Genomic DNA, 57,671 nt, shown 5'->3' on the forward strand with positions numbered 1-57,671 from the left:
CCTGCCAGCATATGCCAGCGGTGACGATAAATTAACGTCATCCAAGGCATACTGCCGTCATCACGACGTTGCGGCGACCAACCACTGTCCCGCCCCATCAGAATTGACATCACAGCACCACAATGGATAAACATCATGATAGGTGCAATCAGCGCTGAAAGTATGACCTCAAAGATTACACTAAATATCGCTTTAATTCGACCACCAACACTGCGAGCAAACTCACCGTCTTTAAGCAGCAACAAGACCCCAAATACTTTAGGGCCAAACAAAACCCCCATAGTAATGTAGAACAATCTTAATGCCCTATCCGAGTCCATGATGGGCCAAGTCGGGAACAGTGAAAATTGTTCGGTGAAATATTCAGGTCGAATAAAGTGTGCCTGCAAAGCCAACATCAAACCGGTCAAAATCAACATCAACCAGAAAGGAGATGACAAATAAGCCATGATACCCGTCAGTAAATGTAAACGGCTTACCCAGTGCAAACCTTTAGTCGGCAAAATACGCGAATGCTGCAAGTTACCTTGGCACCAGCGGCGATCACGCACGGCTAAGTCGATAATCGACGGTGGACATTCTTCGTATGAACCCGGTAAGTCATAGGCAATGACCACACTCCAGCCCGCACGGCGGATCAGCGCAGCTTCAACAAAGTCATGGCTCATGATATGACCACCAAAAGGTGGCTTACCCTTAAGGTTAGGTAATCCCGCCGCAGTCATAAAGGCTTCGGTGCGGATAATGGCGTTGTGGCCCCAGAAGTTACCTTCTTTTTGTACCCACCAGCCTAACCCGGTACCAATTACGGGACCATAAATACGCGCCGCAAATTGCTGTAAACGGGCCATTAAAGTGGTGCCATTGATCAACGACGGAATCGTTTGGATCAAACCCGCATCAGGATCGGCCTGCATGCGCTGAGCTAAGCCAGTGATGGTTGAAGACTCCATCAAACTGTCGGCATCAAGCACTAACAAGTGATCATAACGCGACCCCCAACGACGGCAAAAATCGGCTACGTTACCCGCTTTACGGGCGACATTTTTACGACGGCGACGGTAATACACCCGCGAATGCTTATGGGTTTCTTGACGCAACACCAGAAACGCCTGCTCTTCGAGTAAAGCAATATCGGGATCCGTAGTATCACTTAAGATAAACCAATCAAAAGCATGACCGTGACCCGTTTGCGACAAGGTTTCAGCCATCACTGAAACCGCCGAGAATACCCTATCAGGAGATTCGTTATAGGTCGGCATCAAAATCGCGGTTCGCGTATGCAGTTCAGTCACTTGCAAATCTTTTGCCCGCGGTTTTCGCAGTAAAATTAAAAAACCTGCAATACCGCTACAAAACGCCAAAGCAATCCAGCAGAAGTTAACCGCAAACAGCACTAGCACTAAATATTCCAGAGGAGTAATTCCGCCAATGCTAAATACCGCCCCCATTTCATAGATAGCAAACAAAGATAATAATAAAGCCCCACCCACCACAAACACACGACGGTAGGTACGCGAGCGTACCCCATCAGCCACAGTGCTACGGCGAGGGAATCCCTCTGGCATCTTACTTAAATTTTGGGGTTCCATAGCGCCAGGCCGTTCATTTGGCATAGCACTACCACCCACGAGGACTTCCGTCTCGAGTACCGAGTTATCGGATACAGTCATATCATGTTGCTCCGTCATGAACCTTACAGCGTCCAGCGATAGAGCCAGGTTTCAACCTGACGAGGAGTTGGGAACTTAAGTTCAGCGCGCAGTTCGATAAGATCTTTATCTTCTGGCTCTAATTCAAAAGCTAAGCGATAGCCATTTTTAGCGGCATTACGGGCAATCACCACATTCGTGACCACACCACCAGAAGCTTCAACTTTAGCGACTGGCATTTCATCTGTCATCGGACCTTCAACTTGATAGTCGACCACAAATAAACGTCTTGGAGTCGCCTTAGCAATATCGGCACGACCACTGGCAGAGCGAGAAATATGTACAGCACCGACTTTCGCAGCAGGTTCTTCACCCCAACTCATGCGATAGGCAAAATGAAATTCACCGCCAGCAGGAATAGGCTGACGTGGTTTCCAATAACTAACAATGTTGTCATGAATTTCAGACTCTGTCGGAATTTCAGTCAACACCACTGAACCTTGCCCCCAATTACCCACAGGCTCAATCCATAGGCTTGGGCGACGTTCGTAATGGGCTTCTAGATCTTGATATGACGCATAGTCACGCTCACGTTGGATCAGACCAAATCCCTGAGGCGAGTTGTCAGAAAACGCACTGACTTGTAACTGACGTGGATTAGCTAATGGGCGCCATAAATGCTCACCACGACCATTTAACATCAATAAACCATCAGAATCATGTACTTCAGGTCTAAAATCATCGGTGTCGTGACGACCATTGAGTGAATGTAAGAACATGCTAGTGCTTGGTGCTAAACCGACTTTGCTCAGCTCAACACGAGGAAACAGTGTCGCTTCTACATCAATCAAGGTGTTATCACCGGGACGGACAGAGAAAGTATAGGCACCTGCTACGCTTGGGCTATCTAGCAAGGCATGCACAACAATCAAGTTGCTGTCATTGTGTGGACGCTCAACCCAGAAGGCGCGAAATATCGGGAATTCTTCCCCTTCAGCGTCAGCCGTTTTTAACGCCAAACCACGGGAAGATAAGCCATAGGCGTTACCTTTACCTAAAGCGCGGAAATAACTCGCACCTTGGAATACCATAAGCTCGTCAAATACACCATTCGTATTCAATTGGTTATGAATACGAAATCCTGAGTAGCCAATGTCGTCATTCGGCAGCGCTTGAGTAATCACTTCACCCGCGGTGAAATATTTAGGCTCATAGGCTAAGTGCGTTGCATTCTGACCTTCTACAATCGCAATCTCGATCAGATCTTGAAAATAGAAACCACGGTGGAACATTTGCATTTGAAATGGCACGCCCTGATCACGCCAAATAGACGCAGTCGGGTTAAAACGAATATCTCTGTACTCATCGTATGACAGTTTAGCAAGGCCAGCTGGCAAAGGATCTTTGAGGGTCACATAAGGTTTCGCTGCCAAACGTTTTGCAATCTTCACGACAGTTTCGCTATCAAAAGCGCCTGTCTTAGTGAATCTGATTTGATTTTTTGTACTGGGCTGAGAAATCACTTTCGGTGGAGTAACCACAGGAACTGCCTCGGCGGGTTTTGTCTCTTCAGCGTACGCGACACCAGACAGGGCGACTACAGCGCCTAGCGTCAGTGAACATATGAGTGACGAATAAGGTTTGGACGATGGGCAACGCAACAAGCTAACCATAGATAGGTAACCTAAAAAATAAACTAAGAAATCAATGTTTTTTATGTATACAGTGAATTTTTTTCACTCTGATTTAGAGATGAAAAAAAACAGTTGCTTACATATCGCGAAAGATATCAGAAGGAGAAAAAAACTCATAAATAAAGATGCAGTTAACCCCTTCTACACAATACTATTTGAGAATAAGCTTATACCAAAAATGAATATTAAAATAACATTATCATGCTTATTTCTGTTTTCAAAGTTACAAAAACAAATTAAGTGATCCAAATGCTACATTATTGAAAGTAAAATGAGCCTTTTTACACCTCAACTAAGTGTTGATGATCATAGATGAAATATCACAATAAGCGAATCAATCTGTTGGTAAGCCTAAGGATTAACACTAAGACAGCAGGAAATTTCAAAATTTTACCCGCTTAAATGTATCAAAACAACTGAGCTGATGTCACTGAAACTGCGGATCTATTTTAACATTTCATTGCCTGAACTATTTTGGCAGAAAAAGTGTCACAGATAATCCGCCCTGCTCCCTAGGCGCAATCACTAAACGACCTTGGTGCAATTCTATGATGTGATAGCAGATAGACAAACCTAATCCCGCGCCTATGCCTTCATTTTCATTCACACGATAAAAACGTTCTGTCGCATTGGCAATCTGCGGCTCTGTCATGCCTTGGCCTCGATCCGCGACACAAATACAGATTTCATCATCCAAAGCATGGGCCGACACTGAAATCTCCGATTCCTGTGGACTGTATTTACAGGCATTTTCGATAATATTCTTCAGTACAAGTAGCAAATAAAAACGATCACAGGTCACCGTTAGATTGGATGCGATATCGATATTCCATTCATAATCTGTGATTTGTGGCATTAATTGATTAAGCGCATCTTCGACCATAGGCAAAATGGCGTGGGATGACACATTAAGCTCATTAATCGAGTCCACCCTTGCTAATACGAGTAATTGTTCAACGGTATGACTCATGTGCACGACGCCAGCATCGATCGCAGCTAAATGGAATTTCTGCTGCGGATCATCATCAATCAGACTCTCTAAGCCATGTTGATGTAATTTAATCACAGATAATGGCGTTTTAAGCTCATGGGCCGCATCGGCGCTAAAACGACGCTCACGGGCGATAAATCGCGCGATACTATTGATATATAAGTTCAATGCGCGCCGAACAGGGACTAATTCTTTAGGCAATGACATAGTCAACGGGGTCAAATCGTTGGGCGCACGTCCAATTAATTCTCTTTCAAAGGTTTTTAATGGCCGAAACAAGAGATAAAACAAGAAGCTAACAATAATTAATGTTAAAGGCACTACCATCAAGGGCACGATAACGGCATTATGCATGATTTGCGATACGAGCTCTTGGCGTACTTCATCCTGTTGAGCAGTGACAATCCAAACATGATTTTTAACCGAAAAAAAACTGAACACATGCCAGAGTTCTCCTTCGAACACTTTCTTATGATAACCCTGTACGAATCGACTGATAGGTTGATGACCAATATTATCCGATAAAACTAAGGCTTCACCCGCCTCACTCCAGATTTGAAACGCCAATTTATGCTCATAGGCCAGTTTCAGCGCATCGGCCTTTTCGGCAAAGGAACTGATCTGGCTATCGGGAACGTGGAGCACTTGGGGTATGACGAGATCCTGAGCTGTTGCATTGGGCTCAGTATGATAGAACAACTCCAACATTTTAGCGGTTTGGAGCATTTGCGCATCGAAGAGTTCTTCGATTTGATGCTTAGAATCCCGAGTACTTAACCAGCTAGATACAGCGACGGATACTGAAATACCTGACAAAATTAATAATGTCAGTACCAAACGCAGTGAATACACATCTAGCCCCTTTAATCGAATCACTTCTTTTTCCTAACGACTATGCTTCAAGTCATCACTGCGTTATCAGTACCCACAAACGTGGAGCTTGTTATTTAACTCTTCAAATTAATTTATTTCAATCAAGGTATAGCCTATTCCACGCACGGTTTTGATTAATTCATTGGCAAGTTTTTTGCGCAGATGGTGGATATGCACTTCTATTGAATTACTGCCGACTTCATCCCAGCCATAGGTTAACTGTTCTAACTGGCTGCGGGTCAATACACGCCCTGCCGACTGAGCGAGTTCGAGCAGTAATTGAAATTCACGCCGTGAAAGCAGCACATTTTGATCGCGAAAGGTCACTTCACGGGTATTTAAATCAATGCAAAGCGCACCAATAATCAAACTGTTGTGATCGAGCCCATACTGACGCCTGACGATGGCACGAATGCGCGCGGCTAGTTCACGCACATCAAAAGGTTTACCGAGATAATCATCGGCGCCCATGTCTAAACATTCGAGCTTAGTGTCAAAATCCGTATTAGCGGTCAGAACTATTGTGGGAATTGACACTCCCTGCTGGCGCCAAGCTTTAAGTAACTCTTTACCATTACCGTCAGGCAATCCCAGATCGAGCACTATGGCACTGAAGCTTTCATTTTTAACCCCCAGCAAGGCTTGCTGATAACTATTAAGGTGATCAACTTGCATGCCAAGCTTTGCCAAACTCAAGCAAATCCCTTGGGCTAATAACTCATTGTCTTCAACCAACATAATACGCATTCAATGTCCTTAACTGAGCCCTAACGGAAAATACTGAACTTAACATCTTGTTGCTGTAAAAAATCTTCCGCGTCTCGCCCCTGCAGCATAGCCATAGTGGCGAGCATACCTGCAGTCACGCAGTTTGGCCCTAACACAGTCACAGAGCGCGGCGCATGGATAACGGGATAGCCAGTGCGTGGGTCAACAATATGGCCGTAACGCTTTCCATCGACTTCAAAAAATCGCCGCGTATCGCCACTGGTCGCTAATGCACCCTGACTAATCGCTAGTACACTCGCAGCATGATCGAGGTGTCGTGGGTCTTCAATTCCCACTTGCCATGGCGTCACTTTGGACACAGGACAAGCGATATCACCGCCAAAATTCACTAACACTGGAATGTCTGGATAACATTCGGCTAACTCATAGGCGACTCTGTCGACCGCATATTCTTTTGCGATACCACCAAAATCCAATTTCATACCTGTTGGCATCTCAATATGGCGCGAATCAAACTCGATGTGCTCAAACCCCACTAAGGCTTTCGCGGCAAGTATGCGGCCATGTTCGGGTAATTGGGCTTTGGGATCAAAGCGCCACAGTTCCATTAACGGCCCAGCAGAAATATCAAAGAGTCCATCACTGAGCTGAAAACATTGTTTAGCAAAAGCCAATAACTGCCAGGTTTCTTCATCGATAAGCTGCTTATGACCATTGGCATGGTTTAATTGCCACAGACAATTCTGCGCGATAAAGCGACTGTACTTATGTTCGATACGCAGCGCCTCAGTGACAGCCATATCCAACATATCGTCAGCAATATCGAGTTGATCACATGCTATGAGTATTTCACAGGGACTCGCCATGGCCCTAAATTCGCCCACATAACCCCAATCACGGCGCTGCAACGAATAAGGTGCGGTCTTTAGCGACGATGTCGACATCATAAATCACCTCTTCACATGGCATCCCACTGGGATTGCGATTGAATAAGTTCAGGGGCAAATTGAGTATGGGTAGCTAAGCTACCCATACAGTTTAACGCCTTGCTATCTGAGCCAGTAGCATTATTTCGTATTAAAAAGAATAACTAAACTGTGCTGTAATTGCCTTCTGAGTCGGAAACAGATCGAAGTTTTGCAGCTCTCCAGGAATCGTAGCGCCGTTATTTTTCGGATCCTGTTGGTAATACTCTAAGCGATACGACATTTCATGACCGCCCGATAATCTATGGCCAAATTTAACCCCAATCGTATAAGCCGACATATCACCGATACGATAATCGGCACTGGCAAACTCAGGCAGTGGCGTATCCGCCATCAAGAAAGGTTGATAGAAGTTAGCCGCAGTTTGTTGGTAATAGCGCAGATGTAATTGACCATAGAAATTGCCGGTAAAGTAATACCGATAATGGGTTTCTAAGGTATGTGATGTGAGGTCCCAGTCATCGGTATTATAACGATAGGAAAAATCCACCACACCCGCATCTAATGCGCCTTTAGTCATCACGTAAAAACTGTGCTTCAAGCGCGAATCGGGGCGGCTCTCATACAATAAATCCTGAGTAATGCCGTTGTTATCCACCACACTGAGCACCTTGTAGGGATCCGTTAAATAGCCATTCACACTCGACAAGCCGTAATTGGCTTGCAACAACCAGCGCTGACTAAGCACTTGGGTGATACCTAACATCACATCCGCGGTCTGCTTATTATCACTGCCACCTTGACGAGTCGCATCGAATGCGCTGCGATAAGCTTCCTCACTGGTGAAGTTATCGCGAATGACCATCGAAGATAAATCCACCGGACGACCACCAACGGGGTCAACCACATCGAAACTATAAGCCGTACCTAAAAATAAAGTGGTGTTGTCTTTATTAAACCCTCGCTCAATTCCGGCATTGATGCCCATTGACATATAATCAAACTCTTTCGAGCCATATGCGCCAACATTGAGTTTCCAATCTGGTGTTAGCACTTCACTCCAACCGATATTAGCTTGTACGCGAGTATCGTGAAAGGTGTCATCTAACGGCGTTTCCCCTGCTGAAACATGATATTGACCATTACCAGATGGTCGAGTAAAAGTTTGGCTGGTACTTTGGGCCACAGCGCCCGATGCTGAAGGCCCCGTTAGACTGTCAACCACGAGTTTGAGATCCAGCACACTGTCATCGCCAAAGGCTTTTTGCGCTGTGCCTATAGCTTCGATGGCTTGTACTCTATCTTGCTCACCGTAATACATTAACGCAGCATCAATCTTCCAGTCGTCAGCTTTTTTAGATAATTCAGTCGCATGGCCACTTGTTGCAAACAGTCCACAACTGGCTAATGCGAGAGCACCCGCTATCTGCTTCGATTGTCTTGTATTTATTGGGTTCTTTTTTTGAGTCATAGCTGACAACACCTGTAGGTCACTTCCATCCATTCAATACCGCGGGATTTCGCCCCAGATTTTAGAACATCTGCTCGTCACATTTGTTTTAGTACGTCTGTTCATTACATCTGTGCGTTACATTTATTCGTAACATCTAAAGGCAAATAACACCAACGGAGAGTTTAGTTACAGCCACATCCGCCACCGGCAAATGCACGACCGCCGCTACTGCCTTCTTTACTAAAATAAATATGATCATCGAGTGCTAGATCGAGCTTTTCACTGTCGAGCGCCATATCGCTGCGGGCCAACTGGCCTTTCTCCCACGGCTGCACTCCTAAACTTGAACATCCACTCAAACCTATGATGAGCGTTACTGCGACTAATGCGGGTTTAAGCATAAATTACTCCTTCAGTAAATTGACGAGCTCTTGCTCGTATTCAGCGGTTTTATCGGCATAAAAGCCAACATGATGCTGTACTAACTGACCTTGACGATTGAACATAAAACTGCTCGGCATGCCCAGCAAATCGAAACTGCGAGCGACATCACCTTCGGGGTTAAAACGCACTGAAAAATTGGCAGGGACTTGTTTCAAGAATTCCTGGGCTAACTCGTTATCTGTATCTAGGTTGATTGCCACGACAGCTAATCCCTGATCTTGATACTTTTTTTGTATTTCATTCATCCAAGGAAACGATTTACGGCAAGGGCCACACCAGGATGCCCAAAAATCGACATAGACGACTTTGCCTTTAAACTCACTCAGGGAAACGGCTTGGTTTTGCGCGTTAAACACTTGATAGTCCAGCGATGGCGCGGCTTGTACGCCTGCGGCCAATAAACTGAGTAACAATAATATTTTCTTCATAGCATATTCCGCATTAACGATTACGTTCGAATCTATTAACTGAATCTTAAGGTTTTCTTAAACAAGCTTATATAAGTTTAATTAACCTACTCACCACGCGAATGAACCATAGTTATCAGCATCGCCTTAATCACATGAGTGCTGATTAAGTGACCGATTTCATCCAAAATGGCAAATGTGAGACATTTTGTCCCATTAGAAAAAGTGAAATTAGATCTGCGTCATGTTAATCAAATGTCAAAATCAGTTCGGTCGCATCTCTTAAAAATTCTTGATATACATCAATAATCTTTACACTCCAACGGCCTAAACTGACACTGTCAATTATGTAAACCCTTACCAATTTACATTTAAATAACAAAAAGGTTGACCCATGGACACACATGCAGCCCTATATGAACAGGGAAAGGCGCGCTTAGATGCGTTACGCCAATTCGCTCCCCGTCAACAACAATCGCTGATTGAGAAAATGCAACAGCACGGCATTAGTCGCCGTGATTTTATGAAGTGGAGTGCCATGGTGACGAGCATGCTCGCATTACCCCTCCCCTTTAGTAACTTAGTAGCCGAAGCTGCAGAATTAGCCGATCGTGTACCCTTAATCTGGTTACATATGGCCGAATGTACTGGCTGCTCCGAATCTTTAATTCGTACCGATACCCCCAATCTAGACTCACTGATTTTCGATCATATTTCCTTGGAATATCACGAAACCTTAATGGCTGCAGCGGGTTGGCAAGCCGAAGAAAACCTCGAACATGCACTCGAAACTTACAAGGGCCGCTATTTACTGGCCGTTGAAGGGGCGATTCCGACTGCAAATAACGGCAGTTTCTTAACTGTGGGTTGTAAAGGCCACACAGGGTTAGAAATCATCAAGCATGCTGCTGAAGGCGCCGCCGCGATTATCTCTGTCGGCACTTGTGCGGCGTTTGGTGGGGTGCAAGCCGCTTATCCAAACCCAACGGGGGCTAAAGGCGTGCATGAAGTGGTCAGTAAACCCGTGATTAACTTAGGCGGTTGCCCACCGAGTGAAAAGAACATAGTCGGCACTTTGATGTACTTCATCATGTTCGGAAAATTACCTGCGCTGGATATGTTTAATAGACCTAAATGGGCTTACGGCGCACGGGTACACGATAACTGTGAACGCCGCGGCCGCTTCGATGCTGGTGAATTCGTTGAAGAATTTGGCGATCACGGTGCGAAAGAAGGCTACTGCCTTTATAAAGTCGGTTGTAAAGGTCCTTACACCTACAACAACTGCCCAACCGAGCGCTTTAACCATCACACTAGCTGGCCAGTACTCGCTGGACACGGTTGTATGGGTTGCTCAGAACCTAACTTCTGGGACGATATGGCTGACTTTGAAAAACCCCTTGGCCGTCAACTCCTCCATGGATTGGATGCGACCGCAGATACTATTGGTGCGGTGATTTTAGGCGCGACTGTGGTGGGCATTGGAGCCCATGCCGTTGCCAGTATTTTTGCCAAACCGCTGGAGGAATAACCCATGAGCAAGCGCGTTGTTATCGACCCTATCACACGTATCGAGGGTCACTTACGTATCGAAGTCGAAGTTGATGAAAATAACGTCATCAACAAGGCTTGGTCATCCTCCACACTTTGGCGCGGTATTGAAGTCATTCTCAAAGGCCGCACGCCTATGGATGTTGGCCTTATTGTGCAACGTATCTGTGGCGTATGTACCTATTCCCACTACCGCTGCGGTACTGAAGCGGTTGAAAATGCGTTAGGAATTCAAATTCCATTGAACGCAAGATACTTACGTTCATTAATGCAAACCTCTTTATACATGCACGACCATATTGTCCATTTTTACCATCTACACGGCTTAGATTGGGTTGATGTGGTTTCTGCACTGAGCGCCGATCCTGCTAAAGCGGCACAAGTTGCCCTGAAATACACAGACCATCCCATAGCGGCGGGTGAAGGTGATTTAAAAGCGGTACAAGAAAGAGTTAAAGGCTTTGTCGAAACGGGAAAATTAGGTCCATTTGCCAACGCTTATTGGGGCAACGGCACCTATAAATTTACCCCAGAGCAAAACCTTATCGCGCTATCTCACTACCTTAAAGCGCTTGAAGTACAACGTGTTGCGGCAGAAATGCTAGCCATTTTTGGTGGCAAATCACCACATCCACAATCCGTTGTTGTCGGTGGTGTGACTTCGGTGCGCGACATGCTCAGCCCTGCTCGCCTACAGGAATGGAAGCAAAAACATGCGACAGTAACTGACTTTATTCTGCGTGCCTATCAAGCAGATATCGTGATGGCGGCCGAAGCCTTTGGTACTGAACCTAGCGTGTTGGGCGGCGTAAACGTGAAAAACTTCATGGCGACCGATGACTTTGTGTTAGCCAATGGCGAATACATGTTTAATCAAGGCGTGATCATGAATGGCGACCTTGCTGGCGTCAGTGATGTGAATCCAGATCTGATTGCCGAAGACGTCAGCCACGCTTGGTATAGCGCCGATGCACCGCAACATCCCTATGACGGTACAACGATTCCTAATTACACTGGTTTTGTTGAACGCGACACTGTCTACGGCAAATTGCCAACACTGGATGGTGATGGCAAATACTCATGGGTGAAATCTCCCCGTTATCAAGGTGAACCTGTCGAAGTGGGTCCACTCGCCTGCCTATTGGTGAGTTATGCCCGCGGTAACAAGGTGGTAGTGGATTCGGTTAATGCCCTGCTCGCTCGCACAGGTCTACCCGTAGCGGCTCTATTTACCACTTTAGGTCGCACTGCAGCCCGTATGCTGCAAACAGTCATCGTCGCCCAAGAAGGGTTAAAAACCTTTGATGCGCTGCTGACGAATATCCAGTCCGATGAATCTACCTATGTAAAACCCAATATTGATCCAAATAAAGAGTATGTAGGTCACGCCATGATCGAGGCGCCACGCGGCATGTTAAGCCACTGGATCCGCATTAAAAATGGAGTGATTGAGAACTATCAAGCCGTCGTACCAACTACCTGGAACGCAGGTCCAGTGGATGCCAACGGTAAAATGGGTCCCTATGAAGCCTCTTTAATTGGCTTGAAACTGGAAGATCCTACTAAGCCCCTTGAGGTGATACGTATTATTCACTCATTTGACCCTTGCATGGCGTGTTCTGTACACGTGATGGATTTCAAAGGCCAAGCATTGAGCGAGTTCCGTGTCAGTCCCAATGGTCAATAATCGAGGGAGGGAACGCAAAATGAACCATTCTGCAACCCGCATTCGGACACTGATTTTTAGTCCGGCAATACGGATTTTTCACTGGCTCAGGGCACTGTCAATTCTGGTGCTAGTGATCACCGGATTCTATATTGCTTGGCCGTTTCTTGTGGCGCCTGAAAGTACGGACGTACTCGTACAAGGCTGGATCCGCTTCGCTCATCTGATTTGCGGTTTTGTACTAACCGCAATCACTTTAGTGCGCTTCTACCTGTATTTTTTCAGCCGAAGCGACATTGAGCGGCGCTCATTTCGCGATGTCATGAGCGTAAAAAGCTGGATCACTCAACTGAAATCTTACTTATGGATGGGGCACTTACATAAAGCCGGTGTCTATGGACCGCTGCAATTTGTGACTTATGTAGCAATCTCACTGGTCGCTCTTGTGATATGTATAACGGGTCTGGTGTTGTACGCCAATGTGTATCACCAAGGTTTAGGTGGCATGCTTTGGGGCAGCGCCGCTTGGATCACAGCACAAATGGGTGGGCTCGCACAAGTTAGGATTTGGCATCACTACTTAACTTGGGCATTTGTTATCTTTGTGGTTATCCACGTCTATATGGCGGTTTGGTCAGGGATACGCTTCAAACATAACTCAGTTGACTCGATTGTCTCTGGCTATGACTACCCAAAGCCAGACTCACACCACTAGGAGTCCAATGAAGATATTGCTACTCGGTATTGGCAATGTCCTGTACGCCGATGAAGGCATCGGCGTACATTTTGTCAATTATATAGCTGATAATTATCAGTTTACCCATGAGTCCCATCAGCTAACGCTGCTCGACGGCGGCACCTTGGCTCAGGGACTTATCCCTATTATTTGCCAATACGATTATTTAATCGTGGTCGATACAGTTAATGCCAATGGCGTAGAAGCGGGCGAAGTCTATTTCTTCGATTTTGATAAAGCGCCGAAGGAAATAGACTGGCAAGGCAGCGCCCATGAAGTCGAAATGCTGCAAACCCTCAATATGATGGAAATGGTTGGCGACAGACCTAAGACCTTTGTGCTGGGAGTCACCCCAACAGTGCTCGAACCTATGGTGCTAGGCTTGACCCCTAAAGTCGCCGCCGCGGTACCTTTAATGGAATCAAGCTTGTTATCCCACTTAGCCTCCCTTGGGTTCACTGCGACGCGTGTTGCCGAGCATAGTATCGACTCGCTGATCCCTGACTCTTATAAACGTGGCGTTACTACTGGTGAAAGTATATAGAAGATGAAAAACATCAGATTTGATTTTACCTGCTCACGTCAGGTGCCTTTGTACGCGCATTTATGTAATCAATATCTAAATTATGATGAACTAAATATCAGCATAGGCTGTGATGGTCAACATAGCTCAGGTCAATATAGTGGCCAACATGACTTTGGCCCCCAAAGCTATTTTATTGAAGCTCAGGGCGAGCAAAACCAACTAGAACAATTGGCCGATGCCATTGCCGCGGATTTTTTGATTTCCGCTTGGTTGATTGACTCTAGTATTAAAGTCATCGACGAGCCCCAAGGCAGTAAAACCTTACTGCCCTTTCCACAGTCTGGATCAAGCCCTGCCATAGTGCCTTTTTGCCAGCATTGTTATCCGTTGATTGGCGATAATCAGTCGGCTAAGTTTGGCACACTCGATTTAATTTGCCCTTGCTGCAAGGGCGAAACACAATTAACGTCCGCACAAAAAGCGTTAACCTTGTCAGATATTAAAGCCATGGCACAGGGACTGCTGACACAAGGCCCACTGACATTAGCGGCCGCCGATAATCTGCAAATCAGCCTGACACCGTTTGAGCAGCCCTTAAGCGAGCGGCCACAACTGTTAATTTGTAATCCCAATACGCTGAACGCCCATTTTTGTCTGAACGATGTGCAGGTGCTCGCGCTTTCGAGTATTGAAAAGCCACTTATCTGCGCGAGACCCACGCAAGAACACGACAAACTCAGTGCGCCACTGTACGACATTTGCTTTGCCTACAGCCGAGTAATCTTAGTGCTCGGGGAAGTATTACGACAAAAAGGGGTCGATTGGGTTTACATTAAAGGGCCGCATAATAGGCCGAAGCTAGCGTGGGTCGATGGTGCTTGGGCACAAATCGCCAGTCACGATTTAAGCTCAACACAGGTTCAAACCAAGCACTTTATCGCTCCAGAACCCTTAAGGGAAAAAGTCAGTTTTCACGGCTATCAAGCCCAATGGCAAGCGGCGAAACGTTCACGATCGCACCAAGGCGAACTGAGTGTGGCAGTATTGACTCAAGTAGTGTCAAGTGAAGACAGTGATATTCATTGCACCAGTATGCTAAGCGATAATAATCAAAATACAGTCAACACAGAAAATCACACCCTTGCAGACGCAGCGCTATTCAGTGCGCTGCTCAACGGTAAGTTTACCAGTCATAAACAGGCAAAAAATGCTGCGGTCATTTACTTAAGCCATACCCACGCCAGTCAAATTGTCACCTGCGATAATAAGGGCGACACTGAACTTTTCTTCGCCCTGCCCGAGCTGCCCGATAACGGTTACGAAATCTTCCATCAACTGGACAGCAGTCCACAAAAAGCCGTAGCGCAAAAATTTAAGAGCCTGTTCCCCGAAGATTACCTAAAACTTTTAAGCCTAAAGCTTCACGGCAGACGGGACAACTTACAAAGCCTGTGGGCGATTGCTGCCATATTAATTGGCCTTAATACGCAAGAAGAGACTCAATGCCAAGCAAAGCTCAGCGATGCACTCATGGCCGCCGCCATGCGCTACCACGGTGCCAATGCACCGCGTATCGATTATCCGCTGACCAAAGGTGAAGCCCACCGCAGCCTAAATTGGTGTAAAACCTTAGGCACTGTCTTAAGTTTTCGTATTGCGGGTAATGACGATCCAAGTCAGCTCGCCTTTGCAATGCAAGACTCGCTGGCGGACTATTTATCTAACTGGATCGAACATATCGATTTAAATATCGGCGTGCACAATATAGCCTTAGCGGGTAATGAATTAATCAATGAAACCCTGTGCAAACGCATCAGCTTACGCTTAGGCAAAAACTTCCCCTTAGTGATCAATCGCAGCCTGGATTTAGACGGCGATAACTTAGCCGTTGGGGCACTTTACGTTAAGCAGCGCCAACTGAATGCCCATGATTAGGAGGCCAAAAGTTAAGTCACAACGTATGAAGCCACATAGGCATAATAGTCGCCACAAAAAGCACAGTGACCTGCAGATAAAACGAAGGCTCGCGTTGGAATACCTTGTCCACAAGGGAGCCACGTTAAAACGCTGTCAGTTGCACGTCACTGGCATAGTACAAGGGGTGGGATTTCGCCCCTTTGTCTATCGTTATGCCCTTGAGTTTCAACTGACGGGCACTGTGCTCAACAATGCCAAAGGCGTGACCATTGAGCTGCAAGGTAATGATGAAAACCTCACTCGCTTTATCACTGTACTCAATACCACTCCACCGCCACTCGCCCGTATCGACAATATCAGCCAAATACCACTGCCGATTTTATTAAGCGAAACCACGTTTGAGATCATAAAAAGCGACACGAATGACGCCGATAACTCAAGCCCACTAATGGGCGTGCAAGTCGCAGTATCGGCGGATAAAAGCACCTGCCAAGATTGCTTGAACGATATGCATAATCCTGATAACCGTCACTTTGGCTATGCCTTTACCAACTGCACTAACTGTGGCCCTCGATACACGATTATCAATGCTTTACCCTATGATAGACACAACACCGCCATGGCCGATTTTAACATGTGTCCCGAGTGCGCCAAAGAATATCAAAACCCGCTCGACCGCCGCTACCATGCCCAACCAGTGAGTTGCCCCGCCTGTGGCCCCAGACTCAGTTTAAAAACACCGCAAGGGGAATACATCCTTCCCAGTGCCTCAAATGTCAGCGCACCTGAATTGAGTACGGACCTTGCGGTACTGACAGCAGCGGCTGACAGATTACGCCAAGGGCAGATTCTGGCAATTAAAGGATTGGGTGGATTTCACTTAATCTGTGATGCCCGAAGTGACAATGCCGTCAACGCACTCCGACTGCGAAAACAGCGCCAAGCCAAGCCGCTAGCGGTGATGATGGCGGATATCACTATGGCGCAGCACTATGTTACAGGGACGAATGCCGAGTGGCGAGTATTGAGTTCGCAGGAAAGGCCCATAGTGCTGATGAGTAGCCGAAGCGATCATGACCTCAGCTTAGCTGTCGCCCCCAATCTGAATAAACTCGGGGTATTTTTACCCTACACACCGCTACATCATTTGCTATTATGTCTCTTCAAAGGGCCATTAGTTGCAACCAGCGCCAATGTTTCCGGTGAACCTATCATCACTGATTGTGATGAGCTTATTAGTCACTTAAGCCATGTGGTGGATGCGATAGTCGATCATAATCGGCCGATTATTAATGGCTGTGATGACAGTGTGGTGCAAGTGATCCAGCCGCAACTGGATTCCTCCGCAGAGGTGCAAGTATTGCGCCTCGCCCGCGGCTATGCACCGTTAAGTTTCCCCTTAGAGATACCGCTGACCCAATCGATTTTGGCCGTGGGCGCACAGCAAAAAAATGCCATCGCCTTAGGCTTTGGCAATAATGTGTTTTTAAGTCCCCATATTGGCGACCTGTTCAGTGTCAGCGCCGAGCAGTATTTTGAGCGCACCTTAGCCACTTTTGCTCGGTTGTATCACTTTACGCCAAATCTTATTATTCGCGATAAACACCCAGATTATGCCCCTTCACGCTGGGCTGAAATGCACTCAAACTCGAGTGTAAAACTCAGCGATACCCGTCAAAATCAATGTTTATCGGTGCAACACCACCATGCCCATGTGCTCAGCGTAATGGCAGTTAACCAATATCGAGAGCCCGTATTGGGCTTTAGTTTTGACGGTACTGGGCTTGGCGACGATGGCAGTTTATGGGGCGGTGAAGTGCTATTAACTACGCTCGATAAAGCGCAGCGACTGGCCCATTTTGAGCCCATAGCCCTGCTAGGTGGCGAGCAAGCCATTAAGCAACCCGTTAGGTTGTTACTGGCATTATTATTCGAGCAAATGAGCCTCGATGCTGTGCTCGCATTACAATTACCTATATTAAACAACATACGCCCAAACACTCTGGCTAACTTACATAAGATCTGGCAGAACGGCAGCGCGATAAAAACCTCCTCTGTCGGGCGACTGTTCGATGCCCTCGCCTGCGCCTTAGGTTTAATCGAAACCACACTGTTTGAAGGCCAAGCGGGCATGGCAATAGAAGCCGCGGCCAATCGCGCCGATGCATTAGCCCTTGAAGTCATTTCGCTTAACTTACCTCTTGACATCGACCAGTGGCGAAGCAGTGAGATGTTCAAGCAAGTTGTTGAATTGATTACAGCACAACCGCTAACAGACAATAGATGCTATGCCATCGCCCGCGCCTTTCTACACACATTAGGTGATGCTCTCTGTGATTATGCAGCCCAGTATCAACACCTCCCAACCGTGCTCTGCGGTGGCGTATTTCAAAATAAATATCTATTGGAATACTGCCTGAGCAAGCTCAGCGCCCAAGGAAATAAAGTGTTATCCAGTAAACAGATACCCATCAATGATGGCGGCATCGCCCTAGGCCAACTTTGGTATGGCATTCATCAGAGTCAATAACCTTACTTATTTGATAAGCCCTGATGTTCGCTCGCCATTTTTATCCCCATAAACCTGACGAACATCAAAGATCCGTAGCGCAATTTGTATCACACTCAACATTAGCGTAACCAAATTAACGATTCGTACATCAATCATTATTTGTCAGGCAAAGTCCTCGTACTCTGCCGATACAAGGAGAGGTAAAATGTGTAAAGACTGCGGCTGCTCCCTTACCCGCCACGACCATGATCATCTAGGCGCGCATGCCCATAGCCATGAGCATAATCATGACCATTCACATACTCATGAGCATAGCCATCAAGAGTTACACACAAATCCTCAGTTAAACGATAAAAAAACCTTGTCAGTCATCCACAAAATTTTAGATAAAAATGATGTCGAAGCTGGACATAACCGCGCCCACTTTGAGGCACATAACATCACGGCCTTCAACATCATGAGTAGCCCGGGCAGTGGCAAAACCACCCTATTAGAAAATCTCAAAGAATACACGCAGCTCAACTATGCGGTGATCGAGGGCGACTTAGAAACCTCCCGCGATGCTGACCGCCTCATCGCTAAAGGCATTAAGGCCTATCAAATTCAAACGGGCAGCGCCTGTCACCTCGACGCCTTTATGGTGCACGGTGCCCTACATCATCTGCCGCTTGAAGGACTCGATATTTGCTTTGTCGAAAACGTCGGTAATCTCGTCTGCCCAGCCAGTTATGATGTGGGCACTCACAAAAATATCGTGCTGCTATCAGTGCCAGAAGGCGATGATAAGATTGAAAAATATCCTGTGATGTTCCGCCGCGCCGATGTAGTTTTTATCACTAAGTGCGATCTACTGCCCTATTTTGATTTCAAGATGGACGAAGCCAGAGCGCAGCTTAAAAAACTCAATCCAGCAACTCAAATTATTGAAGTCTCAATTAAAGATGGCGACTCCATGCAGGCAGTAGCCGCTTGGCTTAAAGACAACATTCGAGGTGCACAATAATGTGCTTGTCCATACCTTCCCAAGTGGTGGCGGTCGATATTGAGCGCCAGAGCGTCACAGTCGACACCTTAGGCGTGCGCCGCGATGTCAGCAGTCATTTAATGAATGAGCCACTGGAAATTGGCGACTATGTACTTATCCATATTGGTTTTGTGATGAACAAAATTGATAAGGAAGATGCGCAGCAAAGCATTGATCTATATAAAGAAATCGTCACTAAGCTTGAAAATGAAGCCATACACTGACCATCAGCAGTGCAGGATTAAATCGCAAGGCGCACCCCTATCGAGTGCACCGAGGAAAAAGCATGCTTGAACTAAAACACCTCTATCAAGGCTTTCGCGATCCCCAAACGATTGCCAATTTAGCACGGGATATTCAGTTAACCGCTAAATTGGTTAAGCAACAAATCAATATCATGGAAGTCTGTGGTGGCCATACTCATACGATTATGAAATACGGCTTGCTAGATTTACTGCCGGATAATATTGAATTTATCCATGGTCCTGGCTGCCCAGTGTGCATTATGCCTAAAGAACGCATTGACCAAGCCGCGGCGCTTGCCTCCCAAGAAAATGTTATTCTTGTGACGCTGGGCGATATGATCCGCGTGCCTGGTTCTCAAGGCTCTTTAGCCAGTTTTAGGGCCAAGGGCTGCGATATTCGCCCAATTTACGATCCCTTAGATACGCTCAAAATTGCCCGCGATAATCCGGATAAAACCGTAGTGTTCTTCGCCATTGGCTTTGAAACGTCAACCCCAATGACAGCAATTTTGTTACAACTGGCCGAACAAGAAAAACTCGAAAATCTACTGTTTCATATCAATCATGTATTAGTGCCACCCGCAATTGATGCCGTAATGCACGACCCCAAAGCCAGAGTGAACGCCTTTATCGGCCCAGCCCATGTGAGCGTGATCAGCGGCGCAAAAATCTATCGCAGCACAGTCGAAAACTATGGCACACCCGTGGTTGTCGCAGGATTTGAGCCCGTCGATGTGATGGAGTCGATTTTACGGATTGTGCGCCAAAAAGCCGCGGGCAAAGCGGAGCTCGATATCCAATACAGCCGCGCTGTATCGGAGGACGGCAACCTCACGGCGCAGGCCAAAGTAAATCAATTCTTCAATGTCAGACCGCAATTTCGATGGCGTGGACTAGGCCCAATCCCCAATTCAGCGCTGCAGCTTAAACCCGAATATGCCCACAGAGACGCCGAACTGCGCTTTAAAGACCGCCTACCTGTGAAGGAAATTGACGATCATAAAGCCTGCCAGTGCGGCGATATACTTCGTGGGCTTGCTAAACCAAAGGACTGTAAAGTTTTTAGCCGCGGCTGCAATCCCGAAACGCCCTTAGGCAGCTGCATGGTCAGCTCCGAAGGTGCTTGCAATGCCTATTACCGCTATCAAGGTATCGATATCAAGGAACCACATCATGGCTGATACGCTTAAAGATAAATCCATTCAACTCAGCCACGGCGGTGGCGGTAAAGAAATGAATAAACTGATCCGTGATCTGTTTTTTGCTGAGTTTGATAATCCCATCCTTCGCAGCGAAGAAGACGCTGCCAAACTCGATTTGCACGGTGCCAACGCCTTTACCACAGACTCTTTCACCGTATCCCCTTTATTTTTTGCCGGTGGTGATATCGGCAAGCTTGCCATCGCAGGCACAGTCAACGATCTCGCTATGATGGGCGCAGAACCTCAGTATTTGAGTTGTAGTGTGATCATCGAAGAAGGCTTTTCTATCAAGGATTTAACGACGATTGTCCGCAGTATGGCGAAAGAATTAAAACACAGTGGTGCACGGATAGTCTGCGGCGACACTAAAGTCGTACCCAAGGGGTGCGCCGATGGTTTATTTATTAATACCTCAGGCATTGGTCGCATCTTGCGTCCCAATATTTCCGCGGCGAATGTCACCGTGGGCGATGCCATTATTGTCTCCCGTGATATTGGCTGCCACGGTGCAGCGATTTTAATGGCGCGTGAAGGACTCACGCTCGAATCGGCATTGCAAAGTGACTGCGCGACGCTCTGGCCCATAGTCGAGCAATTGATCGCCGCCAATATTCCCATTCATGCGATGCGCGATGCGACTCGCGGCGGCTTATCGGCGGTGCTGAACGAATGGGCTGTCGCCTCCAATGTTGGTATCACAGTGAATGAAGCCAGTATTCCCGTCAGCGATGAAGTCAAAGGTCTGTGCGAACTCTATGGTTTCGAAGCCATGGATCTTGCCAACGAAGGTACTTTCATCCTCGCCGTCCCCAACGACATCGCCTTAGGCGCGCTCGAGATCATGCAACGCTTTGGGCGCTGTGAGCATGCAGCGATAATCGGCACTGTGAGTGAGGATTTAGTGGGGAAAGTCGTACTAAGAACGCCTTGGAATACTAAGCGTTATCTCGATCTTCCCCAAGGTGAACTGCTGCCAAGGATTTGCTGATGCACGAATATTCGATTGTGAGTGCCCTGATTGAGCAATGCGAACAGCACGCGCAGGCCAATCATGCCGATAAAATCACCCGAGTGGATATCAAACTAGGAGTCATGAGCGGGGTTGAACCTAGCCTGCTACAAACAGCCTTCGATACGTTTAAGCTCGATGGGATTTGCAAAGAAGCCCTACTCAATATGCAAATTCAGCCGCTAGTGATACTTTGCCAAGACTGCAAGACTGAATCCGTACTGAGTGAGCGCACGGTCGTCTGCCCTGCATGTCAAAGCTTTCGTACTCGCGTACTCGATGGCGAAGATATGTTACTGATGCAACTTGAGATGGAACAGAACGAGGATTAATCATCCACGATACGCATTGTGAACGACAGCGCTATTGATAAAACGCTCTATAAATAAAGAATGCTATCAAAGAACGCTCTTCAACACAAAAATGGCTTCGAGCACACAGCGCTCAAAGCCATTTTAAACCACACTATTTCAGTCACGCTACATCAGCTGTAGATAGAAGCTTCACCCTCTGGGCGCGTCTTGAGCACCCGCAGGAACCACATATACTGCTCTGGATAAGCTAAGATAACTTGCTCGACCACTTTGTTCAGTGCCAACGCCTCATTTTCTTTGCCCACCATTTCTTCAGGCGCAACGGCCGCCATCACGGTGAGATCAAATTGGCGTGTCGCTTGGTTGTAGCCAATCTTTACTGGCAGCACTTGGGCATTACCCGCCTGCGCTAAACGCCCAACAACAGGTAGCGTTGCCTTCACTGTGCCTAAAAAAGGCGCAAACACGCTTTGTTCAGGACCTAAGTCTTCATCGGGAAGATAAAAGAAACTGTTACCGCGCTTAAGCTCAGCCAATAACGCCCGAATGCCCGCCTCGCGCATATACACATGGCCACCACAACTGCTGCGTACACGATTACTAAACCAATTGAATAACCCGTTTTTATGGGCTTTGGCCATAGTCACCATAGGCAACTCAAGGTTAAGGCGTAAACCAGCATAATCGATTGGCCACACATGGGGCATGATAAAAATGATCGGTTGCCCAGCAGCCTGCGCTTTAGTCACATGCTCAAAGCCGATTAAATTCACTCGACGACGCAAATGCGCTTTTGAGCGCACCAGCAATTCGCCCTGTGCTAACAACACCAAAACGAAGTTTTGCACGTTCTCACGGATTAACACTTCAATCTCGGCGGTGGATTGTTCTGGAAAGCACGCCCTTAAGTTGGCTCTGGCAACGCTAATGGGCTTTTTGGCAATTGGCATCACTATTTTTGCCAATAATCTTGCAATAGGATCACGCAGCCATGCGGGCATGAGTCCGAAAATCACTAATAGACCAATCACTAACCAAGTGGCCCAGTATCTAGGGTGTAATAAGGCGAGTTTAAAACGACGGTCAAAATGTTTGGGCTGTCTTGACAAAGAATTCACCTCAGACAGTGGATAAAAACAATGGAGATATTGCACGAAAAAATAAACAGGAAAGCCACTCTCTAAGGAGTGGCTTTCCCATCAAACAAACGAAATTACTTACCCGTGTTTGCTGCTTCTACACGAGTTTTCAGCTTTTGGCCGGGACGGAAAGTCACGACACGACGAGCAGAAATTGGGATATCTTCGCCTGTTTTTGGGTTCCTTCCCGGTCTTTGATTCTTGTCCCTAAGGTCAAAGTTGCCAAAGCCAGATAACTTGACCTGCTCACCACTTTCAAGTGCGCCCCGAATCTCTTCAAAGAACGACTCAACCATCTCTTTGGCGACACGTTTGTTCATTCCGAGTGTTTCAAAAAGATGTTCTGCCATTTCGGCTTTGGTAAGTGCCATACTTTAATCCCTCAACGATGCGTTGAACTCGGACTTAAGGGCAGAAACGACTGAACCAACGGTCTCAGCAATCTCTTTTTCCTCAAGCGTACGAGTAGTGTCTTGTAATGTAAGTGCTATCGCCAGGCTCTTCTTGCCAGGTTCAACACCTTTACCTAAGTATACATCGAACAAGTTTATGCCAACCAACTGATTTTCGCCAACTTTTCTTATCAATTTCATTACATCACCTGCAGATACACTCTCATCTACTACGACTGCGATGTCACGACGATTAGCTGGAAACTTAGATACAGCTTGGGCTAGCGGCAAACTGGTATGCAATAAAGCATCCAATTCCAACTCAAAAACGATGGTTTTACCATTGAGTCCAAAAGGCTTCTCCAAACTAGGATGGATTGCACCTATATGACCGATCACTCGATCATTTCTCAATATTTCAGCACATTGCCCCGGATGGAGAGCAGAATGCGTCGCTCCTCTAAAGCTAAATTCTGATGCGGAAACTGTCAAGCCGATAATTGCTTCTAAATCACCTTTAAGGTCGAAAAAATCAACAGTTTTCGATTCCATAGCCCAATGTTCATCATTTTGGAGCCCAGTAATGACACAAGCGAGCATTGCTTGCTGTCTTACACCGGATTCTGCATTGATATCAGGAACAAAGCGCAGGCCAGTTTCAAAAAGTCTCACGCGACTCTGTTGACGACTTTGGTTGTAGCCAACGGCGGCCAATAAACCAGTGAACATTGACAGGCGCATAGCCGACATTTCACTGGAAATTGGGTTTGGTAACACCATAGCGTCTAAACCAGGATGAACCAGATTTTGCAGTTTTGGATCGACAAAGCTGTAGGTTACCGCTTCTTGGAAACCACGAGCGACCAATAAGGCACGCACGCGTTTTAGGCTTAAGTCAGATTCTTTATGATCTGACATACGCAGCGCAGCAACAGGCGCCGTATTCGGGATATTGTTATAACCGTAAATACGGGCCACTTCTTCGATCAAATCTTCTTCAATCGCCATATCAAAACGATAAGTCGCGGTAGTGACCTGCCAACTATCTTGGCCAACAACGACGCTAAAACCTAAACGTTGTAGGATTTCAACGACATCGCTATCAGGTACATGGTGACCTAAAATTCGATCTAACTTGCTACGACGTAAAACGATTTGTGCAGGTTTGGGTAAATCAGCCTCTGATTTAGCCTCAACTACAGGGCCAGCTTCACCGCCACAGATATCCAGTACTAAACGCGTAGCACGGTCGATAACCTTGTGCTGCATCTCAGGGTCAACGCCACGCTCAAAGCGGTGTGATGAGTCTGTGTGCAAACCTAAACGACGTGACTTACCCATAATGGCAAGCGGCGCGAAGAACGCACATTCAAGCAGTATGTCTTGGGTCGTGTCGCTCACGCCTGAATATTCGCCGCCAAACACGCCTGCAAGGGCTAATGGACGCACATCATCGGCGATCACTAAGGTATCGCATGGAATTGTGACTTCGCTGCCATCAAGCAGAGTGATTTTCTCTTCGCCAGTGCCTAAACGCACTTGGATATCGCCCGTTAACTTGGCAAGATCGAAAGCGTGCATAGGTTGACCGAATTCAATCAACACAAAGTTAGTGATGTCTACGATGGGATCGATAGAGCGAATACCGCTACGGCGCAGTTTTTCCTGCATCCATAATGGCGTAGGCGCTTTCACATTAACGTTTTTAACCACACGGCCTAAGTAACGTGGACACGCTGCAGGCGCGTTAACGTTAATCGTGACCTGTGCATCTGTCGTTGGCGTGACGGCTTGCCACTGTGGCTCAACCACTGTTTGGCGGTTTAACACGCCCACTTCACGGGCAAGACCTGCCATACCTAAGCAATCGGCACGGTTAGCCGTTAAATCCACATCGATAACGGCATCATTAAGTTGCAGATAATCACGGATATCAGTGCCAAGCGGCGCGTCCAATGGCAATTCGATGATGCCATCACTTTCGACGTTGATGCCAAGCTCGCTGTATGAACACAACATACCTTCTGATGGCATGCCACGCAGCTTGGCTTTCTTGATTTTGAAATCGCCAGGTAATACGGCGCCAACCATAGCCACGGCCACTTTAAGACCCTGACGGCAGTTTGGTGCACCGCAGACGATATCGATAAGTTCGCTACCACCAACGTTGATTTTGGTCACGCGCAGTTTATCGGCATCGGGATGCTGACCACACTCAACCACTTCACCAATCACGACACCGCTAAAATCGGCAGCTACGGCTTCAACGTCATCGACTTCGAGACCGGCCATAGTGATCTGGTGGGATAATGCTTCACGGCTGACTGAAGGGTTTACCCATTCACGAAGCCAAGATTCGCTAAATTTCATGCTATTACAGCTCCGTTATTTAAATTGCTTCAGGAAACGTAGGTCGTTTTCAAAAAACGCACGTAAATCGTTTACGCCGTAACGCAACATAGTTAAGCGCTCGACACCCATACCAAAAGCAAAACCAGAGTATTTTTCTGGATCTATGCCAACGCTGCGCAGCACATTCGGATGTACCATACCGCAGCCAAGCACTTCTAGCCATTTACCATTTTTGCCCATCACGTCCACTTCCGCTGAAGGTTCAGTGAATGGGAAGTAAGATGGACGGAAACGCACTTGCAGATCTTCTTCGAAGAAATTACGCAGGAAGTCATGCAAAATGCCTTTCAATTCGGCAAAGTTCACATGCTCATCAACCAAAAGCCCTTCCACTTGGTGGAACATAGGCGTGTGAGTTTGGTCGTAATCGTTACGATAAACACGACCAGGAGAAATAATGCGTAATGGTGGTTTTTCAGTTTCCATAGTACGGATTTGCACGCCCGAAGTTTGGGTACGCAGCATCAGTTTAGGATTGAAATAAAAGGTATCATGATCAGCACGCGCTGGATGGTGCTCAGAGATATTCAGTGCGTCGAAATTGTGGAAATCATCTTCAATTTCAGGGCCCTGCTTTACCGAGAACCCTAATTCCCCGAAAAAGGTTTCGATGCGCTCAATGGTTCGAGTCACAGGATGTAAGCCACCGATCTCTTGGGTGCGGCCTGGCAAAGTCACATCAATCTTTTCGGCGATTAATTTGGCTTCCAATTCCGAACTCTTCAGACCATCGATGCGCTCAGTTAATTTTTGTTGAATCGCCTGTTTAGCATCATTGACCGCTTGGCCAAAGGCGGGCTTTTCTTCAGGGCTTAAGCTACCCATCATTTTCATCATGTCGGTGATCTTACCTTTCTTACCAAGGTAATCGACACGGATATCATCCAGTGCTTTTAGATCACTGGCCTGGTCAATAATGACTAAGGCTTGTTCTACGATCTCAGTTAACTGCTGCATTTTCTCTTCCACTGCATAGTCGCGCTTGATAAACAAGTGCTATGGGCGCCAAACTTTCAGGCTATTTGGGTGCTCAGGTTATCGGGCGTTAATGCCAGACGCTTTGCTAGCTATAACGAAATAAAAGGATAGAAATTTTACGCGAGCGAGCGGCATATTACTAGGGCTTATTGGGGGTTTTTATCATGCAAATTCATGTGTTACCCCAGTTTGGAGCCTGAGTTTTACTCAAGGGGAAACCCAAACCTCGATTCTGACGTAAACAACTTCCGCTTTCAGCCACTAGCAGCATTTGTAACTAAACTGTAAACTCACACCTGTACCTTGCCAAAATTGCAGCAAACAACACAATAATGACTGCAATTAGACTACATTAACCATATAAATCGTTACAAAACAGAAAACTATAAAGTCTATGGCAAACTGACCGATATAAATTCGGTTTATGGCCCATTTTATCGAGGCACTCATGAAAGAAGTAAAATTTCGCTGGATAGATCAATATCTTATCCATATGACCTTAAAAACTAAATTCGCTATTCTCTCTATCGTTCCTATGTTGATGATTGTTGGACTGGCGCTTTTCCTAGATAACCAATCCCAGCAAACCTTAATTCAAGGACAGCTCAACAGTCTGCAAAATGCTTCACAACAAATTAACCAAGTCACTGGCAGCTTATATAACAAACTACCAGAGCAAGAACGCCAAACTATCCTTAATCAACTTAGTCGCGAAATTGAAGGTAATGTCAGCATTGTTTCGGTAAATGAAGCCGATAGCAAAGCGCAATCCATCGCTCGCAGTGGCGGTGGTATCGATGACAGCGGTAAGCAACCTAGAGCTGTGAGTCGGGTTAACGATCAAAATCTGATCACGATTATTCCCCTAGACAGCAAAGAAATTGATGCCTTGCTCGCCAACGATAACCTGCTGGTTTATGGCCTAATGGCGGCACTCTTGTTTGTGCTATTTTTGTTCAGCTATTACATTTCAACCTTCGTAGGCGGCGCACTTTATACGACAGTGATGGCATTAAAACGGGCCGCATCGGGTGATTTAACGGGGCGGTTAAACTTCTTCGAAGTAAAAGACGAGTTCAGTATCTTAGCCATCAGCATAGATACCTTAGTAGAACGTCAACATACCTTAGTAAAGCAAATCGCAGAATCAACCGCTAAAATACGCGAAGTTGTATCATCGTTTCGTAGCACTGCGCAGCAAGGTCAATCCTTGGCGGTAAACCAGAGACAACATCTGGACTCCTTAGCGACGGCAATGGAAGAAATGACCGCCGCAGTGAAAGAAGTTGCCCGCAATGCCGAACAATCCTCAGCCGAAACCCAAGAAGCCAATCAACAGGTTAGCGCGGGCGGGAAAGATATTGAAACCACAGTCAAAGCTATTGACGTGTTATCGGATGAGATCTCCGCGGCCTCAAATGCGGTGGGTGTACTCAATGACAACGCCAGTAAAATTGATGAAGTGGTGTCAACCATTAATGCGATTTCCCAGCAAACCAACCTACTGGCCCTCAACGCGGCGATTGAAGCGGCGCGCGCCGGTGAACAAGGTCGTGGCTTTGCCGTGGTGGCAGATGAGGTACGTACTTTAGCGGGGAGAACTCAGGCCGCAACGGTTGAAATCAAAACCATGATCGAATCACTGCAATCAGGCACCCGTAACCTGACCCAAGTGATGTCGCGTACTGTGAGCCAAGCCAATGAGGGCAAACAACACGTACTGCAAACGGGCAAAGACTTAGAGTTTATCGCCCACCACAGCAACAAAGTGTTTGAAATGAGTGTGCTAATTGCGACCTCGGCCGAAGAGCAATCGGCAGTGGCCAATGAGATTGCGACTAACTTAATGGAAATTCGCAACCAATCACACGATGTGGAGCAATCGGCCAACCAGTCAGTTTCAGGTTGCGATGAGCTGCAAGCGACTGCGGGGCAACTGGATCAGTTGATGGTGGGATTAAAAATCTAGTTGCGCATTATTTGATGGAATTTAAATTCACTTAACACCCAAAATGCATAAGGGAGCGAATCGCTCCCTTGTTGTTTTCATTCTGACGGTCACGTTCCAATCAACAAGTGTCGTTTCAATTAATAAGTTAATTTTCAATCGATAACGCTACGGCAAAATGAATTCACGTCTGTTAATCCACGTCTTTAAGTGGCCATAGCACGATATGATCTTCAATATCCTTTACGCGTCTTTCATCCACCACCTTGCCTTGGATCGACATACCCGCTAAATGCATCGCTTCTTTGGAGCCTGTGAGCAGCGGGTTCCAGCTCGGTAGCTCACGCCCTGCCGCTAGGCGGCGATAGGCACAACTGTCGGGCAACCAAGTTAACTCATGGATATTATCAATCGTGATCACTGTACATTGGGGGACATGGGTGAAACGGTCACTGTAATGCTGACAGCCTGCCGTTTGATGATCGAGCAAAAGGCAAGCTGCATTGGTGTAATACAAGTCTTCGGTTTCATCATCTATCAACTTGTTTAAACAACATTTACCACAACCGTCACACAGGGATTCCCACTCGGTTGTGCTCATCTGCGCTAATGTTTTACTCTGCCAAAATGCCATGATTAACTGTATCTTCTTAATAAAAAACCCGCTCAATGCGGGCTATTTTACACTAATTTATCGTCAGATACGCAATGCCACTGAGATTAACGAGTGTGGTTTGACGCGCCTGAGCTCATTAGTAGCGTCTTGATGCTGCCAAGTTAATCTTTGATCCCAAGACTTAGCTTATGCTCAGCCAATAAATTCACCTGAGGTGGCGGAATTTGTAAATAAAAGCCATTTTCTGCCATGGCTGCTCTGACTTTATGTATATCTGCCATTCCTAACGCGTCGCGTTTAGCGATAGGAAACACCATCACCAACTTTGGCACGCCAAACATTTCCATCAAAGGCACTGGAACATCGTCAAAACAATCTCTTTTCTTCACAAATAAATAAGTATCAGCCTTTCGGCTACTTTTATAAACGGCACATAGCATAAGAATCAAATATCCAATAGTTCAAACTTGCCAGTCAATGGGGCACACTATAACATGGTCGCCTAGTAATTTAATTGTAAAATCAGCGAACCGACTGATGATTTCTGGAGAATAGTGCCGGGATGTCAAAACCTAGCTTAGAGTTAAAAGGCGCTTCTTTTACTCTTTCAGTGCTTCATATTAATAGCAGCGATTTACAAGCTGTCATGACTGAATTAGACCATAAATTGGCACAGGCTCCTCAGTTTTTTCTGGGTGCTCCTTTAGTCGTCAATCTGAGTGCCATTCAGCACGACAGCTTGAATTTAAGTGCGTTAAAGGATCTGCTGATCTCACGTCAATTAGTGATTGTTGGTATAACGGGCGCGACAACCGTACTCAGTAAACAGGCTAAAGACTTAGGCCTTGCCATAGTCAAAGCGGGAAAACAGAGCAGTACCCCGCCGCCGGCCCCGCGCCAAACTAAAATAGTGAAGCAAAATATTCGTTCAGGCCAACAAGTCTACGCAAAAAATGGTGATTTAATCATATTTGGTGCGGTAGGCAATGGCGCAGAAGTCATCGCAGATGGTAGCATTCATATCTATGGCGCATTACGAGGGAAAGCCATGGCAGGCGCCGCGGGCGATACCAGCGCCGTTATCATTGCCCACTCTCTGGAGGCCGAACTCGTTTCAATAGCAGGGCAATATTGGCTCGCTGAAAATCTACAACAACATAGCTCAGATAAAAGCGGCTGCATTCGCCTAAACGGTGAGTCGCTTATGGTTGAATCATTGCCCCTCTAAATGGCAGAACAAAGGATAGAGAGAAACATGGCACAAATTATTGTTGTCACTTCAGGTAAAGGCGGCGTAGGTAAAACCACATCGAGTGCTGCAATTGCGACCGGTCTTGCCATGCAAGGACACAAGACAGTCGTTATTGATTTCGATATAGGTTTACGAAACTTAGACTTGATCATGGGTTGCGAGCGTCGTGTTGTTTATGACTTCGTTAATGTGATCAATGGTGAAGCCAATTTAAATCAAGCGCTGATCAAAGATAAACGCTGCGATAAGTTATTCGTTTTACCCGCTTCACAGACCCGTGATAAAGATGCACTGACCAAAGAAGGCGTCGGCCGTGTTCTAGACGATTTGGCCAAAGACTTTGAGTTTATTCTGTGTGACTCTCCCGCTGGGATTGAGCAAGGCGCTATGATGGCATTGTATTTTGCCGATATCGCCATTGTGACCACTAACCCAGAAGTCAGTTCTGTGCGCGATTCAGACCGTATTTTAGGGATGCTGCAAAGCAAATCACGCCGCGCAGAACTGAATCTAGAGCCGATAAAAGAATATTTACTCTTGACTCGCTATTCACCGAGCCGTGTAAAATCGGGCGAAATGTTAAGTGTCGACGATGTTCAAGAAATTCTGGCCATTGAGTTACTCGGCGTTATTCCTGAGTCACAATCTGTACTGAAAGCCTCTAACTCAGGCGTACCTGTGATTATCGACCAAGAAAGTGATGCAGGTTTAGCCTACAGTGATACAGTCGCACGCTTACTGGGTGAAGATGTACCAGTACGCTTTATTACGGAAGAAAAGAAAGGTTTCTTACAACGGATATTTGGTAGCTAATTATGTCTTTACTCGACTATTTCAAAAGCAAGAAAAAGCCTAGCACTGCGGTAATGGCAAAAGAGCGCCTACAGATCATCGTGGCTCATCAACGTGGACAAAGGGACACTCCCGATTATTTCCCACAGATGAAACAAGAGATCATTGCCGTTATTCGCAAATATGTGCCGATTTCTGATGATCAAGTTTCTGTGCAGTTAGATCAAAACGACGCCAACCTGTCGGTACTCGAGCTTAACGTCACTTTGCCTGACAGATAAGTCGATGACACAAAAAATGTCATCTTCAATTGAAGATGACATTTTGATGTGGATGTTTTTCAGCGATAGCTTCAAGTACGAAATATTAAGCACTAGACCTCAAGCTTTGCTAAAGCCTCAGTTGCCAATTCCCCTCGCCAACCGCATAACACTGCCGGTAAATCCCCTTGTTGCTTATCCCAACGCCATTGCAAAAACTCATGGATATGACGTTTAGAACCGAGCATTTCCTGCGGCACATCATGCTTTTCGCATAATTCGACCAAACAGCTTTTAATCGCTTTAAAGGCCGATTTGTAGCCTGATTTTAACGCCAATACATCCACTAACTCGGGTAAATTAACCAAATCCGCAGTTTGTAGCACACGTAATAAATCTTTGCCGTGGATGCGTTTTTCCTGTTCGGTCAAGTCATTGAGCTTAAACAAGTCAGCCGAAGTTTTAGGTTGCTTCTTCGCTAATGCAATAAGACCATGATCTTTGATCACAAAACCTAAGGCTAAATCACGGACTAAGGCTTTTTCAAGGCGCCATTTGGCGAGCACTTTAAGGTAAGCCAATTGAATTTCAGTGAGTTGAAAAGCATTTTTCACTTTCAAATAAGCTGTATCAAGATCAGGATCGGCAAGCCTGCCCTGAGTCATCCTTTCCCCTTCCTCGTATAACCAAGCTAAACGCCCTTGGGCGCTGAGTTTCGCTTCCAGTTGAGGATAGAGCTGATACAAATACAGGACGTCATTGGCGGCGTAGCTTAACTGGGCTTCCGTTAAAGGACGACGGATCCAATCTGTACGCGACTCACCTTTATCGATCACTTCACCAAGGCAAGTTTCAACCAGCTTGGCATAACCTACACCATGGCCCATACCACACAAAGAGGCGGCAATTTGGCTATCAAACAAAGGCGTAGGCTGACATTTGCCATAGTGGGCAAAAACTTCTAAGTCTTCACTGCAGGAATGCACTAGCTTAACGATATTCGGGTCCGATAACAGCGCCCAAAATTGGGCTAAATCTGGTAAAGCCACCGGATCAATCAAAGCTAAGGTTTTACCATCATAGGCTTGGATCAAACCTAACTTGGCATAATAAGTACGAGTACGAACAAACTCGGTATCTAACACGAGTATCTTACTCTGTTTATATTGGGCAACGAGGGCATTAAGGCTTGCTTCATCACTCACATATTGAAACGCTGACAAATTCTTCTCCAGATCCTGTGGGTCAATCACAGTCCATAAAAACAAAAGCCGGCAAATGCCGGCTTCAATCTTACGCGCGCTTAGCTTCGTCTCTAAGCTCTCGTCGCAAGATTTTACCCACGTTGGTTTTAGGTAACTCGTCCCTAAATTCTACCAGCTTCGGCACTTTATATCCCGTTAAATGAATACGGCAGTGCTTAATGATGTCTTCAGCGGTTAAAGATTTATCTTTTGCCACCACAAATACCTTCACTAACTCACCACTGGCGTCGTTTGGCACACCAACGGCAGCCACTTCAATCACTTTTGGATGAAGTGCAACCACTTCTTCGACTTCGTTAGGGAATACGTTAAAGCCTGATACTAAGATCATGTCTTTCTTACGGTCGACAATATAGAAGAAACCTTTCTCATCCATGTAACCAATATCGCCCGTGGCTAACCAGCCGTCAGTGTCGATCACTTTGGCGGTTTCTTCAGGACGTTGCCAATAGCCTTTCATCACCTGAGGACCTTTACCAAAAAGCTCGCCGGTTTCGCCTTGGGCTAATACCTTGCCGTCATCATTACGGATTTGGATCAGTGTCGAAGGGGCAGGAAAACCAATTGAACCGTTATAACCGTCTAAGTTATATGGACAACAGGTTAATAAGGGTGAGGCTTCCGTCAGACCATAACCTTCAAGTAAACGGGTTTTAGTAATGGTTTGCCATTTATCCGCCACGGCTTTTTGTACCGCCATGCCGCCACCGATAGAGAGTTTTAAGCGTGAGAAATCCAACTGGGAAAAATCATCACTGTTCACTAAAGCGTTAAATAAGGTATTTACCCCAGTTAATGCGGTGAAAGGGTACTTTTTCAACTCAGCCACAAATCCTGGGATATCGCGAGGATTGGTGATGAGTAAATTCTGACTTCCTTTGTGCAAAAACAGCAGGCAATTCACGGTCAAGGCGAAGATGTGATACAGCGGCAAGGCCGTTACGACAAACTCACTGCCATCGTTTAAAGCGGGAGAATATGCACCATCGGCCTGCAATACGTTTGCGACAATATTGCCATGGGTCAACATAGCGCCTTTAGAGACCCCAGTGGTGCCTCCTGTGTATTGTAAAAACGCTAAATCATCGTTAGTGACTTCTGGTTTGATGTATTGCATGCGACGACCCGTTGATAAGGTATCGCGCATTGATAAGGCATGGGGTAAATTGTATTTTGGCACTAACTTCTTGATGTACTTCACCACAAAGTTCACTAAGGTACGTTTTGGTGCACTTAATTGATCACCTAAACTGGTGATAATCACGCTTTCAACAGGAGTTTGCTCGACCACTTCTTCTAAAGTGCGGGCGAAGTTTGACACCACCACAATGGCTTTGGCGCCAGAGTCAATCAACTGATGTTTAAGCTCGCGCGGTGTATAAAGTGGGTTAACGTTAACAACCACCATACCTGCACGCAAAACACCAAACAATGCAATGGGATACTGCAACAGGTTTGGCATCATCAAAGCGACACGGTCGCCCTTTTCAAGCTTTAATTCATTTTGTAAATACGCAGCGAATGCTCGGCTGCGTTCTTCCAATTTACGGTAGGTTAGCGTGGCACCCATGTTGATAAATGCAGGTTGATCTTCATACTTAGACACCGCTGTCTCGAACATGTCGACAAGCGATGAGTATTGTTCCACATTAATTTCAGCAGGCACATCTTCTGGCAAATGATTAATCCAAGGCTGATCCACTACTCTCTCCTAAATCCCCACAACTGCGGAAACAATATCCATACAAGCGTCAAGACTCGATAAATACCGAGTTAAAATACCGGCTTACATTTTATAGTTATTGATTTACTCGTCATAAATCATACGAGCGTTTTAATTTTGATCATCATCACATAAAAAAAACAAAAAACCTAGCGTCTTTTTTATACCCATATAAGCAACCTATTAAACGAATTTGCGGATCAAACGTGCAACGCCTTCGGCATTGTCCATATGCACATGATGATCGCCCTCAATTATGTGCTCAGACAAATGCTTGAACCACGTTCTGGCCTTAGGTATCGCGCTCTGCAACTGGCTAAATCCCTGTTTGCCACAAATTAATAAGGTTTCGACATTGATGTCCTGCATCAAGGCATCAACTTGGGCGAAGGTTAATCGTTGGGGTGAATCTAATCTTAATCGAGGATCACTACGCCAACCTATGCCATCACCTTCGGGCTGCATATTACGATCGAGCAACAAACGACACCAAGGTTCGGCAAGTCCTGTTAAATGTGCCCTCGCCCGCACCGCAGTATCTATACTGTCGTAAATCTTTGCCTGCCCATGCTTCTGAGTTAAATACTTCTCATGCTGATAGAAGCTTTTTTTCAATCGCGCCTTAGCTTGCGTTGGCAACTCAGACAAGGGGCTTAACGCTTCAATCAATACCAGCTTGTTAACCTTTTCGGGAAATGTCGCCGTGTAAGCTGAGGCGATTATACCGCCAAGCGAATGCCCAATCATTGCCGCTGGCTTTTGCGGTAATGCCGTTAACAACGCGTCTAAATCATACAAATAATCAATCCAATGCAGCGGATAGTGTCCCGGCCTATGTGCAGAAAAGCCGTGTCCTGGCCAATCAATGGCAAGCACTTGATAATCAAGTAAATGCGCTGCTAAGGGTTCAAAACTGTTGGCGTTATCTAACCAACCATGTAAGGCAAGTAATAAAGGTTTATCCTTCGCCCCCCATAATCGGCCCGCGACCTTAATATGAGGTAATACAAATTCGATTTGATTTTTGGGGGCGAAAGATTGCCACATAATGCCTCTGATGTCAGGTAATTAAGATGATTTTTTGACAAATTTAAGTGTCATACGGTCACTTTCACCGATCGCTTGGTATTTTTCTTTATCGGTATCACCCAAGGCAAAAGAGGGCGGTAGCGTCCAAACACCTTTGGCGTAATCTTTCGTATCTTTGGGGTTCGCATTGATTTCTGCACTTTCAACTAAGGTAAAACCGGCTTTTTTGGCTAAAGCAACCATAGCTGCTTGATCCATATAGCCAGTGCTGAAGTTCATTCCTTCGTTGGCTCTATGCTCTACCACGCCAAAGATACCGCCGTCCTTCAACACTTTAGAAGACGCGGCAAACACGTTTTCCAACTGTTCTGTCGATGCCCAGTTATGTAGATTTCGGAAGGTTAATACCAGATCAGCACTACCGTCAGCACCTAAATCCATCTTATGTGGAGGATCGAAGGTAACAATCTTAGCATTGCCCATGACGTCTTTATTGGCCGTCATCCACGCAGCATACTTAGTACCCGCGTTCGCGCGATAACGATTTCCGGGAGTATCTGTCGCAGGAGCCGTTTCGAAACTGGCTGCGATATATTGGCCCTCTTTAGCAAGATAAGGCCCTAATATTTCACTGTACCAGCCATTACCCGGCCAGAGTTCAATCACAGTCTGTTTTGGGGTAATGCCAAAAAAAGTTAAGGTTTCAGCGGGATGACGATAAACGTCACGGCTGGCATTTTTAGCCTGACGAAAATCGCTTTTTAAGACTTTATCTAAGCTTTCATCGGCATAGGTAACACTCGAACATAAACCAGCAAGCAGCAGACTGGCAACTAAGGTGACTTTTTTCATTGTAATTCTCCATGGATACCGAAGGCTTAACCTAGCAGCCAATGGCCAAAAATCCAAGGAATAGAAGTAGGAAAACTAAGCTTTAAGCGACATAAGTGTTTATAGCTCAAAGTGATGAGCAAAATCACCTTTACCTAAATCAACAAAGTTCAAAGCAGAAAAAAGATGAGTAAAACACTAGACGACTGAGGCATTAAACAAGCTTGAGAACTAACGACTTGCGGCATTATCTACGCGGCGCCACGCAAAATACAAAGCGCAGGCACTGGTTAATAACCATAATCCCACCCAAATCCACGCGGGGATCCAAGAACGCTCGGCCAACATCACTGCATCACCTTGACCATCAAGCCCGAGCAACACTGTCGGACTCGCAAGTGCATTAAGCATGATCATCAAGCCAATAATACGCAAAAACTGAGTCAACATTTTGTTTTGACTGAGTTTAAGCGGTAACAACAAAATAATAGTCAGCACAGCTAAAATCGCTAACGTGAGTATATCCCTGCCCCAAAGCAAGCCGCTTAGCACCACTAAAGCGCCCAGCAAGGCAAAGCTCACGCGGATCCCTTTTGGCCAAGTCGCGAGCAAGTAGATTAAATATCCCCAACAGGCCGCGCCAAAATACCCAGCAAAGCCAATCAACATCGGCGAACCACCTTGGCTAAAACAAAATCCTGCACCGTTTGGAAACAACTGAATATGGCTGACCACGCCCGAGCTTAAAATCGTTGCAATACCATGGGACAGTTCATGAAAATAGCTTTCAAGCCATTTAAACGGCACGCTCAAATAGGGAATTCGAGTTATCAATAAAGCTAAAACTAGCTCGATAATAAACAAACCACGGCTTGGCACACCACTTGTGGCTAAGCCTGTCAGTTTAGAAGAGGAAAATCGCGAGGTTGAACGAGAAGACGTTTTTTGATGCTCAAGCATACAAATCCACACCCACCATTTGCTGAATTTCATCGCGTTTGGCGGCATGTTGGGTTTGTAAATATTGAGCAATCGCTCCCTGATGACCGCGAGTATCTTGCTCATACTCGAGGTGCGCACCAAGCCTTGACTGTAAATTTCCCGCTGCGTTTTTACTTTTAGGCTGAGTTTCTAAACTAAGGGCTTCGACGGCATTTTGCTCAATCACTGGGCGTGACGATTCAGGCGCAGTCAGCCCCTGAGCGATAGCGGGTCTATTACTCGCTACAGCATTCGTCAAACTCATTTGATTCACATTAACTTGCATTAAGAAGCCTTAAGTTTGCACTATCCATCGTTAAGCCATTCATAGTTAAGAATGCTTAGCATCAATCGCCTGAGATTCTATCGCAGATACTCAGGCAAAGAACAGCTTATTCACGGCCGGGTAACTTTTTCCATGTGACTGTATCACGTAAGTACACAGGTTCAAGCTCATCGACCGAGGTTGTCAGTCCAGCTTTTATGCCTGCTTCAGCCAATATCAGCATAGCCTTTGCATCGGGATATTTCACGGCCTCGAGAGCTAAAATCCCCTTGCCGAGTGCCAGCAAATCGGGATAAGCATCAAAACCTGTGCCGCAGCCCACAATTGGCGCTTGAGTATCGAGCTGAAGTAGTACGTCCGCAGGCGCACTGACCACTTCTTTACCGACAAGCGTTGCAATACCATCAACGGCCACAAACTGGCCCCAATACACTTCGCCCATGCGCGCATCAATGGCGCACAAAACTTGCTCGGCTTGATGCTGGCTAATCGCCATTTGTGCCATTGCCGCTAAGGTTGAAATACCAATCACAGGCAAATCTAACCCCAGTGCCAGACCTTGCGTCATGCTAGTGCAGATACGGATCCCCGTAAAACTGCCAGGGCCTCGTCCGTAAGCAATCGCAGTCACTTTATCTAAGCGAATGCCTGCTTGCTTGAGCACTGAATCGACCATAGGCAGTAGACGTTGACTGTGTTCACGCGGCGCATCGGCAAGTTCAGCATAAATCTGACCTTGATATTGCAGCGCAGCTGAGCAGGATTCGGTACAAGTATCTAAGGCAAGAATACAAGCAGAGTGTTCATGTGTTATTGTCATTTCAAAACCGGATTAGCGGGCAAGATTTCGCATCAAATTTACATAATCTGTATTGCGCGAATATGCCATGAGAAAACTGGCGCAAATAATAACATCAAATGCCCGAAAACAAAGGACTAAGCAAGCAAGTCAGCTAAAATAGCGCTCGCATGATATTCAGTCGCAAATCTGGACGAGATGGATTTATGTGATCTAAGTCAATGATCAATAAACTCATTAATGAATATAGCTCGCTTGGGGAAACTTTTTCAACTTTGATTGTCAGAGCAGAAAAGTAAGGGGCGAATTTATCCCTTGCCTTTCCCTTAGTATTGTACGATTGCTTTAACCCGCTTTCGATAAGGACATTTCATGTTAAACACGCCTCCATTGCGTCGCTTAAGACGCTTACGTAATTCAGAAGCAATGCGCGATCTGCTGCGCGAAACCCATATTTCACTGAGCGATCTTATCCATCCCCTGTTCATTGAAGAGCACATCACCCATGCCGTGCCTATCTCCACGCTACCTGGCATCAGCCGTTTACCTGAGAGCGCACTGGCGGATGAGGTTCGCGAGCTTTACGCCCTAGGGATCCGCTATGTGATGCCCTTTGGGATTTCCCACACTAAAGATGATAAGGGCAGCGATACATGGGACGACAATGGTTTACTCGCCCGTATGGTGCGCACCATTAAAGCTACCGTGCCTGAGATGATGGTGATCCCCGACATTTGTTTTTGTGAATACACAGATCACGGCCATTGCGGCGTCGTACACAATAATGAAGTCTGCAACGACCTCACAGTCGAAAATTTAGTTAAGCAATCGATAACGGCCGCCAAAGCGGGCGCCGATATGTTAGCACCATCGGCCATGATGGACGGTCAAGTGAAAGCCATTCGCCAAGGGCTCGATGCCGCAGGTTTTGAGCATGTGGCGATTCTGGCCCACTCGGCAAAATTCGCCTCTTCCTTCTACGGTCCTTTTAGAGCCGCGGTCGATTGTGAACTCAGTGGAAATCGCAAGGGATATCAACTGGATTATGCTAATGGTCGTCAAGCCCTGTTAGAAGCCTCATTAGATGAAGCCGAAGGCGCCGATATCCTGATGGTTAAACCCGGCACCCCCTACTTAGATGTGCTCAGCCGTTTAAGACAAGAAACCCACTTGCCACTCGCCGCCTATCAAGTCGGCGGTGAATATGCGGGCATTAAATTTGCCGCCCTTGCGGGCGCGTTGGATGAGCGTGCTGTGGTGACTGAAACGTTTATCGGCTTAAAGCGGGCGGGTGCAGATTTGATTGTCAGCTATTACACCAAACAATACGCCCAATGGTTAACTGAAAGCCGATAGTTGCGTCGGTAGCTAATCAAAAGTTACGCTAATCGTTAAACCGATAGCTAAGCGGCTTGTTAAGAAAACAACTAGGTTTTGCATTTTAGAAACCCCATAAAAAACGCCACCTTTATTGGTGGCGTCTTTGTATTTAACACCCTGTGCTAAATCGCTTAAGCCTTCTGTAATCTTGCAAACAAGGCTTTTACTTTTTCCACTTTAGGACGCACGACCATCTGACAATAGGGCTGCTCACCGTGTAAAGCGAAGTAGTCGTTGTGATAATTTTCAGCGGGATAAAAAGTATCAAACGCTGAAACCTGGGTCACTATCGGCGCATCAAAAACCTTGGCTGCTGCTAACTGAGCAAGCATAGCGGTAGTTTGCTCTATCTGCTCAGCATTATGGGTAAACACCACGGAGCGATATTGTGGCCCCTTATCATTACCTTGGCGATTAAGCGTGGTCGGATCATGGCTCTCAAAAAAGACCTGTAATAGCGTCGTAAAATCAATTTCCTCTGGGTTGAACTCGATATGCACAACCTCTGCATGGCCGGTTTGGCCCGAGCAAACAGATTTATAATCGGCATCATGGGCTTCGCCGCCGACATAACCTGAAGTGACATTCACCACGCCCTTTAGGCTTTTAAAAATCGCTTCGACGCACCAAAAACACCCTGCACCAAAAGTCGCAAAGTGATTCGGTGCTGGTTCAACAGCATCATCCATCCCTTTGAAAACCATAGAAACTGAGTTAACACAGTGACGGATATTGTTAGGTGTTAACATTTCACCTTCAAAGACATGCCCCAAGTGACCGCCGCACTGGCTACAAACAATTTCAGTTCTGCGGCCGTCGGCGTCTATGTGGCGGGTTACAGCGCCGGCAATTTCATCATCGAAGGCTGGCCAGCCACAATGGGCATTAAATTTATGCTCAGAGCGATACAAGGGGGCATGGCATTTTTTGCATAAATACAAACCCTTAGCATCGTGCTCATAATACTCACCACTAAAGGGGCGTTCAGTGCCTTTCTCTTCGATAACATAGCGTTCAAAATCGGTCAGTTTATTCATATTAATGCCCTTTCGACTCACGTCGTTGTGTATTTCGATATTCTTTGATTAAGAAGCTGATTTATAAGGAAGCCAACATAAGACCCACTCCAAGCAAGATTTCTTGCACTCGGCTTCAAAATGCGGCTGACATCAATCCCATCACAACAAATCTAATGCCATACTAACGGATTTGATGACTAAAATCTTACCACTCAAGTAAGTACTAATATAAGTGCTCATATTAAGTACTCATATAAGCGACTGCATAAATGACGGAAAATACGGCAGTTGCTCCAGATCACAGTCGCTGAGTATTTGCACCCACATCAGCGCACGGCTACACTTGCAGCGGGTCAAATTACAACTAAATATAACAAGTAGAAACCAAAATGAAATTAGAAACCATTGATTACCGCGCTGAAAACAGTGCCCAGCAATTCGTTGAATCACTTCGGGAAACTGGCTTTGGTGTTTTATCTAATCATCCGATTGATAAGCGCTTAGTTGAAGACATCTACACCGAGTGGCAAGCCTTTTTTAACTCAGAAGCTAAAAACGATTATATGTTTAAAAAAGAAACCCACGACGGTTTCTTCCCTGCGTCGATTTCTGAAACTGCCAAAGGCAACACAGTCAAAGACATTAAAGAGTACTACCACGTCTACCCTTGGGGCCGTATCCCCGATTCACTACGTGCCAATATTCTCGCCTATTACGACAAAGCCAACGCGCTGGCCGCTGAGCTTTTAGAGTGGATTGAAACCTACTCACCAGAAGAAGTAAAAGCCAAGTTTTCGATGCCATTGCCAGAAATGATCGCCAACAGCCAAAAAACCTTGCTGCGCATTCTGCATTACCCGCCGATGACGGGCAGTGAAGAAATGGGCGCCATTCGCGCCGCAGCACATGAAGATATCAACCTTATCACAGTGTTACCTGCAGCCAATGAGCCTGGATTGCAAGTGAAAGCCAAAGATGGCACTTGGTTAGATGTTCCCAGCGATTTTGGCAACATTATTATCAATATCGGTGACATGTTACAGGAAGCCTCTGGCGGCTATTTCCCATCGACGTCACACCGCGTCATCAATCCTGAAGGTACGGATAAAACCAAGTCGCGGATCTCTTTGCCGTTATTTTTACATCCAAACCCTGCTGTAGTGCTATCGGATCGCTATACCGCTGACAGCTATCTGATGGAAAGATTGCGCGAACTCGGGGTGATCTAAGCCTTAATTCAGCCTATTAATCCAAGCAACAATCGCAAGAGACAGTCAAGGATTAAGCGATTAAAGCGCCTTAGGGCGCTTTTTTTATGACATTCGCCACCTTCAAGGTAGAATAGCCGTTCTTTAAGTTATTTAGGACAAGGCGTTATCATGGCAATTCAGTGGTATCCGGGGCATATGCACAAGGCACGCAAGGAGATTGAAGAGGCAATGCCTCAAGTCGATCTTGTTATCGAAGTGCTGGACGCGCGTATTCCCTACAGTAGCGAAAACCCCATGGTGGCTCAGCTTCGAGGCGACAAACCTTGTATCAAACTGCTCAATAAATCTGATCTGGCCGATCCAGAGATCACCGCACAATGGATTGAATACTTAGAGCGTGAGCAAGGCGTCAAAGCCACGGCGATCACAACGCTGCAAGCGGCAATGGTGAAAAAAATCCCTGATCTCTGCCGTAAGCTAGTGCCAAGTCGCGATAAAACCGAAAAAGACATTCGCACTATGATCATGGGGATACCCAATGTTGGGAAATCTACCATCATCAATACCTTAGCTGGCCGTGTTATCGCCAAAACTGGTAACGAACCTGCGGTAACCAAAACCCAGCAACGGATCAATTTACGTAACGGTATCGTGCTGTCGGATACCCCAGGTATTTTATGGCCCAAAGTGGATAACGAAGCGAGCAGCTATCGCCTTGCCGTCACTGGCGCCATTAAAGATACGGCGATGGAATATGAAGATGTGGCCCTGTTCGCCGCCAAGTATTTCTTAACCGCTTATCCAAAAGAGATTTGTGAGCGCTATAACTTAAGTGAATTACCCAAGGATGATGTTGCACTTCTCGAGGAAATCGGCCGCAAACGTGGTGCGCTGCGTCCCGGTGGTCGCATCGATATGCACAAGGCATCAGAGTTATTACTGCATGAATATCGCTCGGGGAAAATAGGCTTACTCTCGCTAGAAACGCCTGCGATGGCAGAGCTTGAAAAGATTGAAGTCGCCCGTATCATGGCCGAAAAAGAAGCCGAGAAAGAAGCCAAATTGGCAGCAGAGAGACTTAAACGTTCAGGCAAACGTCATAACGACTAGTCAGCCCGCCACTCTGTATTTCGAATATAAGGCGCAGAGTTTGTTAAAGACGTTAAAGACAAGACGCTGATGACTTTTATATTCCAGCTTATGGCGCTCATTTATCAAGTTTAAAGTTAAAGCCAGTATATTGAATATAGTGGCTTTTTTATTATCATAAACGGAAAGCTTGCGCTAAAAAACACTTTTACGCCAATGACTTCTGCGTGCCTGATATAAGCTCTCAATATCCGCCAGTCATCATCCTCTTGGCACAATACACCAAGGAGCCATCTTGGGTTTGACTGCACGGCAAAGGTGCTTTAGTCGCGCGATAGATCTACCACTTCTTTCAAGTTTTCTAATGGTACCCACCCTGATTCTTCACTGACAGCTTTTATACACCATACCCAGCCATTCAACATTCGTGTGCCAATGAGTTGTTCCCCTTCATGCACATTAAGTTCTCTTGCCGTATAGTCCTCAAGCGCCAGCCCGTTGGAATTTTTTAGGCGCTGAATCACTTGACCAGGAACCCAACCAGCATCTTGCCCTGGCGTAGTGCAAAGGAACCAGAGATCCCAGCCTTCAGGACCTGCATATTTGTCTCCAACGGTAAGAGGATCACCTTTTTTGAACGTAATGGGGTTAGGAAACTCACTTTCATGTGGATTGACAACGATATATTTCTTAGTAGTCATGTATTCAGCTAACCTTTTGATAAATATTCGTAAAAATTAACTTTGTTCGCTTATTAAAGCACGCCCAATTAACGCTCGGTTTGAGTGAAACTTATCAGTTTTCTATCAGACAACACACGCATGCACAGTTTTCAAACTAATTATCAGCATAAAAAACTGTAATATTTTGATTTTAAATACGATGACAATAAACTGCATTGTGAGTAGGAAAATGCCAGTTAGCGTAATATGAAGGTATATTCAGTTAGCCAAAAACCGCGCCAATTTGCACGCGGTTTTCAATGGAAATTAACAGCAAGCTAATGAATAATTACAACTTTTTTTAACTTATTTTAAGGTCTTCCAAAACATGATCTGCAGCCTGGAATGCCAACGCTGCCAAAGTGAGGGTTGGATTACCCGTTGCAACCGTTGGAAACACTCCGCTACCGACTAAAAACAGATTGCTATGGTCCCAAGATTGCTGACGAGGATTCACCACCGACGTATCTCTGCAGTCCCCCATTCGATACGTCCCCACAATGTGTCCAGCACCGTAAAACGTAAAATTATGGCCCTGATATTCAAAATTATTCGATGTTACTTGACTCTTATCACCATAAAATACCGGCGCAGGCGGAGCCTTGGTATATTCCCGCGCATCAAGGGCGTCAAAGAGTTTGGTCGAAATATCTTTAGCCGACACGAACGCATTGCGCACATAATCCTCCCGTACACGATAGGTTAATTTGGGGCGCGGCAAACCTAAGTTATCTTTCAGCGTCTCCGACAACTCGACACGGTTGTCCGGATCAGGTAATTGTTCAATTAAATAGCCCATACGAATTTGCCGTGTGTAAATACCATTCAAGGTATTCACCAGTGAGGCACCAAATAAGGCGCTATTCGCAGACATGGCGGGATCAAACCGTAATGGAATCCCCTGCTGATTGACAGAATCCCCATTTAATTGCGAATTATTTTGTCCAAATACAAAATCAGCTAAGGTCGTGAATGGATCATTTGCTGCCCACTGCCAACCTTCATTGCCGATTTCAATACGATAGGCGGCACGGTCTTTACGAAAGGCGCCATCGCGTAAACTTTCGATACCCGCAGTAGATAAAGGCCCCCGAAAACCATAGACAGGATCTTTCGCCAGACCCCAGGCCAAATACATAATGTGATCCATCAAATTACGCCCCACTTGATCGCTATGGTTGGCGACGCCGTTCGGACAGGCTTTATTACGTTTAGACATGAGCAATAATTTAGGCGTCTCAATCGCGTGAGCTGCAATCACATATTTTTTACCCGTAACGGTACCGCCGCCCGTCGCTATCCCCCCGTGAGTTTGATAGGTCACATAATCAATGCCAACAACATCCTTTGTATTTTCATCCACTTGAACATTTGTCGCAACGTGACGATAAAACACATCTACATTGCCGGTTTGCAATGCTCGCCCGAGCGTCACAGTGGCATCGTATTTGGCTTGGATAGGGCAAATAGGAATACAATTTGTATTCCCCGCACATTGACGGCGTTCACCCGGTAATGAATTGCGCCCCTGAGGGGTTGGCGTGACTGACAATTGAATATTGTCGTACACCATATCGCTCACAGCTTGTTCATATTGTTGATCAACTAAAGATGAAACAATGCCAGGCATTGGGTAATCGTAATTCGGCCCATAAACACCATCAGGTGAAACATTAAATCCGCGATAAAGCTGATCCATCGCCTCTTTGTCACCGGCGACGCCAATCTCATTGGTCGCCTGTTCATAATAAGGAACCAGCGCTTGGTAAAATTGTTTTCCACCGGGCCAATCCACGCCCTGCTTATACTGGGTTTGCAACTCAAAATCATTGGGCAATAAATGCAAACTGGTTCCTAGCCAATGCCAAGTTGTGCCGCCGCCAATACGCTCATAGGAACTCGCAAAAGCAAACTTTGCTTCAGGGCTGTCAGGTTTCAAATGCTCTGGTTGCGGCGTGTAATCGAAATAACATTGCTTTGGATTGCGCCATGCGCCAATTTGCAACACGGTATAACGCGGCACATTTTCCTTCGCAGGATCAGGCAGCCCGAGTGGATTATCCGCCGTCGATGCCGCTGGATTTTGCGTGGTTGGAGGATAAGGTGACTCTGGTGTTTTGGCATTGGCTTTAAAAAAGGTTTCCATGTAACCACTGCGGTCAACAGGCACTTCCTGCCCTGCTTCGAGGATTAATACTTTTTTCCCCGCCATCCCCAATTGATAAGCCATGATAGAGCCGGCAATACCTGATCCCACAATAATGACATCGTAATTGGTTTGAGTGCTCATACTGCACCTCCTTGATGACCCGTATATGCCGACAGTGCAGCGGGTGGTTTCGCCCAATAGCCATAGCGATAATTTGAATCCCCCATCGGATGAGCCTGCATAACTTGCCAGACTAAACCTGTGGTATAACTTTTAGCCGAAATCATATCGCTAACCGTGGTTTCCGGCTCTGTATCCGTCGCGGGAATAATGGTTGGCCATGCACCTGAGTACCACATAAAAATCAATTTACGACAGGCCAACACAAAATTAGCCCCGTTGTCTGGCACCAGCATTTGCGTGCCAATTTGTTGATCTGATAATTGCTGCGCTTTTAACTCCGCAAATTTTTGCAGAATAGTTGTAACTAAAGTTAGGTCCTTCGATTCTTCGGTTATTTTTTGCGTAAACACGGCTAAGTATTCGGATTTAATATCCACGGGATCCAATGTAGGGGCAATAATACTGGTAGCAAAGCCGGTTAATACCGCGCTCAAACCAATAAAATTATTCATAGTATCGGCAGTCGCGCCTGTAATATCAGTCATGATGAGTTCCTTTCGTAAATTATTGCGCGCGTTGCAGCAAGTAAGTGAAATCTGCAAAATTACCGTTAGTGGTTGCCGCATTATTGTGACAAGCCATACAGCTGCTTGATGTTTGCTTTACCGAACCTTGGATATAAGTTTCGAGCGTGGTGTTCGCTAAAAATGAGGGAGCAGGCACGCCCGTTGGATCGGTGGGATTTTTGGCATCGGTAGGCCATTGCGTGCTGATCAATTCGTAGTTCTTCCATACCGATCCCGGCACGACAGCGTCGAGTGCAGCGTGATAACTGGCATTTAAGGCTTTAGCATCGGCAGTGATAGGAATAACGCGTTCAACTTGAGTTGGTTTAGTGTGCGGGTTTGCCGGATCCCACGGGCGTACTGGGGGTTCATTCACTTTGCAGTCAGTACATTTAGCATCGTAAAAATTATATGCCGACAATGATGCTGACTCACCTTGGGTTGGCGCATTAGCAACATGCTCAAAGGTAGACCAAATCCATTGTGGTTCGTCTGCGGTTTTGTGGGCAATGTGAAATCCCACTAACCCGACTTGCTCAAGCACACACGCGGGCTTGACCCCGTGCTGCTCTTCGGGATTGTTATAAACTAGCGCGTAAGTTGTATAGTAATTCGTCGCATCAAACTTGCCGCCCATTTTTATCCATGAGGCCTTAAGCATGATAGAACCTACCTGCCCGGTTTTACTGTCGCTCGCGGTAAAGTCGACATCGGCATTAAACTGTTTCTGTCCTTTTTTGCTGTAAAGGTTATTGTCCAAAATAAAATTGAACATAGTTTCATTGGTTAATATTTCATAACGGGTATAAAGCCCGTTTTGGTCAATCAATGGACCCGTTGTAAAAGGCTCACCGCTTTCATCCAACACATTCGGGGTCTTCCCTACTTGCGTTAAATAAATAGTCCCTTCAGGAATGGACTTTGGATCAATACTTTTGCAAACATCCGGCACATTATTGGACTGATCCCACCCAGGTGGTTTTACGCCATCGGGTAAAAAAATCTCCCGGCTTTCCTTCCAATGCAGCCACACGACTGGCTGGTTAGTTTTTTGCCCAATGGTGGACATAGTATTGGGTGTGCCATCGGCATTTGCTGGCCAGTTAAGTGCAATAAACGATTGCCAAGAAAAATCATCAAAATCATGTTGCAGGCTTTCGAGTGAGAACGGGGGTTTTGCTGTGATTTCCAGCGGCATAACAGGGCTTAACGTGGGTAGCGTTATAGCTGCTTTTGTCTCTACTGGTGCTTCTGCATGTACAGCAGCACTCATACACAAAAAAAACGCACTATAGCGAAAAGATTTGATAGACATGAAATTAACTCTCCTTGTTATTGGGACTTATTCAATGCTTAAAACGTTACAACTCCACTTTCTTTAACGACTTAAAATCAGGGCTTTCACAACACCCGCCACTGCAGGCGTGATGGCACGATACAAATAGCGTACAAGACTTGACCTCAACCAAATCCAAATAAATGGGTTTCGATATTAAAATTGAAGTTTGCTGTTTTGATCGCAGTCTCTGGCTTACTGAGCCAGTCTGAACAGATTGATTGATACGGATAAATATTAACGTCTTTCATTGAAATTCCTTTTCATGATTGCGTTTTATCACGATACCTTGAGTCTAGATTATTCATTGATGATCACCTCAAATGAAACCTAGTTATCTCAGTGGAAGGGTTAAACACTCCTGTGTTCCCGTAGTGAAAATAATTCTATTCTGCAGAAAGAAAAGTAACCTTCTGAAAATATTCTATGTTAAAAGATTGTTTACGTTTCACTTATTGTCAAGCGTGAGGCAGGAGGTTTATTTTATTTGCAAAAAAGCTCGCCGCACGACACGACGATAACAGCGGTAAAAAGCATAATGTGATATCAAGAGTTCAACATTGATCTGAAGTCTGCGAGGACCAAGCGTGGACAGGAACTAACTAAGCGATCGTAAAATCGGTCGCAACTACGCGCGGCCTATTCTTATTTGGTAGCCATTGATTCAACAATAACTGTCAAAGTTTGGAAGATTTCGACTCATTTTCATCATTAGATTCTGTAAAGAGTCACTCAGCATCTGATTATATGGCCTTGCTAATGACTTTATAAACACTTTGACTGAAACAGAACACAACTTGTTCTTACTGTTGAAACAGGAAATCTATTTTCTTGTACTGACGAAAACTCTAAGATTAAAAATGATGCCATTTGGGGATGCTTTGACCTACTTAGGTAGCCCTGTGAAATATGATCATATCGTTCCACTTGCTTCCCACAATTGAGCCGCAGTGTACCTTCACAAACTTGTTATTCACCGATGTTTGTGCCCATAACCAATACATTTATACCTTTATAATTCACTTGTTCTATAGGCTTAAACCCATGATGTAAGTACAAACCTCCAGTTAAATCTTCTGTTTGAAGATATAATTTTTTCACACCTATTTTATGTGCTAGCGATATTATCTCTTTCACAAGTTTTGAGGCGACACCCTGTCCCCTAGCCTGCTGAGTGACGTAAACACCACCAAGCCAAAATTCAAATTCTGGGTATATGTCCATTTCTCGAATTTTTAGCTCTGCTGAACCAGCAAGAACACCATTTACTTTTCCAATGATCAGAATAGGCGCGGTATCTCGATTTATTGATGCAGAGACTTTTTCAACGACTTCCTCCTTGGTATAGCTACCATTGTCTTGGCACCATTCGTTGAAATACCAACTAGCTACCGTGTCTATCGCAGAGGGATTATCGGCAAGTAATGAAATTTCCATATATGTCCTTAGATGTACAACGATTTGATTTTCTTTATGAACAACATCTTACCAACTTAACCTTGTAAGGCAAGCAGCCCACAACCATTGATGTTTGTAGTCAAACTATACTGATATCTATTAATGACTTTATGATGATGTTTACTTTGCTGTGGCTTTATTGAAAGTTCGGACTGGCATGACTTCTAGGTTGAAAGTAACCTCATCACATTAGCTTTTTTATAGCCCACAACTTTATTCACCCTACTTGCATTTTAAACTTTGAAACAAGCTTTGGGGCATTTTAGAGTTAACCGATTTTAAGCACGCCACGCTTTAATCGCTTCTGTTGCTAAACCAGCTAGCTGTTTTGAAACTTCACGACCTTTGTAAATTGACGTTGTGTCTTTTGCGATTGGAACAGAATAATGAATATCGTGAGCAAGATTATTTAGATACTCGCGGCCACCACCGTCATAATTTTGCAGTTCCTGACCATTGAGCTGGATCATATAGCTATAGCCAAATGCACTCATGTTGCAATTTGCATTCAAGTACAAGCGACCTTCATGCTCCAAAAGGAACCATACTCGGTTTTCAGAATCCATTACTTTCATCGTCATCTCGCATAAGGGGATTTACCCGAACTTATCATAAAACCCAAACCGTAAATGGAAATACGCATCTCAACGGAACTTTTCGGTCAATTGATCTAATAAAGCTTCCATACTCTGCTCGAGGAGATCGAGCACTAGTTCAAAACCCTGTGCGCCGCCATAGTAAGGATCTGGTACTTCCGTGATTTGCGTATCAGCATAGGACAACATTAACTGTAACTTGTGTTGATACTCAACCGGACAACGGCTAAGCAGATCCGCCAAATTGGCATTATCCGCAGCTAGAATTAAATCAAAATGCTCAAAATCAGCATTCACCACCTGCCGCGCCCGCATGCCCTCGAAACTAAAACCCCGCTTTTTACCAGCCTCAATAGCGCGGCTATCGGGCTTATCCCCTTGGTGATAACCAATAGTACCCGCCGAATCCACCTCAATATTAAGCCTGCGCTCAGCAATCTTAAAACGACAAACCGCCTCTGCCGTCGGTGAGCGACAAATATTACCCATACAAACCATCAATATTCGCCGTACACTTTGATTTTTTAACATGAATACCTCATAGCTTAGTATTATCAATAATTTATCTAATGTGCTTAAACCTAGATGTAAACTTAATATGATAAGCAGCTTAATACATTAATTATTTACCTATAAATACAACATGTTAAACCTAGAAACACAAAATATTCTTACGCCAAACCATTATCAAAAATAAAATGCGCGCTACGATCCGAAAGTTAAGGGTGTCACCTCAGCTAAAATATTCCCCTTGAGCCATATACATACCAAGCACGCACAAAATTTAACTAACCCGTAAAATATACGATAAACAGCACAGAAACAAATTAGCCTCCTTGCTAAGGATTTTTATCGACTAGGTTTATATGTCAGAGTACGGTTTAAAATAAAACTGAATGTTCACCGCATACTTGCTCAAATAAAAAATACACCACAAAGTACAAGAAGAGGAAAAGTAAAATGGATTTTATTGAACGAATCGATGTTCTATCAAAACGCATCCCTCAAATTGCTAATAGCCTTCAAACTAAGAAAGCGACTAAGAATGCCTTAGTCATGCCATTTTTGCATACAGTTCTAGGATATGATGTTTTTAATCCTAGCGAAGTTGTCCCAGAATTTACGGCAGATACTATAGGTAAAAAAGGTGAGAAAGTTGACTACGCATTAATTAAGGAAGGTGAAGTACAAATCCTTATTGAATGCAAAAAGTACAATGAAAAGCTGTCCATAAAGCATGCGTCACAACTATTTCGTTATTTTTCTGTCACAAACGCACGCTTAGCTATTCTTACAAACGGTACTGAATATCAATTTTATACCGATCTTGATGCTCCTAACAAAATGGATGAAAAACCATTTCTGATCTTAGATCTTGAAAATATTGATGAACACTTAATTCCTGAAGTTAAAAAGCTGACTAAAAACTCGTTCGACGTTAACTCAATAGTCAGCGCGGCAGGAGAACTAAAATACTTGAGTCAGATAAAACGTATTATTAGTGAGCAATTTAAAGAACCTGAAGAAGAGTTTATTCGCTTTTTTGCCTCAAGGGCTTATGATGGGGTTCTTACACCTAAAGTAAAACATCAATTTGCTGAAATTACTCATAAAGCACTAAGACAATTTCTCAACGACAGCATTAATGAACGTTTAAAATCCGCTATTGGCAATGATAAACCAACTGATTAAAACAAAAATTTAATCGATACCCCAATCCCATCCAATGATGAAAAAATTAAAGTAGTTACTACTGAAGAAGAAATTGACGGTTTCAATGTGATAAAAGCTATATTGAGGCAAAAAATAGAAGTTAATCGAATCATCGCAAGGGATACCCAAAGTTACTTTGGCATACTATTGGATGATAATAACCGAAAAACCTTATGCCGCTTACACTTCAATGCTAAACAAAAGTATCTAGGATTAGTGGATGAAAATAAAAATGAAACTCGTCATCCTATTAACTCTGTAGATGATATTTTTAATTTCAGTGAACAACTATTATCGACAGTCGCCTATTACGAATAATACTATCAAAATATCAATTGCGCATTACTCAGCGTAAAGACTTATGCGCAATTTGATTTACTAGGAACGGCTACTCAGTTTCAACATCGGTTCTTACCCGTAAAAAACTGGCAAACCGCGGTAAACCGTTAACGGTAAGCCCAAGGTATTTATAGGTGATGATAGTGCCCACTGCGGGGGGATGTTGGCGCTCTGCGAGACTAAAACCTGTGCCAATACTAAAAATTCGGCCATCTGGCGTTTGCACTTTTAATGCGCCCATCTGCCCTGCAAATTGACCTTTACCAGGGATATAAGCGATAACAGTAGCTTCAGCATCATAATAAGGTTTTAACTTCATCAGATGAGGATTGCGGCCACTGATATAAGTCGCAGAACTGCGATGCAGCATCAAGCCTTCGGCGCCTTTTGCAACTAAGGCATCGAGTTTTTGATACAGGGCTTCAAGGCTTTCTACTTGGAACTGCACTATGACTTCAAGATAATTCGATTTGCCACTCAGTTCAGTCAGCGCAAATTGATAGCGATGCTGAAAGTCGCCACTCGCCTTGGGGACATCGAACACCATAAATCGCACTTTGCGCCAATCATCATCCTTAGCCGAAGTTTGTCGAACAAGGCTGGACATCGCTTCAAACTGACCTCGCCCAAGCCATAATTCACCATCGAGAGGATAATTCGGAAAATTCGCAGTAAACCAAATGGGTGTGGCGATGGCATTTCCCTGCCGAGTGAATAATTCCTTACCATTCCAGTAACCTCGAACCCCGTCGAGTTTCTCACTAATCAAAAAATTTTGAATATTAATATCTTGCGAATTTCGAGTCGCATCAAACTCGGTAGCAAGTTGTATGGCAGGTGGTGAGGTTTGTGCGTTAACCGAAAGAGTTAAACCGCAAAGTATGAGCAAGCTGAGCTTTAAAACACTAAAACGGATGAAATGATTAAATGTTAAATTTCGTAACGGGTTTGTATGAGTCATTCCCTTGCCCACGCTGCAATATATCCTTCATCAAGCTTAGGCCGCACGGCTAAAGTTGCACTAAAATAACCGCAAAATTCACTAACTCCCTAAGTTAACAACGAATGTTGATGATCAAATTTGCTCAGTTAATTGTTTATGCACTTTTCATCTCAGGCTATACTGCGGCCAAATTTATGACTCAGTCAAATGTTAACAAAGACAACAGTAGGGTTTATTCCCCCCTGTTTTGAATGAGCAGAACCTCAGCGCTTTGTCGCTAACGTCAATTGGAAACACTATGAAACCAGCCAATAATCACGGTATTAAGCGCATATTCAGAGCGACGGGATTTTCGATGAAGGGCCTAAAGGCCGCTTGGATCCACGAAGCCGCCTTCAGACAGGAATTAATCTTGACGATAGTCATGTTACCCGTAGCCTTATGGGTTGATATCAGCACTATTGAACGCCTTATGCTGATTTTCACGTTGTTTATCGTGTTGATTGTTGAGCTATTAAACTCGGCAATTGAAGCTGTGGTTGACCGTGTCGGCAGTGAAATACACCCGTTAAGTGGCCAAGCCAAGGACATTGCCTCGGCTGCCGTCTTTATGAGTCTTGCGCTTTGTGGATTAACTTGGCTGGTTGTATTAACGCCGCTAGTGCTTTAATTCTTAGTTTCTAAACTGTCGCATGAGCAATCATTGAGCCATCGTCCCTTAAAAAGTCAATGGCTTGTTTGATCTGGGCTAAGCGGTCATTCTCTGCCCAATACGCAAGATACACATTTCGTGAAATGGCATTCGCGCCGCTGACGAGATGCAATTCGCCGCCGCGCAATGCATGTTGCACTAGATGCTCAGGTAAAAATGCGCAGCCGCCATTATTCAAGATGAAATCTAACGCAATACGTGCTGAACTCGTGTGCAGCGTTGGCACTGGCAGCGAGGCATATTCCTGCGCGTGAACAATATTGAACGCGGTACCCCAATCGACTTTTACATATTGCCCCGGCACAACCGCTTTTACCGTTTGACCTTTTAAGCTCGACACCAATAACAAATTAATTTGCCCCAGTTGCACTATCTCAAATTGATCAAGCTTTGGCGGATCGAATGAAATCGCAATATCTAGGGTACGGTCCATTAGCTGACGCGTCATTGCATTCGCGGGTAGCACTTCGGTGCGCAACGCCACGCCAGGTAAACCGACATGCAGTCCCTGTAAATAACCTTGCAAGTAAGCGTCCCAAATATTCGGCCCTGCACCAATGGCAAGCTGCGTTGTCTGTAACTGGCTGAGGGAAACATCTTGCTTAGCCCGCTCCCATGCTGTTAACACCGCTTCGGCATGACCAAGCATACGTTCGCCTGCTGGCGTGGGCTGAATATTATTACGTTGCCGTTCAAATAAGGCGACACCCAAAATGCTCTCAAGCTGTTTCACCCTAAAGCTCACAGCGCTTCGGGTGAGATAAAGATTCTCAGCCGCTTTACCAAAATGGCGAGTACGGGAGACTTCGAGAAAGGTTTTTAGTAAATCGGTATCCATAAAAATTCTTGACCAACATAGGCAAATTTTTTTGATTTATAAATCAATAATACTAGCCAATACTCCAGTTGCAAATCTTTGTATATCAAAAACTAGAGGGTATCTGCCATGTCTGAACAGTCTTTTTTTAACGCTAACAAGGGTTCTGAGACGTTTAACGGCTCAGTTGCTGCCAGTTTTGTCTCTCAAAAACGTTTCTACGACGACGCTAATTTCCCCAAAGGCTTTAAACGAAGCGGCGATTTTACCAATAAAGAAGCTGAACTCCTTGAATTGCATGGTCATGCGATGAAGAATTTAGCGGAAGGGAAAACGCTGCCTTGCACCTCTGATGAAGCCCAATTTGTGGAAGTCGCCAAAGGAAATATCGCCCCCAGTAGCTTGTTAGAGCAGATCTGGGTAAAGTATCGCAGGCTCGCCATGGGGAAACCCTTTTATGCCGTGGTTGGTACAGTGCATTTGCCTGCAACCAAGCCCGAGATAGAAATAGAGGCTGAGGCTGTATTTGATATTGAAGATGATGTTCAGGATGAACCTGAACCCGAGGATAAAGAATGAAGATTAAGGTTTGCTACTAAATGCGTGGTTGGATTTTATATAAAGAAACCGCGACTCAGCTAAAACCTGAATGGTATGAAATTGAGCGTCTACTGGCGGCAGCAAAAGCCGATAACATAGAGTTGGAAGTTTACGCACCTGATGAATTTGATCTGACTGTCACCAGAGAAGATAACAAGAGTATTTTATTGAATGGGCAAGCCGTCGAGCTGCCCGATTTTATCATTCCACGAATGGGCTCAGGCACGACCTACTTTGCTTTAGCCATTATTCGTCACTTAGAAAGATTAGGGGTATATTGCCTCAATCCATCTAAAGCCATTGAAATCGTTAAAGACAAGTTATTCTCCCAACAATTGTTGGCCGAGAAAAATCTGCCTACGCCTAAAACCATGTTGGTTAAATTCCCCGTCGATATCGCCCTCGTAGAACGCCATCTCGGTTTTCCTGTGGTGATAAAAACACTTTCTGGCTCACAGGGCAGTGGTGTGTTTTTATCCCATAAGGCGCGTGAATTTGACGATTTAATGCAGTTGATTGAAGCGACCAATAAAAACGCTAACATCATTCTGCAAGAGTTTATCGCTAACAGTCATGGGCGCGATCTACGCGTATTCACTATTGGTGGTCGTGTGGCGGGTTGCTATGAAAGGCGTGGTCAAGAAGACAGCTTCAAAGCCAATGTCAGTGCCGGTGGTTCAGCGCGTCCATTTCAGATCACTCCTGAAATTGAATGGCTCGCCACCCAAACAGCCAATATTCTCGATCTTGATGTTGCAGGTATCGATTTATTGTTTGATAACGGCCATTACAAAATTTGTGAGGCTAACTCATCTCCAGGGTTTGAGGGCTTAGAGTCCTGTTTGAATGTGGATATTGCCGCGCAAATTTTGCATTTTATTCGCATCCGTTTAGGCATGTTTAATAAAGATGAACCAAGTAGCCCAAAAATCGTGGCTGATAGCGTAGAGGCTGAGACTTCTACCCCGTCACCTCTATCGTCCTCTATCGAGACGAAATAGAAGTACTAGGACATATCAATATCTAGCGGGATCGTACCGCTAGATATTCTCAATATCGATGATTCTCCACCATGTTTGTGTCTATATCCATTTGTATCTCGCCCCATCAACAACGCAACAATCCTAAAGCCGTTCAGGAAGGAAACACTTGCCCTTAGTCTTTCAATCCACAATTGATGTGATCGCTCACTCAAATTTCATTCAACCTCACGAGAACCAACCCTACTTTTGTTTTGAATCACAATTTTTTGCATTTTTTAAAACATTTTGTTCACATTGAAAAATTTGCTGTTAAACTCCAAATGTTGTTTTTTTATGGCACTAAATTCTGACCTTATCGCTAAACATAATAAGAATAATGCAGGAGTCACTCCTTAACATGTCGATACGCCTATTACCCCTAATCATAGCGTCACTGCTCAGCACTCAAGTGCAAGCCGATGATTTTACTATTCAGTTGGGCGGCTTTTATTCGCAATCAGACACCAATATGGAAGTCACTAACCCTATTTCGGGTAATAATTTCACTTTAGATTATGAGTCCGATCTACAACTTGCAGAAAACGAATTTTTACCCTTTATCGAGTTAAATTATCACTTTAACGAACGGCACAATATCTACCTAGACTGGAAACAGCTTCATCGTAACGCCGAAACCCAAGCCTTAACGAAACCCTTCCAGCTCGAGATTAACGACACCATTTACGATATCAAAGCAGGCGGTAATCTAAATTCAACCTTAAACATTGATGTACTGCGCTTCGGCTATGGCTATGATGTATTTCAAGGCAGTAACTATGATGTCGGTCTATCACTTGGTTTACATACTATGTTTATCAAGACAGGTTTTGAAGGGGTGATTGGTGTTTGCGCTTCATCGGAATTACTCAATAATGTCTGCGGTAGCCAAGCAATTCCGCGCATTGTTGACGAAAATGTCACTGCGCCACTGCCCGACATTGGCATATATGGTCAGTATGAATTTGTTCCTGGTTGGCAAATCACCAGCCATGCACAGTATTTTTACATCAAACTCAATGATGTCAAAGGCGAACTGGTTGATATTAAAGTGGGGGTTAATGCACAAATCACCCCAAACTGGCGTATGAGCGTGGCCTATAACTACTATAAAGTTGACGTTGATATCGCCCAAAATTCGCCGAATAAAGATACTCAAATCGCCGATTACAACATCTATTACAATTTTATTGGCCCTATGCTTTCTATCAGCTATTCCTTTTAATTCTATAAAAATTTCTTCCCATATTGTATTAAACACCCCTCTCGCTCAAACAGTTGCCCGAACCCTAGCCCAAATTAGTG

General features: G+C 45.3%; 55 protein-coding genes (1 of these 55 only partly in view). 24 read left to right on the forward strand and 31 right to left on the reverse strand.

What is annotated here, in order from left to right:
• From mdoH to L5M38_RS06300, 8 genes are all read right to left on the reverse strand, one after another.
• On the reverse strand, positions 1 to 1,673 hold the 5' portion of the coding sequence (gene mdoH, locus L5M38_RS06265) for a glucans biosynthesis glucosyltransferase MdoH (protein WP_263178585.1). The gene continues 511 nt to the left of window position 1, outside the view; 1,673 of the gene's 2,184 nt are visible here — the first part of the coding sequence; its start codon is at positions 1,671 to 1,673; its stop codon lies beyond the left edge, outside the window.
• A gap of 23 nt (positions 1,674 to 1,696) precedes the next feature.
• On the reverse strand, positions 1,697 to 3,325 hold the full coding sequence (locus L5M38_RS06270) for a glucan biosynthesis protein G (RefSeq protein WP_049821716.1): 1,629 nt from the start codon (positions 3,323 to 3,325) through the stop codon (positions 1,697 to 1,699).
• A 490-nt stretch (positions 3,326 to 3,815) separates the two neighbouring features.
• The gene (locus tag L5M38_RS06275) at positions 3,816 to 5,213 is read right to left on the reverse strand and encodes an ATP-binding protein (RefSeq protein WP_263178586.1); all 1,398 of its coding nucleotides are present in this window, start codon (positions 5,211 to 5,213) and stop codon (positions 3,816 to 3,818) included.
• An 84-nt stretch (positions 5,214 to 5,297) separates the two neighbouring features.
• Positions 5,298 to 5,957, reverse strand: coding sequence for a response regulator transcription factor (locus L5M38_RS06280; protein ID WP_028760171.1), 660 nt, complete (start codon positions 5,955 to 5,957; stop codon positions 5,298 to 5,300).
• 20 nt (positions 5,958 to 5,977) lie between these two features.
• Positions 5,978 to 6,886 (reverse strand): FAD:protein FMN transferase, encoded by a 909-nt coding sequence (locus tag L5M38_RS06285; protein WP_263178587.1) that lies wholly within the window; start codon positions 6,884 to 6,886, stop codon positions 5,978 to 5,980.
• 130 nt (positions 6,887 to 7,016) lie between these two features.
• The gene (locus L5M38_RS06290; RefSeq protein ID WP_263178588.1) at positions 7,017 to 8,336 is read right to left on the reverse strand and encodes a DUF3570 domain-containing protein; all 1,320 of its coding nucleotides are present in this window, start codon (positions 8,334 to 8,336) and stop codon (positions 7,017 to 7,019) included.
• 164 nt (positions 8,337 to 8,500) lie between these two features.
• Positions 8,501 to 8,719 carry a DUF4266 domain-containing protein gene (locus L5M38_RS06295; RefSeq protein ID WP_028760174.1) on the reverse strand — a complete coding sequence of 73 codons (219 nt, stop codon included), beginning with the start codon at positions 8,717 to 8,719 and terminating at the stop codon, positions 8,501 to 8,503.
• A gap of 3 nt (positions 8,720 to 8,722) precedes the next feature.
• Positions 8,723 to 9,190 (reverse strand): TlpA disulfide reductase family protein, encoded by a 468-nt coding sequence (locus L5M38_RS06300; RefSeq protein WP_028760175.1) that lies wholly within the window; start codon positions 9,188 to 9,190, stop codon positions 8,723 to 8,725.
• 373 nt (positions 9,191 to 9,563) lie between these two features.
• Here L5M38_RS06300 and hyaA point away from each other — a divergent pair, with 373 nt between their 5' ends.
• The 11 genes from hyaA (at position 9,564) to hypA (ending at position 21,889) form a co-directional block, all read left to right on the forward strand.
• Positions 9,564 to 10,700 carry a nickel-dependent hydrogenase small subunit gene (gene hyaA, locus L5M38_RS06305; protein WP_028760176.1) on the forward strand — a complete coding sequence of 379 codons (1,137 nt, stop codon included), beginning with the start codon at positions 9,564 to 9,566 and terminating at the stop codon, positions 10,698 to 10,700.
• Positions 10,701 to 10,703: 3 nt separating this feature from the next.
• Complete coding sequence (hyaB, locus tag L5M38_RS06310) at positions 10,704 to 12,407, forward strand: nickel-dependent hydrogenase large subunit (protein WP_105252282.1); 1,704 nt, start codon at positions 10,704 to 10,706, stop codon at positions 12,405 to 12,407.
• Positions 12,408 to 12,426: 19 nt separating this feature from the next.
• Positions 12,427 to 13,101, forward strand: coding sequence for a Ni/Fe-hydrogenase, b-type cytochrome subunit (gene cybH / locus L5M38_RS06315; protein ID WP_028760178.1), 675 nt, complete (start codon positions 12,427 to 12,429; stop codon positions 13,099 to 13,101).
• A 7-nt stretch (positions 13,102 to 13,108) separates the two neighbouring features.
• Positions 13,109 to 13,666 carry a HyaD/HybD family hydrogenase maturation endopeptidase gene (locus tag L5M38_RS06320; protein ID WP_105252281.1) on the forward strand — a complete coding sequence of 186 codons (558 nt, stop codon included), beginning with the start codon at positions 13,109 to 13,111 and terminating at the stop codon, positions 13,664 to 13,666.
• A 3-nt stretch (positions 13,667 to 13,669) separates the two neighbouring features.
• Positions 13,670 to 15,583: a NiFe hydrogenase gene (locus L5M38_RS06325; RefSeq protein WP_263178589.1), complete on the forward strand. Its 1,914-nt coding sequence runs from the start codon at positions 13,670 to 13,672 to the stop codon at positions 15,581 to 15,583.
• Between the two features lie 94 nt (positions 15,584 to 15,677).
• Positions 15,678 to 18,095 carry a carbamoyltransferase HypF gene (gene hypF, locus L5M38_RS06330; protein WP_263178590.1) on the forward strand — a complete coding sequence of 806 codons (2,418 nt, stop codon included), beginning with the start codon at positions 15,678 to 15,680 and terminating at the stop codon, positions 18,093 to 18,095.
• Positions 18,096 to 18,282: 187 nt separating this feature from the next.
• Positions 18,283 to 19,080: a hydrogenase nickel incorporation protein HypB gene (gene hypB / locus L5M38_RS06335; RefSeq protein WP_105252278.1), complete on the forward strand. Its 798-nt coding sequence runs from the start codon at positions 18,283 to 18,285 to the stop codon at positions 19,078 to 19,080.
• Complete coding sequence (locus L5M38_RS06340) at positions 19,080 to 19,325, forward strand: HypC/HybG/HupF family hydrogenase formation chaperone (protein ID WP_028760183.1); 246 nt, start codon at positions 19,080 to 19,082, stop codon at positions 19,323 to 19,325. The genes hypB and L5M38_RS06340 overlap by 1 nt, the downstream gene beginning before the upstream one ends.
• A 62-nt stretch (positions 19,326 to 19,387) precedes the next feature.
• The gene (hypD, locus tag L5M38_RS06345) at positions 19,388 to 20,527 is read left to right on the forward strand and encodes a hydrogenase formation protein HypD (RefSeq protein WP_263178591.1); all 1,140 of its coding nucleotides are present in this window, start codon (positions 19,388 to 19,390) and stop codon (positions 20,525 to 20,527) included.
• Positions 20,520 to 21,536: a hydrogenase expression/formation protein HypE gene (gene hypE / locus L5M38_RS06350; RefSeq protein WP_028760185.1), complete on the forward strand. Its 1,017-nt coding sequence runs from the start codon at positions 20,520 to 20,522 to the stop codon at positions 21,534 to 21,536. Before hypD ends, hypE begins: the two co-directional genes overlap by 8 nt.
• Entirely contained in the window at positions 21,536 to 21,889 is a 354-nt protein-coding gene (hypA, locus tag L5M38_RS06355; RefSeq protein ID WP_263178592.1) for a hydrogenase maturation nickel metallochaperone HypA, read from the forward strand. Before hypE ends, hypA begins: the two co-directional genes overlap by 1 nt.
• Before the next feature lie 152 nt (positions 21,890 to 22,041).
• On the opposite strand, the gene lpxM is transcribed toward hypA, so the two are convergent.
• From lpxM to pheS, 4 genes are all read right to left on the reverse strand, one after another.
• Positions 22,042 to 22,980 (reverse strand): lauroyl-Kdo(2)-lipid IV(A) myristoyltransferase, encoded by a 939-nt coding sequence (gene lpxM / locus L5M38_RS06360; protein ID WP_263178593.1) that lies wholly within the window; start codon positions 22,978 to 22,980, stop codon positions 22,042 to 22,044.
• Positions 22,981 to 23,084: 104 nt separating this feature from the next.
• Positions 23,085 to 23,381: an integration host factor subunit alpha gene (ihfA, locus tag L5M38_RS06365; protein WP_006081370.1), complete on the reverse strand. Its 297-nt coding sequence runs from the start codon at positions 23,379 to 23,381 to the stop codon at positions 23,085 to 23,087.
• Positions 23,382 to 23,384: 3 nt separating this feature from the next.
• Positions 23,385 to 25,772 carry a phenylalanine--tRNA ligase subunit beta gene (gene pheT / locus L5M38_RS06370; protein WP_263178594.1) on the reverse strand — a complete coding sequence of 796 codons (2,388 nt, stop codon included), beginning with the start codon at positions 25,770 to 25,772 and terminating at the stop codon, positions 23,385 to 23,387.
• 15 nt (positions 25,773 to 25,787) lie between these two features.
• A complete protein-coding gene (pheS, locus tag L5M38_RS06375) occupies positions 25,788 to 26,771 on the reverse strand; it encodes a phenylalanine--tRNA ligase subunit alpha (RefSeq protein ID WP_006081368.1) in 984 nt (327 codons plus the stop codon).
• Between the two features lie 469 nt (positions 26,772 to 27,240).
• On the opposite strand from pheS, the gene L5M38_RS06380 reads away from it, so the two are divergent.
• Positions 27,241 to 28,761: a methyl-accepting chemotaxis protein gene (locus L5M38_RS06380; protein WP_263178595.1), complete on the forward strand. Its 1,521-nt coding sequence runs from the start codon at positions 27,241 to 27,243 to the stop codon at positions 28,759 to 28,761.
• 172 nt (positions 28,762 to 28,933) lie between these two features.
• Here the strand turns inward: L5M38_RS06380 and L5M38_RS06385 are convergent, their stop codons facing one another.
• Together L5M38_RS06385 and L5M38_RS06390 are read right to left on the reverse strand one after the other, a co-directional pair.
• Positions 28,934 to 29,374: a YcgN family cysteine cluster protein gene (locus tag L5M38_RS06385; RefSeq protein WP_263178596.1), complete on the reverse strand. Its 441-nt coding sequence runs from the start codon at positions 29,372 to 29,374 to the stop codon at positions 28,934 to 28,936.
• 143 nt (positions 29,375 to 29,517) lie between these two features.
• Entirely contained in the window at positions 29,518 to 29,796 is a 279-nt protein-coding gene (locus L5M38_RS06390) for a YcgL domain-containing protein (protein WP_028760191.1), read from the reverse strand.
• 122 nt (positions 29,797 to 29,918) lie between these two features.
• Here L5M38_RS06390 and minC point away from each other — a divergent pair, with 122 nt between their 5' ends.
• The 3 genes from minC to minE are packed head-to-tail and all read left to right on the forward strand — an operon-like array spanning position 29,919 to position 31,681.
• Entirely contained in the window at positions 29,919 to 30,584 is a 666-nt protein-coding gene (minC, locus tag L5M38_RS06395) for a septum site-determining protein MinC (RefSeq protein WP_006086392.1), read from the forward strand.
• Positions 30,585 to 30,611: 27 nt separating this feature from the next.
• A complete protein-coding gene (gene minD / locus L5M38_RS06400; protein ID WP_006086391.1) occupies positions 30,612 to 31,421 on the forward strand; it encodes a septum site-determining protein MinD in 810 nt (269 codons plus the stop codon).
• A gap of 2 nt (positions 31,422 to 31,423) precedes the next feature.
• Positions 31,424 to 31,681 (forward strand): cell division topological specificity factor MinE, encoded by a 258-nt coding sequence (minE, locus tag L5M38_RS06405; RefSeq protein ID WP_028760193.1) that lies wholly within the window; start codon positions 31,424 to 31,426, stop codon positions 31,679 to 31,681.
• A gap of 92 nt (positions 31,682 to 31,773) precedes the next feature.
• Here the strand turns inward: minE and rnd are convergent, their stop codons facing one another.
• The 7 genes from rnd to tsaB form a co-directional block, all read right to left on the reverse strand.
• Positions 31,774 to 32,883, reverse strand: coding sequence for a ribonuclease D (gene rnd, locus L5M38_RS06410; RefSeq protein WP_028760194.1), 1,110 nt, complete (start codon positions 32,881 to 32,883; stop codon positions 31,774 to 31,776).
• Positions 32,884 to 32,953: 70 nt separating this feature from the next.
• Positions 32,954 to 34,627, reverse strand: coding sequence for a long-chain-fatty-acid--CoA ligase FadD (fadD, locus tag L5M38_RS06415; RefSeq protein WP_263178597.1), 1,674 nt, complete (start codon positions 34,625 to 34,627; stop codon positions 32,954 to 32,956).
• Positions 34,628 to 34,831: 204 nt separating this feature from the next.
• Entirely contained in the window at positions 34,832 to 35,695 is an 864-nt protein-coding gene (locus tag L5M38_RS06420) for an alpha/beta fold hydrolase (protein WP_212599828.1), read from the reverse strand.
• A gap of 21 nt (positions 35,696 to 35,716) precedes the next feature.
• On the reverse strand, positions 35,717 to 36,529 hold the full coding sequence (locus tag L5M38_RS06425; protein WP_263178598.1) for a class I SAM-dependent methyltransferase: 813 nt from the start codon (positions 36,527 to 36,529) through the stop codon (positions 35,717 to 35,719).
• Positions 36,530 to 36,739: 210 nt separating this feature from the next.
• A complete protein-coding gene (locus L5M38_RS06430; RefSeq protein ID WP_263178599.1) occupies positions 36,740 to 37,468 on the reverse strand; it encodes a M50 family metallopeptidase in 729 nt (242 codons plus the stop codon).
• Positions 37,461 to 37,775 (reverse strand): hypothetical protein, encoded by a 315-nt coding sequence (locus L5M38_RS06435; RefSeq protein ID WP_105252271.1) that lies wholly within the window; start codon positions 37,773 to 37,775, stop codon positions 37,461 to 37,463. The genes L5M38_RS06430 and L5M38_RS06435 overlap by 8 nt, the downstream gene beginning before the upstream one ends.
• Positions 37,776 to 37,881: 106 nt before the next feature.
• Complete coding sequence (tsaB, locus tag L5M38_RS06440) at positions 37,882 to 38,595, reverse strand: tRNA (adenosine(37)-N6)-threonylcarbamoyltransferase complex dimerization subunit type 1 TsaB (protein ID WP_263178600.1); 714 nt, start codon at positions 38,593 to 38,595, stop codon at positions 37,882 to 37,884.
• A gap of 351 nt (positions 38,596 to 38,946) precedes the next feature.
• On the opposite strand from tsaB, the gene hemB reads away from it, so the two are divergent.
• Entirely contained in the window at positions 38,947 to 39,930 is a 984-nt protein-coding gene (gene hemB / locus L5M38_RS06445) for a porphobilinogen synthase (protein ID WP_028760201.1), read from the forward strand.
• A 155-nt stretch (positions 39,931 to 40,085) separates the two neighbouring features.
• Here hemB and L5M38_RS06450 read toward each other — a convergent pair whose 3' ends face one another.
• A complete protein-coding gene (locus L5M38_RS06450) occupies positions 40,086 to 40,991 on the reverse strand; it encodes a bifunctional methionine sulfoxide reductase B/A protein (RefSeq protein WP_212599826.1) in 906 nt (301 codons plus the stop codon).
• Between the two features lie 371 nt (positions 40,992 to 41,362).
• Here L5M38_RS06450 and L5M38_RS06455 point away from each other — a divergent pair, with 371 nt between their 5' ends.
• Positions 41,363 to 42,202 (forward strand): isopenicillin N synthase family dioxygenase, encoded by an 840-nt coding sequence (locus tag L5M38_RS06455; protein WP_263178601.1) that lies wholly within the window; start codon positions 41,363 to 41,365, stop codon positions 42,200 to 42,202.
• Between the two features lie 150 nt (positions 42,203 to 42,352).
• Complete coding sequence (ylqF, locus tag L5M38_RS06460) at positions 42,353 to 43,294, forward strand: ribosome biogenesis GTPase YlqF (RefSeq protein WP_011919190.1); 942 nt, start codon at positions 42,353 to 42,355, stop codon at positions 43,292 to 43,294.
• A 302-nt stretch (positions 43,295 to 43,596) separates the two neighbouring features.
• Here the strand turns inward: ylqF and L5M38_RS06465 are convergent, their stop codons facing one another.
• The 7 genes from L5M38_RS06465 to L5M38_RS06495 form a co-directional block, all read right to left on the reverse strand.
• Complete coding sequence (locus L5M38_RS06465; RefSeq protein WP_263178602.1) at positions 43,597 to 43,974, reverse strand: SH3 domain-containing protein; 378 nt, start codon at positions 43,972 to 43,974, stop codon at positions 43,597 to 43,599.
• A gap of 322 nt (positions 43,975 to 44,296) precedes the next feature.
• Positions 44,297 to 46,285: a GMC family oxidoreductase gene (locus tag L5M38_RS06470; RefSeq protein WP_263178603.1), complete on the reverse strand. Its 1,989-nt coding sequence runs from the start codon at positions 46,283 to 46,285 to the stop codon at positions 44,297 to 44,299.
• A complete protein-coding gene (locus L5M38_RS06475) occupies positions 46,282 to 46,812 on the reverse strand; it encodes a hypothetical protein (protein ID WP_263178604.1) in 531 nt (176 codons plus the stop codon). Before L5M38_RS06475 ends, L5M38_RS06470 begins: the two co-directional genes overlap by 4 nt.
• A 19-nt stretch (positions 46,813 to 46,831) precedes the next feature.
• Complete coding sequence (locus tag L5M38_RS06480; protein WP_263178605.1) at positions 46,832 to 48,148, reverse strand: hypothetical protein; 1,317 nt, start codon at positions 48,146 to 48,148, stop codon at positions 46,832 to 46,834.
• A 990-nt stretch (positions 48,149 to 49,138) separates the two neighbouring features.
• Positions 49,139 to 49,606 (reverse strand): GNAT family N-acetyltransferase, encoded by a 468-nt coding sequence (locus tag L5M38_RS06485; RefSeq protein WP_028760209.1) that lies wholly within the window; start codon positions 49,604 to 49,606, stop codon positions 49,139 to 49,141.
• A gap of 299 nt (positions 49,607 to 49,905) precedes the next feature.
• Positions 49,906 to 50,202 (reverse strand): hypothetical protein, encoded by a 297-nt coding sequence (locus L5M38_RS06490; RefSeq protein WP_263166468.1) that lies wholly within the window; start codon positions 50,200 to 50,202, stop codon positions 49,906 to 49,908.
• Between the two features lie 69 nt (positions 50,203 to 50,271).
• Complete coding sequence (locus L5M38_RS06495) at positions 50,272 to 50,754, reverse strand: low molecular weight protein-tyrosine-phosphatase (protein ID WP_219233724.1); 483 nt, start codon at positions 50,752 to 50,754, stop codon at positions 50,272 to 50,274.
• Positions 50,755 to 51,183: 429 nt separating this feature from the next.
• Between L5M38_RS06495 and L5M38_RS06500 the strand changes: the two genes are divergently transcribed.
• Positions 51,184 to 51,915 (forward strand): type I restriction endonuclease, encoded by a 732-nt coding sequence (locus L5M38_RS06500; RefSeq protein WP_263178606.1) that lies wholly within the window; start codon positions 51,184 to 51,186, stop codon positions 51,913 to 51,915.
• An 87-nt stretch (positions 51,916 to 52,002) separates the two neighbouring features.
• Positions 52,003 to 52,254 carry a hypothetical protein gene (locus tag L5M38_RS06505; protein ID WP_263178607.1) on the forward strand — a complete coding sequence of 84 codons (252 nt, stop codon included), beginning with the start codon at positions 52,003 to 52,005 and terminating at the stop codon, positions 52,252 to 52,254.
• A gap of 70 nt (positions 52,255 to 52,324) precedes the next feature.
• Here L5M38_RS06505 and L5M38_RS06510 read toward each other — a convergent pair whose 3' ends face one another.
• On the reverse strand, positions 52,325 to 53,236 hold the full coding sequence (locus L5M38_RS06510; protein ID WP_263166470.1) for a DNA ligase: 912 nt from the start codon (positions 53,234 to 53,236) through the stop codon (positions 52,325 to 52,327).
• 280 nt (positions 53,237 to 53,516) lie between these two features.
• Between L5M38_RS06510 and L5M38_RS06515 the strand changes: the two genes are divergently transcribed.
• A complete protein-coding gene (locus L5M38_RS06515; RefSeq protein ID WP_028760259.1) occupies positions 53,517 to 53,888 on the forward strand; it encodes a diacylglycerol kinase in 372 nt (123 codons plus the stop codon).
• A 10-nt stretch (positions 53,889 to 53,898) separates the two neighbouring features.
• On the opposite strand, the gene hdfR is transcribed toward L5M38_RS06515, so the two are convergent.
• Entirely contained in the window at positions 53,899 to 54,768 is an 870-nt protein-coding gene (gene hdfR / locus L5M38_RS06520; RefSeq protein ID WP_028760260.1) for an HTH-type transcriptional regulator HdfR, read from the reverse strand.
• Between the two features lie 108 nt (positions 54,769 to 54,876).
• Between hdfR and L5M38_RS06525 the strand changes: the two genes are divergently transcribed.
• The 3 genes from L5M38_RS06525 to L5M38_RS06535 all read left to right on the forward strand — a co-directional run bounded on the left by L5M38_RS06525 (position 54,877) and on the right by L5M38_RS06535 (position 57,591).
• A complete protein-coding gene (locus tag L5M38_RS06525) occupies positions 54,877 to 55,326 on the forward strand; it encodes a DUF413 domain-containing protein (protein WP_028760261.1) in 450 nt (149 codons plus the stop codon).
• 20 nt (positions 55,327 to 55,346) lie between these two features.
• The gene (locus L5M38_RS06530; RefSeq protein WP_113941500.1) at positions 55,347 to 56,348 is read left to right on the forward strand and encodes a RimK family alpha-L-glutamate ligase; all 1,002 of its coding nucleotides are present in this window, start codon (positions 55,347 to 55,349) and stop codon (positions 56,346 to 56,348) included.
• A 379-nt stretch (positions 56,349 to 56,727) separates the two neighbouring features.
• Complete coding sequence (locus L5M38_RS06535; protein ID WP_028760263.1) at positions 56,728 to 57,591, forward strand: hypothetical protein; 864 nt, start codon at positions 56,728 to 56,730, stop codon at positions 57,589 to 57,591.
• Positions 57,592 to 57,671 lie beyond the last annotated feature (80 nt).

Origin of the sequence: Shewanella sp. SM101 (assembly GCF_025654465.1) — a bacterium.
Classification (GTDB): domain Bacteria; phylum Pseudomonadota; class Gammaproteobacteria; order Enterobacterales; family Shewanellaceae; genus Shewanella; species Shewanella oncorhynchi.

Excerpts from the sequence above, each read along its gene's own strand:
- L5M38_RS06270 (WP_049821716.1), bottom strand. The coding sequence starts at position 3,325 with ATGGTTAGCTTGTTGCGTTGCCCATCGTCCAAACCTTATTCGTCACTC.
- L5M38_RS06280 (WP_028760171.1), bottom strand. The coding sequence starts at position 5,957 with ATGCGTATTATGTTGGTTGAAGACAATGAGTTATTAGCCCAAGGGATT.
- L5M38_RS06285 (WP_263178587.1), bottom strand. The coding sequence starts at position 6,886 with ATGATGTCGACATCGTCGCTAAAGACCGCACCTTATTCGTTGCAGCGC.
- L5M38_RS06290 (WP_263178588.1), bottom strand. The coding sequence starts at position 8,336 with ATGACTCAAAAAAAGAACCCAATAAATACAAGACAATCGAAGCAGATA.
- L5M38_RS06295 (WP_028760174.1), bottom strand. The coding sequence starts at position 8,719 with ATGCTTAAACCCGCATTAGTCGCAGTAACGCTCATCATAGGTTTGAGT.
- L5M38_RS06300 (WP_028760175.1), bottom strand. The coding sequence starts at position 9,190 with ATGAAGAAAATATTATTGTTACTCAGTTTATTGGCCGCAGGCGTACAA.
- hyaA (WP_028760176.1), top strand. The coding sequence starts at position 9,564 with ATGGACACACATGCAGCCCTATATGAACAGGGAAAGGCGCGCTTAGAT.
- hyaB (WP_105252282.1), top strand. The coding sequence starts at position 10,704 with ATGAGCAAGCGCGTTGTTATCGACCCTATCACACGTATCGAGGGTCAC.
- cybH (WP_028760178.1), top strand. The coding sequence starts at position 12,427 with ATGAACCATTCTGCAACCCGCATTCGGACACTGATTTTTAGTCCGGCA.
- L5M38_RS06320 (WP_105252281.1), top strand. The coding sequence starts at position 13,109 with ATGAAGATATTGCTACTCGGTATTGGCAATGTCCTGTACGCCGATGAA.
- L5M38_RS06325 (WP_263178589.1), top strand. The coding sequence starts at position 13,670 with ATGAAAAACATCAGATTTGATTTTACCTGCTCACGTCAGGTGCCTTTG.
- hypB (WP_105252278.1), top strand. The coding sequence starts at position 18,283 with ATGTGTAAAGACTGCGGCTGCTCCCTTACCCGCCACGACCATGATCAT.
- L5M38_RS06340 (WP_028760183.1), top strand. The coding sequence starts at position 19,080 with ATGTGCTTGTCCATACCTTCCCAAGTGGTGGCGGTCGATATTGAGCGC.
- hypD (WP_263178591.1), top strand. The coding sequence starts at position 19,388 with ATGCTTGAACTAAAACACCTCTATCAAGGCTTTCGCGATCCCCAAACG.
- hypE (WP_028760185.1), top strand. The coding sequence starts at position 20,520 with ATGGCTGATACGCTTAAAGATAAATCCATTCAACTCAGCCACGGCGGT.
- hypA (WP_263178592.1), top strand. The coding sequence starts at position 21,536 with ATGCACGAATATTCGATTGTGAGTGCCCTGATTGAGCAATGCGAACAG.
- ihfA (WP_006081370.1), bottom strand. The coding sequence starts at position 23,381 with ATGGCACTTACCAAAGCCGAAATGGCAGAACATCTTTTTGAAACACTC.
- pheT (WP_263178594.1), bottom strand. The coding sequence starts at position 25,772 with ATGAAATTTAGCGAATCTTGGCTTCGTGAATGGGTAAACCCTTCAGTC.
- pheS (WP_006081368.1), bottom strand. The coding sequence starts at position 26,771 with ATGCAGCAGTTAACTGAGATCGTAGAACAAGCCTTAGTCATTATTGAC.
- L5M38_RS06380 (WP_263178595.1), top strand. The coding sequence starts at position 27,241 with ATGAAAGAAGTAAAATTTCGCTGGATAGATCAATATCTTATCCATATG.
- L5M38_RS06385 (WP_263178596.1), bottom strand. The coding sequence starts at position 29,374 with ATGGCATTTTGGCAGAGTAAAACATTAGCGCAGATGAGCACAACCGAG.
- L5M38_RS06390 (WP_028760191.1), bottom strand. The coding sequence starts at position 29,796 with ATGCTATGTGCCGTTTATAAAAGTAGCCGAAAGGCTGATACTTATTTA.
- minC (WP_006086392.1), top strand. The coding sequence starts at position 29,919 with ATGTCAAAACCTAGCTTAGAGTTAAAAGGCGCTTCTTTTACTCTTTCA.
- minD (WP_006086391.1), top strand. The coding sequence starts at position 30,612 with ATGGCACAAATTATTGTTGTCACTTCAGGTAAAGGCGGCGTAGGTAAA.
- minE (WP_028760193.1), top strand. The coding sequence starts at position 31,424 with ATGTCTTTACTCGACTATTTCAAAAGCAAGAAAAAGCCTAGCACTGCG.
- L5M38_RS06420 (WP_212599828.1), bottom strand. The coding sequence starts at position 35,695 with ATGTGGCAATCTTTCGCCCCCAAAAATCAAATCGAATTTGTATTACCT.
- L5M38_RS06425 (WP_263178598.1), bottom strand. The coding sequence starts at position 36,529 with ATGAAAAAAGTCACCTTAGTTGCCAGTCTGCTGCTTGCTGGTTTATGT.
- L5M38_RS06430 (WP_263178599.1), bottom strand. The coding sequence starts at position 37,468 with ATGCTTGAGCATCAAAAAACGTCTTCTCGTTCAACCTCGCGATTTTCC.
- L5M38_RS06435 (WP_105252271.1), bottom strand. The coding sequence starts at position 37,775 with ATGCAAGTTAATGTGAATCAAATGAGTTTGACGAATGCTGTAGCGAGT.
- tsaB (WP_263178600.1), bottom strand. The coding sequence starts at position 38,595 with ATGACAATAACACATGAACACTCTGCTTGTATTCTTGCCTTAGATACT.
- hemB (WP_028760201.1), top strand. The coding sequence starts at position 38,947 with ATGTTAAACACGCCTCCATTGCGTCGCTTAAGACGCTTACGTAATTCA.
- L5M38_RS06450 (WP_212599826.1), bottom strand. The coding sequence starts at position 40,991 with ATGAATAAACTGACCGATTTTGAACGCTATGTTATCGAAGAGAAAGGC.
- L5M38_RS06455 (WP_263178601.1), top strand. The coding sequence starts at position 41,363 with ATGAAATTAGAAACCATTGATTACCGCGCTGAAAACAGTGCCCAGCAA.
- ylqF (WP_011919190.1), top strand. The coding sequence starts at position 42,353 with ATGGCAATTCAGTGGTATCCGGGGCATATGCACAAGGCACGCAAGGAG.
- L5M38_RS06465 (WP_263178602.1), bottom strand. The coding sequence starts at position 43,974 with ATGACTACTAAGAAATATATCGTTGTCAATCCACATGAAAGTGAGTTT.
- L5M38_RS06470 (WP_263178603.1), bottom strand. The coding sequence starts at position 46,285 with ATGAGCACTCAAACCAATTACGATGTCATTATTGTGGGATCAGGTATT.
- L5M38_RS06475 (WP_263178604.1), bottom strand. The coding sequence starts at position 46,812 with ATGACTGATATTACAGGCGCGACTGCCGATACTATGAATAATTTTATT.
- L5M38_RS06480 (WP_263178605.1), bottom strand. The coding sequence starts at position 48,148 with ATGTCTATCAAATCTTTTCGCTATAGTGCGTTTTTTTTGTGTATGAGT.
- L5M38_RS06485 (WP_028760209.1), bottom strand. The coding sequence starts at position 49,606 with ATGGAAATTTCATTACTTGCCGATAATCCCTCTGCGATAGACACGGTA.
- L5M38_RS06490 (WP_263166468.1), bottom strand. The coding sequence starts at position 50,202 with ATGAAAGTAATGGATTCTGAAAACCGAGTATGGTTCCTTTTGGAGCAT.
- L5M38_RS06495 (WP_219233724.1), bottom strand. The coding sequence starts at position 50,754 with ATGTTAAAAAATCAAAGTGTACGGCGAATATTGATGGTTTGTATGGGT.
- L5M38_RS06500 (WP_263178606.1), top strand. The coding sequence starts at position 51,184 with ATGGATTTTATTGAACGAATCGATGTTCTATCAAAACGCATCCCTCAA.
- L5M38_RS06510 (WP_263166470.1), bottom strand. The coding sequence starts at position 53,236 with ATGACTCATACAAACCCGTTACGAAATTTAACATTTAATCATTTCATC.
- L5M38_RS06515 (WP_028760259.1), top strand. The coding sequence starts at position 53,517 with ATGAAACCAGCCAATAATCACGGTATTAAGCGCATATTCAGAGCGACG.
- hdfR (WP_028760260.1), bottom strand. The coding sequence starts at position 54,768 with ATGGATACCGATTTACTAAAAACCTTTCTCGAAGTCTCCCGTACTCGC.
- L5M38_RS06525 (WP_028760261.1), top strand. The coding sequence starts at position 54,877 with ATGTCTGAACAGTCTTTTTTTAACGCTAACAAGGGTTCTGAGACGTTT.
- L5M38_RS06530 (WP_113941500.1), top strand. The coding sequence starts at position 55,347 with ATGCGTGGTTGGATTTTATATAAAGAAACCGCGACTCAGCTAAAACCT.
- L5M38_RS06535 (WP_028760263.1), top strand. The coding sequence starts at position 56,728 with ATGTCGATACGCCTATTACCCCTAATCATAGCGTCACTGCTCAGCACT.